61 protein-coding genes (1 of these 61 running past the window's edge) are annotated in these 57,671 nt (G+C 41.6%); 12 read left to right on the top strand and 49 right to left on the bottom strand.

Features of this window, described 5'->3' with window-relative positions:
- Positions 1 to 241: 241 nt before the first annotated feature.
- The 5 genes from CSV64_RS08560 to rpmG all read right to left on the bottom strand — a co-directional run bounded on the left by CSV64_RS08560 (position 242) and on the right by rpmG (position 4,321).
- Positions 242 to 1,261 (bottom strand): YqgU-like beta propeller domain-containing protein, encoded by a 1,020-nt coding sequence (locus CSV64_RS08560; RefSeq protein ID WP_099634128.1) that lies wholly within the window; start codon positions 1,259 to 1,261, stop codon positions 242 to 244.
- A 72-nt stretch (positions 1,262 to 1,333) separates the two neighbouring features.
- On the bottom strand, positions 1,334 to 3,229 hold the full coding sequence (locus tag CSV64_RS08565) for an LTA synthase family protein (RefSeq protein ID WP_099634129.1): 1,896 nt from the start codon (positions 3,227 to 3,229) through the stop codon (positions 1,334 to 1,336).
- 124 nt (positions 3,230 to 3,353) lie between these two features.
- Entirely contained in the window at positions 3,354 to 3,539 is a 186-nt protein-coding gene (locus CSV64_RS08570) for a YqgQ family protein (RefSeq protein WP_099634130.1), read from the bottom strand.
- Positions 3,532 to 4,116 (bottom strand): 5-formyltetrahydrofolate cyclo-ligase, encoded by a 585-nt coding sequence (locus tag CSV64_RS08575; RefSeq protein WP_099634131.1) that lies wholly within the window; start codon positions 4,114 to 4,116, stop codon positions 3,532 to 3,534. Before CSV64_RS08575 ends, CSV64_RS08570 begins: the two co-directional genes overlap by 8 nt.
- A gap of 55 nt (positions 4,117 to 4,171) precedes the next feature.
- A complete protein-coding gene (gene rpmG, locus CSV64_RS08580; RefSeq protein WP_029054517.1) occupies positions 4,172 to 4,321 on the bottom strand; it encodes a 50S ribosomal protein L33 in 150 nt (49 codons plus the stop codon).
- Between the two features lie 172 nt (positions 4,322 to 4,493).
- On the opposite strand from rpmG, the gene CSV64_RS08585 reads away from it, so the two are divergent.
- Both CSV64_RS08585 and CSV64_RS08590 read left to right on the top strand, forming a co-directional pair.
- Positions 4,494 to 4,853, top strand: coding sequence for a hypothetical protein (locus CSV64_RS08585; protein WP_099634132.1), 360 nt, complete (start codon positions 4,494 to 4,496; stop codon positions 4,851 to 4,853).
- Complete coding sequence (locus tag CSV64_RS08590; RefSeq protein WP_099634133.1) at positions 4,850 to 5,299, top strand: hypothetical protein; 450 nt, start codon at positions 4,850 to 4,852, stop codon at positions 5,297 to 5,299. The genes CSV64_RS08585 and CSV64_RS08590 overlap by 4 nt, the downstream gene beginning before the upstream one ends.
- Before the next feature lie 54 nt (positions 5,300 to 5,353).
- On the opposite strand, the gene CSV64_RS08595 is transcribed toward CSV64_RS08590, so the two are convergent.
- The 4 genes from CSV64_RS08595 to CSV64_RS08610 form a co-directional block, all read right to left on the bottom strand.
- Positions 5,354 to 7,504: a peptidoglycan D,D-transpeptidase FtsI family protein gene (locus CSV64_RS08595; RefSeq protein ID WP_233190425.1), complete on the bottom strand. Its 2,151-nt coding sequence runs from the start codon at positions 7,502 to 7,504 to the stop codon at positions 5,354 to 5,356.
- Between the two features lie 99 nt (positions 7,505 to 7,603).
- Positions 7,604 to 8,212 (bottom strand): superoxide dismutase, encoded by a 609-nt coding sequence (locus CSV64_RS08600; protein ID WP_099634134.1) that lies wholly within the window; start codon positions 8,210 to 8,212, stop codon positions 7,604 to 7,606.
- Positions 8,213 to 8,299: 87 nt separating this feature from the next.
- The gene (locus CSV64_RS08605) at positions 8,300 to 8,782 is read right to left on the bottom strand and encodes a DUF456 domain-containing protein (RefSeq protein WP_099634135.1); all 483 of its coding nucleotides are present in this window, start codon (positions 8,780 to 8,782) and stop codon (positions 8,300 to 8,302) included.
- Positions 8,783 to 8,802: 20 nt separating this feature from the next.
- Positions 8,803 to 10,434 (bottom strand): Na/Pi cotransporter family protein, encoded by a 1,632-nt coding sequence (locus CSV64_RS08610; RefSeq protein WP_099634136.1) that lies wholly within the window; start codon positions 10,432 to 10,434, stop codon positions 8,803 to 8,805.
- 242 nt (positions 10,435 to 10,676) lie between these two features.
- On the opposite strand from CSV64_RS08610, the gene CSV64_RS08615 reads away from it, so the two are divergent.
- The 5 genes from CSV64_RS08615 to CSV64_RS08635 all read left to right on the top strand — a co-directional run bounded on the left by CSV64_RS08615 (position 10,677) and on the right by CSV64_RS08635 (position 14,227).
- On the top strand, positions 10,677 to 11,180 hold the full coding sequence (locus CSV64_RS08615; protein ID WP_158232115.1) for a DUF1189 family protein: 504 nt from the start codon (positions 10,677 to 10,679) through the stop codon (positions 11,178 to 11,180).
- A 46-nt stretch (positions 11,181 to 11,226) separates the two neighbouring features.
- The gene (locus CSV64_RS08620; protein WP_099634138.1) at positions 11,227 to 11,571 is read left to right on the top strand and encodes a hypothetical protein; all 345 of its coding nucleotides are present in this window, start codon (positions 11,227 to 11,229) and stop codon (positions 11,569 to 11,571) included.
- A gap of 55 nt (positions 11,572 to 11,626) precedes the next feature.
- Positions 11,627 to 12,754, top strand: coding sequence for a flavodoxin-dependent (E)-4-hydroxy-3-methylbut-2-enyl-diphosphate synthase (gene ispG / locus CSV64_RS08625; RefSeq protein WP_099634139.1), 1,128 nt, complete (start codon positions 11,627 to 11,629; stop codon positions 12,752 to 12,754).
- Positions 12,751 to 13,341, top strand: a complete 591-nt coding sequence (locus CSV64_RS08630) for a 5' nucleotidase, NT5C type (protein WP_099634140.1) — start codon at positions 12,751 to 12,753, stop codon at positions 13,339 to 13,341. Before ispG ends, CSV64_RS08630 begins: the two co-directional genes overlap by 4 nt.
- Positions 13,342 to 13,477: 136 nt before the next feature.
- Positions 13,478 to 14,227 (top strand): sulfite exporter TauE/SafE family protein, encoded by a 750-nt coding sequence (locus tag CSV64_RS08635; protein ID WP_099634141.1) that lies wholly within the window; start codon positions 13,478 to 13,480, stop codon positions 14,225 to 14,227.
- 63 nt (positions 14,228 to 14,290) lie between these two features.
- On the opposite strand, the gene CSV64_RS08640 is transcribed toward CSV64_RS08635, so the two are convergent.
- The 3 genes from CSV64_RS08640 to CSV64_RS08650 are packed head-to-tail and all read right to left on the bottom strand — an operon-like array spanning position 14,291 to position 16,330.
- Complete coding sequence (locus CSV64_RS08640) at positions 14,291 to 14,707, bottom strand: Fur family transcriptional regulator (RefSeq protein ID WP_099634142.1); 417 nt, start codon at positions 14,705 to 14,707, stop codon at positions 14,291 to 14,293.
- 25 nt (positions 14,708 to 14,732) lie between these two features.
- Positions 14,733 to 15,563 (bottom strand): metal ABC transporter permease, encoded by an 831-nt coding sequence (locus tag CSV64_RS08645; RefSeq protein ID WP_099634143.1) that lies wholly within the window; start codon positions 15,561 to 15,563, stop codon positions 14,733 to 14,735.
- A complete protein-coding gene (locus CSV64_RS08650; protein WP_099634144.1) occupies positions 15,560 to 16,330 on the bottom strand; it encodes a metal ABC transporter ATP-binding protein in 771 nt (256 codons plus the stop codon). Before CSV64_RS08650 ends, CSV64_RS08645 begins: the two co-directional genes overlap by 4 nt.
- 99 nt (positions 16,331 to 16,429) lie before the next feature.
- Here CSV64_RS08650 and CSV64_RS08655 point away from each other — a divergent pair, with 99 nt between their 5' ends.
- The gene (locus tag CSV64_RS08655) at positions 16,430 to 16,672 is read left to right on the top strand and encodes a hypothetical protein (protein WP_099634145.1); all 243 of its coding nucleotides are present in this window, start codon (positions 16,430 to 16,432) and stop codon (positions 16,670 to 16,672) included.
- Positions 16,673 to 16,707: 35 nt separating this feature from the next.
- Here CSV64_RS08655 and CSV64_RS08660 read toward each other — a convergent pair whose 3' ends face one another.
- A complete protein-coding gene (locus tag CSV64_RS08660) occupies positions 16,708 to 17,610 on the bottom strand; it encodes a deoxyribonuclease IV (protein WP_099634146.1) in 903 nt (300 codons plus the stop codon).
- Complete coding sequence (locus CSV64_RS08665) at positions 17,607 to 18,902, bottom strand: DEAD/DEAH box helicase (protein WP_099634147.1); 1,296 nt, start codon at positions 18,900 to 18,902, stop codon at positions 17,607 to 17,609. Before CSV64_RS08665 ends, CSV64_RS08660 begins: the two co-directional genes overlap by 4 nt.
- Positions 18,903 to 19,011: 109 nt before the next feature.
- Here CSV64_RS08665 and vrrA point away from each other — a divergent pair, with 109 nt between their 5' ends.
- Both vrrA and CSV64_RS08675 read left to right on the top strand, forming a co-directional pair.
- Positions 19,012 to 19,461: a VrrA/YqfQ family protein gene (gene vrrA, locus CSV64_RS08670; protein WP_099634148.1), complete on the top strand. Its 450-nt coding sequence runs from the start codon at positions 19,012 to 19,014 to the stop codon at positions 19,459 to 19,461.
- Between the two features lie 69 nt (positions 19,462 to 19,530).
- Positions 19,531 to 20,496, top strand: a complete 966-nt coding sequence (locus tag CSV64_RS08675; RefSeq protein WP_099634149.1) for a 4-hydroxy-3-methylbut-2-enyl diphosphate reductase — start codon at positions 19,531 to 19,533, stop codon at positions 20,494 to 20,496.
- A gap of 38 nt (positions 20,497 to 20,534) precedes the next feature.
- On the opposite strand, the gene CSV64_RS08680 is transcribed toward CSV64_RS08675, so the two are convergent.
- The 9 genes from CSV64_RS08680 to ccpN all read right to left on the bottom strand — a co-directional run bounded on the left by CSV64_RS08680 (position 20,535) and on the right by ccpN (position 29,517).
- Positions 20,535 to 21,656, bottom strand: a complete 1,122-nt coding sequence (locus CSV64_RS08680) for a Nif3-like dinuclear metal center hexameric protein (protein ID WP_099634150.1) — start codon at positions 21,654 to 21,656, stop codon at positions 20,535 to 20,537.
- Entirely contained in the window at positions 21,643 to 22,350 is a 708-nt protein-coding gene (locus tag CSV64_RS08685; RefSeq protein WP_099634151.1) for a tRNA (adenine(22)-N(1))-methyltransferase, read from the bottom strand. Before CSV64_RS08685 ends, CSV64_RS08680 begins: the two co-directional genes overlap by 14 nt.
- 117 nt (positions 22,351 to 22,467) lie before the next feature.
- Positions 22,468 to 22,845, bottom strand: coding sequence for a cytochrome c550 (gene cccA, locus CSV64_RS08690; protein ID WP_198166190.1), 378 nt, complete (start codon positions 22,843 to 22,845; stop codon positions 22,468 to 22,470).
- A gap of 138 nt (positions 22,846 to 22,983) precedes the next feature.
- A complete protein-coding gene (locus tag CSV64_RS08695; protein ID WP_099634225.1) occupies positions 22,984 to 24,123 on the bottom strand; it encodes an acyl-CoA dehydrogenase family protein in 1,140 nt (379 codons plus the stop codon).
- Positions 24,124 to 24,240: 117 nt separating this feature from the next.
- On the bottom strand, positions 24,241 to 24,807 hold the full coding sequence (locus tag CSV64_RS08700; RefSeq protein ID WP_099634152.1) for a hypothetical protein: 567 nt from the start codon (positions 24,805 to 24,807) through the stop codon (positions 24,241 to 24,243).
- An 80-nt stretch (positions 24,808 to 24,887) separates the two neighbouring features.
- Complete coding sequence (rpoD, locus tag CSV64_RS08705; protein ID WP_099634153.1) at positions 24,888 to 26,057, bottom strand: RNA polymerase sigma factor RpoD; 1,170 nt, start codon at positions 26,055 to 26,057, stop codon at positions 24,888 to 24,890.
- 15 nt (positions 26,058 to 26,072) lie between these two features.
- Entirely contained in the window at positions 26,073 to 27,881 is a 1,809-nt protein-coding gene (dnaG, locus tag CSV64_RS08710) for a DNA primase (protein ID WP_099634154.1), read from the bottom strand.
- Positions 27,882 to 28,048: 167 nt separating this feature from the next.
- Positions 28,049 to 28,867 carry a pyruvate, water dikinase regulatory protein gene (locus tag CSV64_RS08715; RefSeq protein ID WP_099634155.1) on the bottom strand — a complete coding sequence of 273 codons (819 nt, stop codon included), beginning with the start codon at positions 28,865 to 28,867 and terminating at the stop codon, positions 28,049 to 28,051.
- A gap of 11 nt (positions 28,868 to 28,878) precedes the next feature.
- A complete protein-coding gene (ccpN, locus tag CSV64_RS08720) occupies positions 28,879 to 29,517 on the bottom strand; it encodes a transcriptional regulator CcpN (RefSeq protein ID WP_099634156.1) in 639 nt (212 codons plus the stop codon).
- Between the two features lie 316 nt (positions 29,518 to 29,833).
- On the opposite strand from ccpN, the gene CSV64_RS08725 reads away from it, so the two are divergent.
- Positions 29,834 to 31,213, top strand: coding sequence for a glycine--tRNA ligase (locus CSV64_RS08725; protein WP_099634157.1), 1,380 nt, complete (start codon positions 29,834 to 29,836; stop codon positions 31,211 to 31,213).
- A gap of 28 nt (positions 31,214 to 31,241) precedes the next feature.
- Here the strand turns inward: CSV64_RS08725 and recO are convergent, their stop codons facing one another.
- The 25 genes from recO to gpr all read right to left on the bottom strand — a co-directional run bounded on the left by recO (position 31,242) and on the right by gpr (position 56,408).
- Entirely contained in the window at positions 31,242 to 32,036 is a 795-nt protein-coding gene (recO, locus tag CSV64_RS08730) for a DNA repair protein RecO (RefSeq protein WP_099634158.1), read from the bottom strand.
- Positions 32,037 to 32,066: 30 nt separating this feature from the next.
- Positions 32,067 to 32,975 (bottom strand): GTPase Era, encoded by a 909-nt coding sequence (gene era / locus CSV64_RS08735; protein WP_099634159.1) that lies wholly within the window; start codon positions 32,973 to 32,975, stop codon positions 32,067 to 32,069.
- On the bottom strand, positions 32,956 to 33,369 hold the full coding sequence (locus CSV64_RS08740) for a cytidine deaminase (RefSeq protein ID WP_099634160.1): 414 nt from the start codon (positions 33,367 to 33,369) through the stop codon (positions 32,956 to 32,958). The genes era and CSV64_RS08740 overlap by 20 nt, the downstream gene beginning before the upstream one ends.
- A 28-nt stretch (positions 33,370 to 33,397) precedes the next feature.
- Entirely contained in the window at positions 33,398 to 33,748 is a 351-nt protein-coding gene (locus tag CSV64_RS08745; protein ID WP_099634161.1) for a diacylglycerol kinase family protein, read from the bottom strand.
- 4 nt (positions 33,749 to 33,752) lie between these two features.
- A complete protein-coding gene (gene ybeY / locus CSV64_RS08750; RefSeq protein WP_099634162.1) occupies positions 33,753 to 34,226 on the bottom strand; it encodes an rRNA maturation RNase YbeY in 474 nt (157 codons plus the stop codon).
- Positions 34,227 to 34,241: 15 nt separating this feature from the next.
- Positions 34,242 to 36,359, bottom strand: a complete 2,118-nt coding sequence (locus CSV64_RS08755) for an HD family phosphohydrolase (protein WP_099634163.1) — start codon at positions 36,357 to 36,359, stop codon at positions 34,242 to 34,244.
- An 80-nt stretch (positions 36,360 to 36,439) separates the two neighbouring features.
- Positions 36,440 to 37,402: a PhoH family protein gene (locus CSV64_RS08760; protein ID WP_199168474.1), complete on the bottom strand. Its 963-nt coding sequence runs from the start codon at positions 37,400 to 37,402 to the stop codon at positions 36,440 to 36,442.
- A 5-nt stretch (positions 37,403 to 37,407) separates the two neighbouring features.
- Positions 37,408 to 38,499: a sporulation protein YqfD gene (locus CSV64_RS08765; protein WP_158233021.1), complete on the bottom strand. Its 1,092-nt coding sequence runs from the start codon at positions 38,497 to 38,499 to the stop codon at positions 37,408 to 37,410.
- Complete coding sequence (locus CSV64_RS08770) at positions 38,489 to 38,746, bottom strand: YabP/YqfC family sporulation protein (RefSeq protein WP_099634165.1); 258 nt, start codon at positions 38,744 to 38,746, stop codon at positions 38,489 to 38,491. Before CSV64_RS08770 ends, CSV64_RS08765 begins: the two co-directional genes overlap by 11 nt.
- A gap of 47 nt (positions 38,747 to 38,793) precedes the next feature.
- Complete coding sequence (locus CSV64_RS08775) at positions 38,794 to 39,327, bottom strand: hypothetical protein (protein ID WP_099634166.1); 534 nt, start codon at positions 39,325 to 39,327, stop codon at positions 38,794 to 38,796.
- A gap of 36 nt (positions 39,328 to 39,363) precedes the next feature.
- A complete protein-coding gene (gene floA, locus CSV64_RS08780) occupies positions 39,364 to 40,350 on the bottom strand; it encodes a flotillin-like protein FloA (protein ID WP_099634227.1) in 987 nt (328 codons plus the stop codon).
- The gene (locus CSV64_RS08785) at positions 40,350 to 41,684 is read right to left on the bottom strand and encodes an NfeD family protein (RefSeq protein ID WP_099634167.1); all 1,335 of its coding nucleotides are present in this window, start codon (positions 41,682 to 41,684) and stop codon (positions 40,350 to 40,352) included. Before CSV64_RS08785 ends, floA begins: the two co-directional genes overlap by 1 nt.
- Before the next feature lie 706 nt (positions 41,685 to 42,390).
- Positions 42,391 to 42,564: a 30S ribosomal protein S21 gene (gene rpsU / locus CSV64_RS08790; RefSeq protein ID WP_029054680.1), complete on the bottom strand. Its 174-nt coding sequence runs from the start codon at positions 42,562 to 42,564 to the stop codon at positions 42,391 to 42,393.
- A gap of 145 nt (positions 42,565 to 42,709) precedes the next feature.
- Positions 42,710 to 43,381: a deoxyribose-phosphate aldolase gene (gene deoC / locus CSV64_RS08795; protein ID WP_099634168.1), complete on the bottom strand. Its 672-nt coding sequence runs from the start codon at positions 43,379 to 43,381 to the stop codon at positions 42,710 to 42,712.
- 93 nt (positions 43,382 to 43,474) lie between these two features.
- Complete coding sequence (mtaB, locus tag CSV64_RS08800; RefSeq protein ID WP_099634169.1) at positions 43,475 to 44,815, bottom strand: tRNA (N(6)-L-threonylcarbamoyladenosine(37)-C(2))-methylthiotransferase MtaB; 1,341 nt, start codon at positions 44,813 to 44,815, stop codon at positions 43,475 to 43,477.
- A 16-nt stretch (positions 44,816 to 44,831) separates the two neighbouring features.
- A complete protein-coding gene (locus CSV64_RS08805; protein ID WP_099634170.1) occupies positions 44,832 to 45,572 on the bottom strand; it encodes a 16S rRNA (uracil(1498)-N(3))-methyltransferase in 741 nt (246 codons plus the stop codon).
- 2 nt (positions 45,573 to 45,574) lie between these two features.
- A complete protein-coding gene (gene prmA / locus CSV64_RS08810; RefSeq protein ID WP_099634171.1) occupies positions 45,575 to 46,519 on the bottom strand; it encodes a 50S ribosomal protein L11 methyltransferase in 945 nt (314 codons plus the stop codon).
- A gap of 15 nt (positions 46,520 to 46,534) precedes the next feature.
- Positions 46,535 to 47,659, bottom strand: a complete 1,125-nt coding sequence (gene dnaJ / locus CSV64_RS08815; protein ID WP_099634172.1) for a molecular chaperone DnaJ — start codon at positions 47,657 to 47,659, stop codon at positions 46,535 to 46,537.
- 136 nt (positions 47,660 to 47,795) lie between these two features.
- Complete coding sequence (dnaK, locus tag CSV64_RS08820) at positions 47,796 to 49,640, bottom strand: molecular chaperone DnaK (RefSeq protein WP_099634173.1); 1,845 nt, start codon at positions 49,638 to 49,640, stop codon at positions 47,796 to 47,798.
- A 38-nt stretch (positions 49,641 to 49,678) separates the two neighbouring features.
- Complete coding sequence (grpE, locus tag CSV64_RS08825) at positions 49,679 to 50,257, bottom strand: nucleotide exchange factor GrpE (RefSeq protein WP_099634174.1); 579 nt, start codon at positions 50,255 to 50,257, stop codon at positions 49,679 to 49,681.
- Positions 50,254 to 51,309: a heat-inducible transcriptional repressor HrcA gene (gene hrcA / locus CSV64_RS08830; protein WP_099634175.1), complete on the bottom strand. Its 1,056-nt coding sequence runs from the start codon at positions 51,307 to 51,309 to the stop codon at positions 50,254 to 50,256. Before hrcA ends, grpE begins: the two co-directional genes overlap by 4 nt.
- A 90-nt stretch (positions 51,310 to 51,399) precedes the next feature.
- Entirely contained in the window at positions 51,400 to 52,539 is a 1,140-nt protein-coding gene (gene hemW, locus CSV64_RS08835; RefSeq protein ID WP_099634176.1) for a radical SAM family heme chaperone HemW, read from the bottom strand.
- Between the two features lie 70 nt (positions 52,540 to 52,609).
- Positions 52,610 to 54,433 (bottom strand): translation elongation factor 4, encoded by a 1,824-nt coding sequence (gene lepA / locus CSV64_RS08840; RefSeq protein ID WP_099634177.1) that lies wholly within the window; start codon positions 54,431 to 54,433, stop codon positions 52,610 to 52,612.
- 83 nt (positions 54,434 to 54,516) lie between these two features.
- Complete coding sequence (gene spoIIP, locus CSV64_RS08845) at positions 54,517 to 55,317, bottom strand: stage II sporulation protein P (protein WP_233190426.1); 801 nt, start codon at positions 55,315 to 55,317, stop codon at positions 54,517 to 54,519.
- A 53-nt stretch (positions 55,318 to 55,370) separates the two neighbouring features.
- Positions 55,371 to 56,408 carry a GPR endopeptidase gene (gene gpr, locus CSV64_RS08850; protein ID WP_099634178.1) on the bottom strand — a complete coding sequence of 346 codons (1,038 nt, stop codon included), beginning with the start codon at positions 56,406 to 56,408 and terminating at the stop codon, positions 55,371 to 55,373.
- Between the two features lie 194 nt (positions 56,409 to 56,602).
- On the opposite strand from gpr, the gene rpsT reads away from it, so the two are divergent.
- On the top strand, positions 56,603 to 56,854 hold the full coding sequence (rpsT, locus tag CSV64_RS08855) for a 30S ribosomal protein S20 (protein ID WP_099634179.1): 252 nt from the start codon (positions 56,603 to 56,605) through the stop codon (positions 56,852 to 56,854).
- A gap of 50 nt (positions 56,855 to 56,904) precedes the next feature.
- Here the strand turns inward: rpsT and holA are convergent, their stop codons facing one another.
- Positions 56,905 to 57,671: the 3' portion of a DNA polymerase III subunit delta gene (gene holA, locus CSV64_RS08860; protein WP_099634180.1), read on the bottom strand. 241 nt of this gene lie beyond the right edge of the window; the window shows 767 of its 1,008 coding nt (coding positions 242-1,008); the start codon falls outside the window, past its right edge; its stop codon occupies positions 56,905 to 56,907.

Here is a 57,671-nt window from a genome sequence, read left to right on the forward strand (position 1 = left end):
TGCCTATGGCTTTAGACGTTTCGATCACTTTAGGGCGAAGATTTTATTAAACATACAGTATAAAGAAATTGGCGTTCATTTAGGTTGAGGGATGGATTTGAATTCACTCCACCCCAACATTTGATTTAGAACCATTTTTTTATTCTACGAATCGATATCTGGGAAGTTCGACACGTTGAAGGATACGCTCCAACTAGCATCCCAGTCCCCCTAGATAGGATCTCAGCATTTATAATAGGGTTTATTCAATTGGCTCCATCTCTAACCACTTCACCATCCCGCCAGTTTCAATATCAATCCAAGTATCCAGACTATACCCTGTCAAACACTTATTACCTTTGCAAGCTAGCGATCCGCCTTCTGATAGCTCTTGACGCTTCACTTCCTTGCCTTCTTGTATCTTCACTAGAAAACTGGTTGGCATCATCTCGGTTTGATTGGTAATCGTCATCAACAATGTATGTTCATCTGGAAATACAGCACGATCCATCACGAATGAATCATCTTCAACCAACCAAGAGCTTTTCTCTTCCCCGGTAGTATTTAGAACTGCATATCGTATCTGCTCATCTTCGAATGATTCAATTAATACTTGATCTGTAGCTGAGTAGAATTGGTTGACGTTATTAGCGAGCGTAGTTTCTTCTCCTGTAGACAGTGATTGTTTCAATACATCTGTTTCTCCCATGTACACCAACTCTTCAGTACCTAGCCACCGAGGAAATGGATCAGCGAGATCCACCGCGACCAATGTATCGTCATTTGCGTCGTAGCGCATAATCTCGTAGCTCCAATCATCAGAGAATGCCGTAATTAGTATTTGGGAAGCGTCGATACCATTCCATTGAATTTCAAGTTCAGAGGATTCTACCGATATTTGATTTAGTGGCACACCCGCATGATCGACTATATGTATGATAGCTTCCGTTGAATCTTCTGCTGTTTTGACTAGCAGTTGCGAAGCGGTAGGATGTACTTGCACCTCAGAAATCGTTGCAGTAGCCGTAAATAACGTATGTATGTCTCCTGTCTTCAAATCAAAAGACAGCAGACGGTCTTCATCATCTTTGTGATCAACGAACAAAATCGCTGTTTCATTCAACCAACCTACAACAAAACGCACATCATCTTGCGAAACCGTAAGTTTTTCTAATGACTCAGTTTGATTTTCTACTGGTTGCTCTTCAGTTTCAAGATCCTTAGATTGCGTACATGCTACTAAAAAAAATGTGCATACTACTGGGATAAGTATTTTCTTCACTCTTTCACTTCCCTATCGTTAGTTTATAGTTAAAAAAAGCTGCACGGCATAGGCGCCGCGCAGCTCATCAAGTTATTTACTTTCTTTCATTTCAGGACTGCCATCTGGTCTTTCCTTGAATCGAAGCAAGTCACCATTGATGATAGTATCTGAATAATTCAATTCAGTGTTGGCACGCTCAATATACGGCTTACATTGCGCTTCATCTTGTGATGGTTCACCTGTTTCAATGTCATAGCAAACTTCCTGTGCGTAAATATTTTTGTCTGTGATAAGACGGCCGTCACGGAAAATGACGAATGGTTCATGATCAGGTGAGAATAAATCAGAACCGAATTGCATATCTGCTTTTGTATCAATGCCTAGCAGATGAAGAACGGTAGGACGGATATCTACCTGTCCGCCAAGCTCATGCATTTGCTTACCTTCACCGGATCCTGGCATATGAATGAACAATGGAACCTTTTGAAGTTCTGCATTATCGAATGGTGTAATTTCCTTATCCATATACATACCCATTGCTTTATTGTGGTTTTCGGAAATACCATAGTGGTCTCCGTACATGATGATAATCGAATCTTCATACAAACCACTTTCCTTCAAGTCATCAAAGAACTCCTTAACCGCTTCGTCCATATATCGAACTGTCTGGAAATACTTATTTAACGTGTTGGAATTTGATGTGTATTCAGGAATTAATTTATCCTGTTCATCCAAATCAAATGGGTGATGGTTTGTTAGTGTAATCATTCGTGTAGCAAATGGTTGCTTAATATCTTTCATCAAATCAACAGATTGATGGAAATAAGGAATATCTTTCATTCCCCAGTTAACAGCTTCATCTTCACCAATTGTGTAGCTATCTACGTCATAGAACTTCTGTACATCTAGTGCTTTGTACATAATATCACGGTTCCAGAAGCTCTTGCTGTTAGCATGCATAACACTTGTAGCATACCCATTCTCGCCAAGTCGTTCAGAAAGCGAGTTATATGTGTTACCGCTGTGTGTAAAGAATACTGCACTACCGTTACGTCCATATAATGAGTTCTCCACGATAAACTCGGAGTCGGACGTTTTCCCTAATCCAGTTTGTTGATAAAAATTGTCAAAGTAGAATGTATCTTTATCGTTTGTTAATTCATTTAAGAATGGAGTGATTTCATGTCCATCCATATCATTATTAATAACAAAGTTTTGTAACGATTCAAGTGAAACGAGAATGACATTTTTGCCTTTTGCAGAACCAAACATTTTTGGATCTGGTTGTGCGTGGTTGGCTTTGACGTAGTTTTCTATTTCCGTCAATTCCGTACCATCAGCAAATGTACGCTGTGCATGGGATTTCGATTGTACGAATAAATCATATAGATGATAATTATACGTACCGATATTTTTAACTAGCAATTCTCGGTCAAAACTTCTTGTCAATAACTGTGGGCGCTGAGCTTCTGCAAGCGCCAAGTTGAACATCATCAACGTAGCAGCTGCTGCGAAATATACTTTGCGTCCCATTTTACGGCTAGATTCTTGAACGGGTCCTTGCTTAAAGAATCGCATAGCCACTAAAATAATCAAGACATCTGAGAAAAAGAATAGGTCAAGAAGTCGTAAATTCTCAGTAATAGATGAACTTAAATCTGCAAAGTTACTTGTCTGGAACAATAGAGGCAGTGTAATAAAGTCCGTAAAGAAACGATAGAACACAGCATTGGCAAACATGACAAATGATGTGATAAAACTAACCGCTAAAATATATCGGTTACGTGTTTTCGTCTTTTTAATAAATAAAGCAACCCCATAAATAAACATTAGAAATGCTAAGGGATTAATTAGTAAGATAAATTGTTGCATAGCATTATCGATCTTCATATTGAAACTGGTGAAATACCCGATATAGGTAGTCAACCAAGTTGCGATTACTGCGATAATGAGTACGGAATGCTTAGGCCATGAAAATTTTCTCATTCCATCTCTTCCTTTCGTTTCGTTTAGATACTGTTTTATAGTCATCATATATATAGACGTTTGACTGAGTGAAAAGTTTCACATAAGACGAGGAATGAGTAGTTCGTATAATATCAACTAGCTACTAGCTAGTTTGCTCTCTTCTCAAAACAAGCAATGCTTGAATATATGTTTGTTGATCAATGAATTGATGGTCATACAGTTCTTTGACCTCGGACTCCATGATCATGCTATCCTGTCTTTTATTGCCTGTATAGATGATTACACCAAAACGTTTAAGCAATTTCATCACGTCATAAAATTCATTCATTTGCTTCACGAGCTTTCTGACAATCTATAATATGTTCATCTGTGTAAATATAGGACACCGGAACATCGTGCGGCTCCCTAACTATATTATGGCTGATTTGACAGTCAAATGCCAGTGAAAATGTTTCAAATGGAAAATTTATCAAATAGCGATCGTAGTAACCGCCACCGAATCCAATACGGTAACCTGTTTCTGAATATACGACACCTGGCACAATTTGCAAATCAATTTCTTCCGGTCTTACAGGCTCTGTCAAATCTATTTTCGGTTCTTTTAAGTCCATGTACACTACTTCTGTTTGATCAAATGAATCAATCAAACGAAAATCCATTTCTCTCGTAGAAGAAATACATCGTGGAATAGCAATTCGCTTCCCGACTTGCCAGGCGGTTTCTATCAAACGATGCGTGTTCACTTCCGGAAACCTTGATAATGTGATTCCGATTGTCTCTGCATACTTAAATTCATCCGAAGCAAGAACTTTATCTATAATAATGGATGATTTCCGTTCGTGATCAGATGGAGTTAATTGATGTAATTGCTGTATAACCTGTTTTCGAAGATGCTGCTTTTCCACTGTACTACCTCCCGTAAGAAAAAACCAAAACCGAAGCAGGTTTTGGTTTTAATGATTATTTCGTTTCACGGTGCAAAGTTTGCTTTTTTTCACGTGAGCAATATTTCATCATTTCAATACGTTCTGGATTGTTACGCTTGTTTTTCTTAGTAATATAATTACGCTCTGCACATTCTGTACAAGCGAGTGTTACGTTTACGCGCATTACTGTCCCTCCCACTCAATAGCTATAGATATAAGTAAAACATGAGCATGATCTATACGACTAATATATTATACCATAGAATCAATCGTTGTACAGCAAAAAGTTTCAAATATCATTCAGCATGTGCTTATGGTATTATGAAGGAAATTCTAGTTATTTGGGAGGGAACAGTATGGATATCCCCTTACTATTACTCAGCATCGGTGTATTGGCTGTCATTCTCTCGTTTTTCGTGGGCAATAAGGCTCGCGAAATAGATGATGAGTTGGAAAATGTATCGATCAGCTTGCATCAAGAAACGAGTAATCTAAAAAAGAGAGTACGTTTGCTGGAAGAAGAATTAATGGTCGCATCCCCAGCTTCAGAGCCCATTGCACCAGCACCTCAAAAAACAATACACGCAATTATCGTCAATCAAATCACATCACTTCACAAACAAGGCTACACAGTCCCTGAGATTGCCAAACGCGCTTCACTTAGTGAAAAGGAAGTAACGGGAGTGCTACATTCTAAAGGAGTGCGGTTGTCATGATCAAGGAAATATTGCGCGCCATAGGGATTGGTTGTTTGATAGCTGGTGGTATTCTGTATTTCGTACAGCAACAAACATCAGAAGGTTCGTTGCAAAAACAATTGGCCGATTCCAAAGAAGATGTAGCTATTCTAAAAAAAGAACTTGCTATATCACAAACCCTTTCTGGAAAAGAATCTATTCGTAAACCAGAAGCTGAGCAAGAAACGATTCCAGATGAAAATGAAGCGGATGAAATCATCACAAAGAGTTTTACCGTAAAAGCAGGTATTACACCCGCCGAGCTATCGCGCGAATTAGAAAACGAGAAGTTAATAAAGAATGCTGAAGAATTTGAACTGTATATAATTGAAAATGAATATACACGAAAAATTAAAACCGGTACATATGAATTACGCTCTGATATGCGCTTCCCTGAAATCGCCAGAATCTTTTTGCGCTTATAATATAAAAGACGAAAACCAAGAGGTTTTCGTCTTTTTTGTATTGATTGATATTGTTTATTTCTGTATTCTCATATCCGGAGATGCGTCGTCAGCCTTCGAGTTTCTCTGTCTTTTTTGTTCAAAATATACATCAAGTGCTTCTTTGGCGATTTCACTAGCTGTGGCGGATGGATAGCGTTTCGTATTCGTGGAAATATACGGAATGATAACGGAATACGCAACTTCAGGTTTGTCTGCAGGGGCATACCCTACATGAGACAGGTTAATCGTCGGAATAACTGGGTTGGATTTATTACCTGTGTAATAAAAGGATTCCGCGGTACCCGTCTTTCCTGCTCCTGTATAGGGTGCACCCGCTAGTAAGCCAGAAGCTGTACCGTTCGCGCCATAGTATACATAATTCATACCTTTCTTCACTTGATCGATTTCCTCTTGAGAGTTTTTCAAGTGATTCAACACTTTCACAGGAGTTTCCTCAACCAACTCGCCAAGCACTTCCCCATCCGGAGATGGTTCACGAATTTCTTTCAAAATCTTCGGTGCTATTCGATTGCCGTCAGAAGCAATAGTTGCAACATATTGCGCCATTTGCAGAGGAGTATACGTATCAAACTGTCCGATTGAGAAGTCAAGCAGTTTCCCAGGGACTGTTTCAGTACCGGTTACCCCTGTATATTCTCCAGGTAAATCGATTCCTGTTTTGACGCCTAAGCCAAATGCCGCAAAGTTCTCGCGGAATGTATCAAAGGCTTTCTTGTCGATTGGTAATCCTTGTCCTGGTCGGTATGTCGCTTTTCCTAAGCCCATCGCTATACGGAACATATATACGTTGGAAGAACGACCAATAGCGGAAATGTCGTTTAATGCCACTCGACCATTCGGATTAAACAAAGATCGTTTGTATCTGCCGCCAATATTGATTGGTTGGTCGATTTTAACTTCACCAATTTTTGCAGCACCTTCATTATAACCTGTAAGCATCGTCGCCAATTTCACCGTTGATCCGACTTCATACGCTGAAGTAAACGTACCATATGTGTAATCCTGTATCGCCCATCGTCCTGTCGATTCATCCTTTAGTACTTTCTTACCGACAAGCGACAAGATTTCTCCGTTATTCGGATCTAGCATGACAAGGAATGCCGAGTCCAACGCACCTGTATTCGGACCTTGTTTTAAACGCAATAATTTATTGGATACGACATCTTCCAGCGCCTTCTGTAAATCAGTATCTGTAGTCAGGATTAAATCTTTACCTGGCTTTCCTTCTTTCACCGTTTTTGTTTCAACGACTTTTCCTGTGCGGTCTTTGACATTTTTCACAATCGTCTTTTGACCTTTCAGTAAGTCTTCGTAATACGCTTCCAAATAACTTCTTCCTACGCGATCATTACGGGAATAGTCTCTCGCTAGGAAATAGTCTAAGTGAGAACGCGGAATCCCTTCTACCGGACTTGTTGTGGAACCAAGAATCGCACTGTCGGATTTCTTCACCCGATCCCAGTCCGTAGTCGTATTGACGCCCGGCAGTTGATCCAATCTTTCAGAAACAACAGCTAGTTCTTTATCGGTCACACCATCGCTTTTAATAATTTGTGGTGAATAGGCATAACCTGCCATCATTTCTCGATAAATAGCGAGTACTTCTAAATCTTCCGCAGACAAAGTAGCTAGTTCTTCATCTGTGATTCGGTCGCGTGTCAGCTGATTTATTTCCCGTTGGACATCTTTCTGAGATTTATTGTCATCTTTACTGAGCTCAGTTTGCTCTTTCTTAGGTACTTTATCAGCTGCTTTTACAGGATTTAATAATATCCAGAAATCTCGTTTATCGCCTATTGTGACACGGTGAGTATCTTGGTCGATCAACTTCGCGATTTTTCTTGCCAGCGCAAGCATTTCTTTCGTCGTCGTGGAGGATGTTTTCGTATACGTGATAGCATTTTTCGCTTCATTGTCTATGAGTACTTTTCCCGAGCGATCGAAAATTCTTCCACGCGGCGTGCTCGTGTTGACCGCAATCTCCTCGGTTCGTTCAAGACTGCGTGCATAATCTTCCCCCTTGACGATTTGCATATAACCTAAACGGAATATGAGTAAGGAAAAAAGGACAAAAATCGCTACAAATAAAAAATTCATTCGAAATGCAATATGTTGACGTTGACCCGTTTTGGGCGGCTCCGTCTTTTTCTGGTTTCTCTTCAACAGGAATCTCCTTTCTCAGGAAGTTTATGTATAAGAATTATAGCATGAAAACAATAAAGAACACACATCTAGACGAACTAGATGTGTGTCAGGTTTCAATTACTTATTGTCTTGGTAACGCTTTTCTACTTCATCCCAGTTTACTACGTTCCAGAATGCTGAAATATAGTCAGGACGACGGTTTTGATAGTTTAAGTAGTATGCATGCTCCCAAACGTCCAAACCTAGTAATGGTGTTTTACCATCCATGTAAGGTGAGTCTTGGTTAGGAGTTGATGTTACTTCAATTTCACCGTTGTTTACAACAAGCCAAGCCCAACCTGAACCGAAGCGAGTTGTTGCAGCTTTAGCAAACTCTTCTTTGAAAGCGTCAAAGCTACCGAACTTCTTGTCGATTGCTTTTGCAACTTCTCCAGTTGGGTTGCCGCCACCGTTTGGTGAAAGGATTGTCCAGAACAATGAGTGGTTAGAGTGCCCACCACCGTTATTGCGGACTGCTGTACGCTTGTCCTCTGGAACTTTGTCCAAGTTTGCAACTAATTCGTCAACAGGCATGTTAAGAAGTTCTTCGTGACCTTCTAGTGCATTGTTCACGTTCGTTACATACGTGTTGTGGTGTTTCGTGTGATGGATGTTCATCGTTTCTTTGTCGATGTGTGGCTCCAACGCATCGTATGCGTATGGTAGTTCTGGTAATGTATAAGCCATTTTCCATTCCTCCTCTAAATTATCTCTGTTTTGCCCTACCTCTTCACATTATCAAAATATGAGTCAGCATTCAAAGAAAATGGACTGTTAACGGAGAAAAAATAGAAAAATGACAATCATGACCACCATAATGGTGCCTTTTACAGCAACTGATGTCAGAAAACCAATGACAGAGCCGACTCCTGAACGAAAAGCTTGTTTAATCCCTACACGAGAGAAAATGAGTTCTGCAATGATTGCACCAATAAAAGGTCCAGCTAGAATACCCACCACTGGAATGACGAATGGGCCAATAAGCAGACCAATCGTACTTCCCCACATTCCCGCTTTGCTGCCACCGAAGCGTTTAACACCGACGAGATTGGCGATCATATCCGCTCCGAACAATAACAAAACGAACAATACTTGGATTACCCAAAATAACCAAGTTAACTCCTCAAATGAAACAAACGCGCCATAAAGTAGGAAGCCTGCCAGTAAAAACACAACAGATGGAATGACAGGGTAGATCAATCCGACAAACGCGATCGCGAACATGATAATTGCTAATGTCCAACCGATCCATAACATAGCTGTCACTCCTTATTTTATTATGCGTGCTTACCTAAAATCGCTTCCGCAATGTTTACTGCGTGGTCACCAATTCGCTCAAGATTCGAAACGATATCGACGAACACCATGCCAGCTTGTGCACTACAATGTCCTTCATTTAAACGGACGATATGATTTTTACGGAATCGACGTTCCATATTATCGATTAAATCTTCTTTCTCTGAAACGATACGTGCTAGATCTGTATCGTCTGAATCTAATGATTCAATCGCTTTTTGAACGGTTTCGATTGTCAATGTGAACATTTCAGTTAGATCTTCCATTGCGTCATCTGTCAGCTTCAATTTATTAGTTTCACGTAAATCGATTAGCTCAATGATGTTTTCGAAATGATCACCTATTCGCTCGATATCACGGACAGTATCCATTAATAAGACGTGACGACCAGATTCAGCTGGCGACACGATAACTACGGATACTTCTACTAAGTAGTCTGTGATTTTGCGATCGAGATTGTTGATGGCATCTTCAATTTGATACGCTGTTTCTGCATATTTTTTCTGACCTGTCTTCAAATATTCAAATGATTCCTGAAGACCCCGGACACTAAAATCACCCATCCGGACAATTTCTTCTTTGGCTTGTCCAATTGCGACGGCCGGTGATTGTGTGATGAAGCGACGGTCAAGATGTTTCGGTTTATACTCAATCGTGACATCCTCGCCCGGTATCATCTTAGTGACCAGATAAGCCCAAGCACCAATGAATGGAAATTGTAGAACCGTGTTGGCGATGTTAAACGAACCGTGTGCAAATGCGATTTGCATTTTACTTTCAAGATTCAAGGCACTCGCCATCCATTCAACGTAAGCCGTAAACGGTATGAGCAGGATCATAAATACGATGGTACCGACGATATTGAATAGTACGTGTACAGCTGCTGCTCGTCTTGCTGCAACAGATGCACCGAGTGCCGCAAGTACTGCAGTAATTGTCGTCCCGATGTTATCGCCAAAGAGAATCGGCAGTGCGGCTTTCATTGTAACCAAGTCTTCAGCGAAGAGACCTTGCAAGATTCCGACAGTCGCACTGGAGCTTTGTACGACCAGTGTGAAAATCGTTCCCGCTACTACGCCGAGCAGTGAATGTTCACTCATTGCTAGTGTGAAATCAGCAAATGCTTCTAATGAACGTAAAGGCTTCATTCCGTCACTCATTAATTCGAGTCCTAAGAATAATCCCCCGAAGCCGAAGATGACTTCTCCTAGGTTCTTGATTTTAGCTTTACGGACGAAGAAAATCAGGAAGGCACCAAATGCCATGATCGGTAGTGCATATGCGCCGACATCTAAACCAATAATAAACGCAGTCACTGTCGTACCGATATTGGCGCCCATGATGACGCCGATTGCCTGACGGAGTGTCATAAATCCGGCACTTACCAGACCTACTGTAATAACAGTTGTTCCAGAACTAGATTGAATTAACACTGTTACGATAATACCGACAAGAACTCCCATAAATGGATTGGTAGTAAAACGGTCTAAGATTGCGCGAAGTCTGTCCCCTGCAGCCTTTTGCAATCCATCCCCCATGTACTTAATTGCGAATAGGAAAATTCCTAAGCCCCCAAGAAATTGGAACACCACTTCTTGCCAGTTCACTTCCATTTAATTGTCAACCTCCATCAAACGTTTTATGTATGATTTCTAACTGCCCTTCACTCGTTACAATCGTCGTGAAGTTTCAACCTATTATGAGAGTTATATACGTCAATTGTAAAGCATCCTACTGCAATCTTTACATCACCTTAACAATGCAGCAATGAATTGTCATAAGAATGTCGAAATTTCTGCAAAGCAGTATGTTTTAAATAAATGGTAGACTATATGTAGAAAGGGAGGCCGGCTCAGTGAAATTCCATCAAATTTTTAAAGCTTCTTTACATGAACCCAAAAAACTTGCAGCATTCCGCTTGTTATCGATCGGTAAAGTCATTCAATACATATTTGTGTTTATCTTTCTTTACACCGGCGTATCATTTTTGCAATTTGTAGTAGGCGATCATACACTGTTCCAGTCATCTCCTGAATTAGCGGAAATCGGCGAAACGATCGGCTTTTTGATCTATCCAATCGCATTTGTGCTGCAATTGGTCATTATTACGTCGTATTTATTTATTCGCATCAGTATTTTTGCTATCATAGGGGTAGTGCTATTGAAACTATTGCATCGCCGTGGCGAATTTCGTTTTATGTGGCGAACAGCAGCGATTGCTGCAACATTACCAATCTTGCTGACGATGGCATTTGAATTTGTTCCGCCTATGCAACCTTATAGCTTGTGGATCGCGTCGGTAGTCCATCTACTCTACGTTTGGAGAGCAGCAGTCTATTATCCAAAACAACCAAGATGAATAGACTTCCCCTATTCTGCATAGTGTAGTGCAGGAGGGATGCATGATGAGAATTCTACTAATCGCACTTGCTGTATTTTGCACAGTTCATTTTGTTCGAATGGATTTAACAGAAGGGACAATCCCTCTTGCAGCCTTTTTTGAAGATGAATCGTCCTGTATAGAGGAAACGCCGAATCATTCAATTGCCATTCGAGTGGTTGAAGGTGATACAATAGAATCGTTATTCGCATTATACCCAGATTCAACACAAAACTTTCTTGAGAGGTTGGAGCAATTTTATTCCATGAACCCTCATCTTGAACGCCAACAGTTTGTAGCAGGCGAAAAAATCAAGCTGCCGATCGGTGAACAAGTAGAATCTGTTTGCGAAGAAGGCGACAAAGGATAATTTTATATTCCATCTTTTTATGATGGTATTTACTCATTTGAAGGAGAGAGACATAATGACTGAAATGATTCATCGTTCCAATACTCGTCCCGTAAAAGTTGGTAATTTGACTATCGGGGGAAGCAATGAGCTGTTTATGCAAAGCATGACAACGACAAAAACACATGATGTCGAAGCAACAGTTGCAGAAATTAAACGTTTGGAAGATGCAGGCTGCCAAATCGTACGTGTAGCATGTCCCGATGAGCGCGCTGCGTATTCGATTGGAGAAATCAAAAAGCAAATCAATATTCCGCTAGTAGTGGATATTCATTTTGACTATAAATTAGCATTGATTGCAATTGAACAAGGTGCAGATAAAATTCGTATCAATCCAGGTAATATTGGCCGTAAAGAGAAAGTTGAAGCTGTTGTTAATGCAGCAAAAGCGAAGGGTATTCCAATTCGTATCGGTGTCAACGCAGGTTCACTTGAGAGAAAAATTCTTGAGAAGTACGGCTACCCTACTGCAGAAGGTATGGTTGAAAGTGCATTGCATCATATCAAAATCCTTGAAGACTTGGATTTCCATGATATTATCGTGTCACTTAAAGCATCTGACGTTAACTTGGCGATCGAAGCATACAAGCTTGCGGCTGCGGCATTCGATTATCCATTGCACTTAGGTATTACAGAATCCGGTACACTATTCGCAGGTTCAATCAAGAGTGCGGCAGGTCTTGGTTCCCTTCTATCATCAGGTATCGGTAACACGATGCGCGTATCGTTAAGTGCGGATCCGGTTCAAGAAATCAAAGTAGCGAAAGAGTTACTGAAAGTATTCGGTTTATCTTCCAACTCGGCAACATTAATTTCTTGCCCAACATGCGGCCGTATCGAAATCGACTTAATTTCCATTGCTAATGAAGTAGAAGAATATATCTCGAATATTAAAGCACCGTTGAAGGTAGCAGTTCTTGGCTGTGCGGTAAACGGTCCAGGTGAAGCCCGTGAAGCTGATATCGGTATTGCTGGTGCTCGTGGTGAAGGATTGCTCTTCATGCATGGGAAAACGGTCCGAAAAGTTCCAGAAGAGACAATGGTCGAAGAATTGAAAAAGGAAATCGACATTTTAGCCGAGGAATATTTCGAGAAGAAAAGACAAGAAGAAGCACTTGCAGCACAAGGTAGCGTTTCTGAATGAGGGATATACGTTTCGGGATCGACATTGACGGGACGGTAACTACACCCACTGCCCTGCTTCCCCATATCAACAAGCGTTTCGGTTCTAATCTGACACTCGCGGATATTAAAGAGTATGATTTGACGAAAGCGTTTGATGTGGACCCTGAACAGTTTGGGCAATGGTACAAAGAAACGGAAGAACTGATCTATCAGACTTCCCCTGCTCAAGAATTCGCAAAAGAAGTATTGACCAATTGGCAGAAGCAGTTCGAGTTGTATTATATTTCAGCCCGTGGACCGAATGTACTCGAGTCTACAACGAACTGGTTTCACGAGCAGCAAATACCTTATGACCACGTAGAGTTGATTGGCACGCATCATAAAATTGAGACGGCCAAGCAATTCAACGTAGATGTATTCTTCGAAGACAAGCATGACAATGCAGTAGGTATCCACGAGGAGTTGGATATTCCGGTGTTCTTATTTGATACTCCTTATAACCAGGATCCGATTCCTGAAGGTGTCATACGAGTAGCCAATTGGAAACAAGCTGATCAGTACGTTAGACAGTTATTTCATACAACCGAAATGATAAAGAGTAAATGATGGCTGGAGCACCGCATATTGCGGTGCTCTTTTTTATAGTCTTCTTGTATATTCGCATCTTACTTTTAACTTCACATGTATAATAAAACCTAGTACATTATTAGTACGAAATATAGTAGATTGAGGTTTTTAATGCATGTCTTTCCATCTAATTGTATTAGTAATCATTGCCGTATTTATTGGTGCTTTATCGCGTGCTACATTCGGTTTTGGTGAAGCAGTTGTCAGTATGCCCTTGCTCGCATTACTATCAGTAGATTTACATACTTCTATCGCTTTAATAGGTTTGGTGGGACTCACGGTGGCATTATTTACCGTAGTTTCGGAATGGCGTCATGCGGACCGTCCAGCTTTACTTCGCCTAGTCATAGGTGCTTTAGCAGGAATTCCCGTTGGTATCGTATTGGTCGTCAAACTTCCCGATACGCTAATAACTATTGCACTTGGGATCTTTTTAATTCTTTATGGTTCGTATTCATTTGGCAAGAGTCTATTACAACATACTTTTGCTACAGAAAGACTGAAGGCGAAGTTTTGGTCATGGCCAGTTGGATTTGTATCCGGTGTGCTTGGAAGCGCTTATAATACTCACGGTGTGCCCGTAGTCGTGTATGGTACGTTAAGACGTTGGGAACCAAAGCGCTTTCGCGGAACCTTGCAAGCCCATTTTCTTATTACAGGGACATTTATAGTTGCTGGACAGGCTTTAGGGGGACTATGGTCAAAAGATGTATTTATATTATACGGTTACTCTTTCCCCACTGTCATACTCGCAACATGGCTCGGTATTTCTATACAACGTCGTATGCCAAATGAAAAATTTATACGCTATGTATTTCTTCTACTAGCATTCCTAGGAGCGATTTTATTACTTACTTCCATTTGAATACTATTCAATAAAAAAGGCAGCACATCATAAAAAATGATGCGCTGCCTTTTTCTATTCAAACTATCCCACTTTACACTTCGGACATCTGCCATAAATCTCAAACTTATGCCCTTCTATTACATACTCTGACAAATTTACCGTTACACTATCCATCGGGCAAATTGGAATGGATTTCGTGCCACCACACGCTGTACAAATGAAATGGTGGTGATGATGATCCGTCGCACACTGCATACGAAAAAGTCGCTCGCCATTCAGTTCTGTTTCATCTAAAATACCAAGCTTCGAGAACATGGCAAGATTCCGGTAGATTGTATCAAAACTAATACCCGGATTATCCCGTTCTACCGCTACGCGAACTTCCATAGCCGTGACATAGCGATCCGCATCATCAAAAAATCGCAATAGTATTTCTCGGTTCTTTGTTCGTTTATAATCATATTTCAATAGAATATCCCATGCTTCATCTATCGACATATCGTAACGCCACCTTTCCTGCTGCCTATGACCGTACTTTTTTCCATAAAAGTACTAACAGTAAAATGAACACTGACGTAACTACAATGGTCCCGCCAGGCGCGATATCTAAGTAAAACGCAGATATCAGCCCAATGATCACAGCGATTTCCCCGAATACTACCGAGTATACTAGTGCACCCCTATAGCTTTTAGCCACTTGAATAGCAGCTGCCACAGGCAATGTCATCAACGAAGAAACTAGCAAAATTCCAACGATTCGCATTGATGCACCAATGACTAGCGCTGTGATAATCATAAACGCCGCTTGAATAACGCGTTCATTAATCCCAGACACTCTCGCATACTCTGGATCAAATGCCAATGAAAATAACTCTTTATATAAGAAATAGATAAAGGCAATCACAATAATAGCAATAAAAATAACAATGTATAAATCTTGCCGACTCACAGCGGACACTGAACCAAATAAATAACCGACTAAATCTGTACCAAAACCTTTGGCAAGGGATATAAATATTGCCCCAAAACCAATACCTGCAGATAAAATGATCGGAATCGCCAGTTCTTCAAAGCTTTTATACACTCTACGCAATCGCTCAATCAACAAAGAGCCGATTACAGCTGCCCCCATCCCTAAATACACTGGGTTAAGCGCCGCGAAGAACAATACTTGCTGACTCAAATAGAGACTGCCTGCAATCCCTGCGAGTGCTACGTGACTAAGTGCATCTGAAATCATCGCCATACGACGCACTACGATAAACAATCCTAGCATCGGGGCGATCAAGCCAATAATTAGCCCAGATAATACAGCATTTTGTAAAAACTCATATGTGAAAATAGCTTCAATCATCTAACCGGCTCCGTTTCTTTTTGATGGAGCCGACGAATAGGATGACCGTACCAGCCGGACAATTCCGCCTCACTCATTTTTTCATAGTCTGCATGGACACCATGGAAATGGATAGATCGATTCAAGCACGCAATATGTGTTGCAAGCTTTGTCACGACATCGATTTCATGTGTCACGAGTAAAATCGCTATTCCGTACTCACGATTCAATTCGCTAAGCATAGAATAGAAGGATTCTACATTTTGTCTGTCAATTCCGACTGTCGGCTCATCCATGATCAGTAAATCCGGATGACTTACGAGGGCTCTCGCAATGAAGACACGCTGCTGCTGACCTCCTGAGAGATCACCTATACTTTCATCTTTACGATCAGCCATTTTCACTACATGTAGCGCATCAAGAGCTTGCTGTTCATCTTCTTTATCGAACCGCTTGAAAAGTCCCTTTTTACTCGTTAAACCGCTCTTCACGACTTCCAATACCGTTGCTGGGAACTGCGTCGTAAATGCATTGGATTTTTGAGAGACGTAACCAATTCTTTGTTGTTGGTTAAACGAATCAATCGGCCCACCAAACAGTTCAATCGTGCCTTGTGACGGTTTCAACAACCCTAGTATGATCTTTAATAATGTAGATTTACCCGAACCGTTTGGACCAATTAACGCCCAAAACTCCCCTTGTTTCACTTCTAGACTGACATCAGAAAGCGCAACAGAGTGATTAAATTTATGCGATATATGCTCTAAGTTAATAATGGAATTTGTCATATACATATCCCTTCCTTTAATTCGGAATCATTCCGATTACTTTATGAATTATATAGTAAGACGCGGAGGGATACAACCAATTGAAAGGAAATGATGAAGATGGATTTACTTCAGTTAATTCAGGAAATTAAACAGTTGCCCGATCAGGAAGCAGTACATTACGCGGCAAGTTATGGTGTGGAGTTGTCTACGAAGGAGGTACAGCAGCTACGACCTTTGCTGGATGAAGTTTCATTCACTTGGTTGTTTACAGGTATTCCGTCCGTATTCATCGAAAAAATCACTTCGATCATTGGCTATGAGAAGACCATGCTGTATTTGGAACAATATAAACTACAATAGAAAAAAGCGTTGCGGGTACGCAACGCTTAAAGTCTTCAGTTATGCAATTCTTCTAATCGAGCAGGAGTGAATTGATGATTTTTCAACATGTCAATCTCCACTGCATAAGGGGCTTTTTTATTTGCTTTATCTGTTCCGATAAATGGCGTTTCCAAGATTTTTGGGACGTCTTTAAATGCTGGATGATGAACGATATACACCAACGGTTCGAAGCCGATATGTCCCATGCCAATATTTTCGTGACGGTCTTTTCCAGCACCACAAATATTCTTGCTGTCGTTAACATGAATGACGGAAATCCGGTCCAGTCCAACAATATTGTTAAATTGATCTAAGACACCTGAGAAATCATTGACAATATCATAGCCTGCATCATGAACGTGACATGTATCAAAACAAACGGATAGACGTTCGTTATGCTTCACACCGTCGATGATCTTGGCGATCTCATCAAAACTTCTACCACATTCTGTTCCTTTACCAGCCATCGTTTCAAGTGCGATGCGAACATTCGCGTCTTCAGATAACACTTCATTCAAGCCTTCAATTATTTTCTCGATACCTACTTCCGCCCCTGCGCCCACGTGGGCACCTGGATGGAGGACAATTTGGTTAGCACCAAGCGCTTCAGTGCGCTGGATTTCCTGTTGCAAAAAGTCTACGCCTAAGCGGAACGTTTCAGGCTTCGTAGTGTTCGCGAGATTAATAATGTACGGCGCATGGATGACGAGATTTGATTGGCCATTTTCTTCCATACTCTGTGTACCGCTTTCGATATTCAATTCTTCAATTGGTTTACGTCTCGTGTTCTGAGGCGCTCCCGTATAGATCATGAATGTATTAGCTCCATAGCTTAGAGCTTCTTCACTTGAGCCAAGTAGCATCTTTTTACCACTCATGGATACGTGAGAACCTAGAAGGATATCGTGTTGTGTCATGATTTCTTCTTTATTCTCCTTTGTCTCTTTTTAAAGTTCTCTTTTTGTTCTGCCATCTTCTTCTTGTAGCCTGGCTTCACTTTATCTGGCTTACGAATATAGGAATCTGCTTTTTTATCAAGTTCATCTACCTCACGTACGCGTTTCTTACGTGCTTGACGCTCTTTCACTTCAATCCATTCACCATTTTTGACATCTTCGTGAACAAAAGGAATGCCAAGCTTCTCAATTTGATTAATTGCATCTTCATCGGACGGCTCATACAACGTAATCGCATGACCTTGCATTCCTGCACGTGCAGTACGTCCTACACGGTGAACAAAGAATTCCAGATCATCTGGTAATTCAAAGTTAATGACGTGACTGACACCTGGAATATCGATTCCTCTCGCTGCCAGATCAGTCGCCACGATGTATTGATACTCTAGATCCCGAACTTGCTTCATAACACGTGTACGTTCGCGTGGCGTCAAATCACCGTGGATTTTTCCAGGCTTATGCCCGTGCTCCGCTAAATAGGTAGCCAGACGATCAGCGTTTTGCTTTGTGTTCATGAAAATAATCGCTAGATACGGCTGAAGGGCATCCATCACGTGTAGTAGTTTCTTGTTTTTATCCATACTTCTTACAGGAACTAATGAATAATGCATATTCTCAGTCAACGGTTTCTTATCATCCATCCGCACATGAACGGGTGAGTTCATATACTTCGACAAGAATGGCTTCAGTTTTTCAGGAATCGTTGCAGAGAATACATACATGCTAATCTTCTCCGGCATTCTTGAAGCAAACTTATCAATATCTTCAATGAAGCCCATATCAAATGCAAGATCTGCTTCATCAATGACTAGCTGAGTGGCTGTGTGGATCGATAATGCGCCGGTTTCCGACATATCTTGGATACGTCCTGGTGTACCGACGATGATGTGCGGTGTGCTCTTTAATCGTTCAGCAGAGCGTTTTTTATCTGTACCGCCAATCAAGATTGCACTTTTGATATCCGTTCCTTCGATTAGCTTTTTCAGTTCATTATGAAGTTGAACCGCTAACTCACGTGTCGGTGCTGTAATGACCGTTTGCAGTTCGTCCTGCTCCGGCTTAAGTTTTTCAACAAGTGGAATTAGGAAACTATGGGATTTCCCTGTTCCTGTATGGGCTTGTCCAATTGCACTTGTGTTTTTCATGATCAATGGAATGATTTCTTTTTGGATCGGTGTTGGTTCTTCAAACCCTAATTTTTGAATGGCTTCCCTCAAAAACGGTTTGAATTGGTAATCAGTAAATTTAGACATATCGTTCCTCCTCTAGATAATTCTTATTGTACCATGATTCGGTGCCATCAGTGGTTTTTTTCGCATAGGATATAGGGGAAACAACTAAAAAATTAGAAAGGAGTTCGTGATGAGATATCAATCATTTTATCCGTTCAGCAATCAGCCGCCTCAGCCTAGGATGACACCCGCCACTCCGCCTATTCAACAAAGAGCGCCCATGCCTTTCCCTCAACAAGGCATGGGAAATTCCAGGAACCCGAGGGAAATGCGTGGCGGTGCTCCACAACAGCAGGCAGGTATGCAAGAAACCGGTCCTTCACGGGCTGATCAATACATGCAAACAGCAAATCGTTTTTTCAATACCGCTCAACAATTCGCACCATTAGTCCAGCAGTTTGCGCCACTTGTCCAAAATTTACCTGCTATGTGGAGGTTATATAAAGGGGTACAATCTATGCCGGACGCACCGACAGCCTCTTCTGCACCACGTCCAAGCAGTCCGCAAACGCCCAATTCTAGACCTTCCCAAGCCACTAATCAGCCATCTATTCCGAGGATTTTTCAACCGCCCTTCTGAACTCTTTGAATCGTTCACGAATCTCCGCTATAATGAAAGAGAAGTTAGTAGAGGAGTGGAGTGGATTAAATGAAAGTACTCAAGATATCACCAAGAGGTTATTGTTATGGTGTAGTTGATGCGATGGTCATTGCGAGGAATGCTGCGCTAGATCCTACCCTGCCGAGACCCATTTATATATTAGGCATGATCGTCCACAACAAACACGTCACAGATGCTTTTGAAGAAGACGGGATCATTACGTTGGACGGGGAAAATCGCCTAGAGATTTTACGTAAAGTGGATAAGGGAACTGTAATCTACACGGCACACGGTGTTTCTCCTGAAGTTCGCCAATTAGCGAAAGAAAAAGGATTAGTTGCCATTGATGCAACATGTCCTGACGTTTCTGTAACACACTATTTAATTGAAGAGAAAGTAGCAGAAGGCTATGACATCCTTTATATCGGCAAGAAGCATCACCCAGAACCTGAAGGCGCAATTGGTGTTGCCCCGGATTCTGTCCATTTGATTGAGCGTCTTGAAGACATTGAAAATCTAGACATTAGCAATGACAAATTATTGGTTACAAATCAAACTACGATGAGTCAATGGGACGTTGCACATCTCATGGAAGAGTTGGAACGTAAATTCCCTCACATCGAAGTACACCAAGAAATTTGTCTGGCTACACAAGTTCGCCAAGAAGCTGTAGCAGAACAAGCCGGTGAAGCAGAGTTGCTGATTGTCGTTGGAGATCCGAAAAGTAATAACTCCAACCGTTTAACGCAAGTATCTGTAGAAATCGCAAACACACCTTCATACCGCGTCTCAGACGTTTCAGAAATCGACCCTGCATGGCTTATGGGCATTGAGACAGTAGCGGTCACGGCAGGTGCTTCGACACCTACCATAATTGTTAGAGAAGTTATTGCGTTCTTGAATGAATTTAATCAAGATGATCCTACAACACATCATCCGGAAAGAAAGTTCAAGCTTGAGAAAATCTTGCCAAAAGTCAAGAATCCAACGCCTGTAATCCGGATCGAACCATAAGTATAAGAAAAACCGTCGAGTACGCTCGACGGTTTTGTTTATGATAGGAATTGAAAAGGCTCAGTAATGACGTTAGATTCAATAAATTCAACAGCTAATTTATTTTTTTGACAAAGGTCTGTCATTTTATTCGCAACGCCAGCAATCATAATTTTTTCGATATTATGACCAGGGTCTACAATGGCAAGATCAAGCGCTTGCGCATCTTGCGCCACATGATAATACATATCTCCTGTCACGAGTACATCGGCCCCTTTTCTCTTGGCAGCTGCAATATATTTATTTCCATCCCCGCCAAGAACCGCCACTTTATGAATTTTCGTCTGTGGATCACCTACGAAACGTAATGCCGGAACTCCAAATACATCTTTCACATGTTGTGCAAATTCCTTCAACGTCAACTCTTCTGCAAGTTGTCCGATACGCCCAATTCCTTGCTCATTCGTTTTCTGCTGCATCTTGACTAAATCAAATGCCGGTTCTTCATAGGGATGCGCAGCAAACATTGCTTTGATGACTGTAGCCTGCTGACTCTCCGCGAACACGACTTCAATTCGCTCTTCGTCCACTTGTGTCGGTTCCCCAACTTCTCCAATCGTCGGATTTGCTCCAACAACCGGTGTGAATCGACCAGTGCCTTGCGAGCTAAAACTGCATGCCTGGTAATCACCAATCGCACCCGCTCCTGCACTTGCCAATTTCTGACGCAATACATCCGCATTTTCCAACGGACAGAATACTGCCAGTTTCATTAAGTACTCAGAGTCTGTAATATCAATCGGTTCCGTCTGCTGTATACCAAGACGTTCCGCTAACATATCATTGACACCACCTGCGGCAATATCAAGATTGGTATGCGCAGCGTAGACCGCAATATTATGTTTAATACATTTCTCAATCATTTTCCCTTGAGGTGTATCTGTCAGAATGGATTTTACAGGACGGAACAATGGGGGGTGGTGTGCAATCACAAGAGTGGCCCCATTTTCAATTGCTTCATCAATCACTTGTTCGTTGACATCAAGCGTAACAAGAACTTTATCTACAGGACGATTCAATTGGCCGATGTGCAGTCCAACCGGATCCCCTTCAAATGCAAGCCGCTTCGGTGACCACTTTTCAAATAGTTCAATGATCTGATGTCCATTACTTTTCTTCATGTGCTAACACCTTCCTGACTAATTCTATATTTTCTTGTAATTTTGCTTTTTTGCTCTTAATTTCTTCCGTTTGTTCTGCGTGATCAAGAGCTTTTATGACCCGCTGCCATTCAAGCATCTCCCGCTCCCACTTCGCTCGGAATACGTTAGATTGTTTACGGCGTAAAACCGGCCCGACAAGTAAATCGGTTGTTGAGTAATCAGCCGCTCCTCTTTCAAGCACAAGGACTTCATAAATTTTACTGTCTTCTAGCAAAATCTCTTCATCTACAATGCAAAATCCATTCGCTACAGCCCATTCCCGAATCGCGATCGCGTGCAGATTGGGTTGTACGATAATTCGTTGTACATGCGTTAAACGGTCCTTACCCGCTTCGAGGATCGATGTAATCAATGTCCCACCCATTCCTGCGATTGTCACTGTCTCGACGTTGTCAGTGTCTTCTATCGCCTGCAAACCATTTGCTAAGCGCACGTCAATATGGTCCGCAAAACCATTCAGATCTACATTGCGCGTCGCCGCTTCAAAGGGACCTGTCACTACTTCTCCTGCAACGGCTTTACGTATCTTTCCTTTATTCATTAAATAGCACGGTAGATAGGCATGATCACTACCAATATCCGCAAGCACAGTATCTTTCGGAACAAAACTGGCTACCATTGCCAGACGTTCCGATAATTGATTGGTATTCATGGTTCCCCGCCTTTCATTCTCCTCTATTGTATAATCGCTACTCATTTCATGCAATGCAAAAGAGCCAGTAAACCAAGAGTTACCCTGGTTTACTGGCTCTTTAAATTAAGTAGACAATCAGTCTAATGATAAAATGTAATCAACCATTTCATCTATGTTCTCATCTGGAACTAGTCCAGCTGGCATTGCAGTTCCAGCAACACCGTTTTTGATTGCATCATGTACTTCATCTGCATCAAGTGAGCTATTTAGAGCTGGCCCCATTCCGCCAGTTAAGCCATCACCATGACAACTAATACACTTTTGTTGAGCAACAGCTTCTGCGTCAAATTCGCCAGTGTTTGCACTTTCTTCTTCAGTTCCTTGCTCTGTGCCTTCTTCATTAGCTCCAGCAATTTCTTTTTTCTGATCTAGACCATAAAGCGACATGAAGAATACAAGTCCAATTCCTAGTGCGAAAATCAAAAGAAATGGTACAACAGGATTTTTATTCATTGGATTACCCTCCTTCATCAGAATCTATTCTGTAAAAGATACAGTATACACTTAACATTGTACTGTATCTATAAGAAAACTGAAAGTGTTATCGAGTGACTTTTCGTTTTTTGTGACAGAATCGCCATAATTCGCGAATCAACAACCCAGTTGTCTAGCAATGACCATTCGCTGGACTTCTGAAGTGCCTTCTCCAATTTCAAGTAGCTTGGCATCACGTAAATAACGCTCGACCTCATATTCACGCATATAGCCATAGCCACCGTGTATTTGAATCGCTTCATTGGCAACTTCCATCGCTATTTCTGAAGCATATAATTTACACATCGATGCTTCTTTTGTAAACTTTCTGCCTTGATCTTTTAGCCATGCCGCTTTATACACCATAGTCCGTGCGAGTTCGATCTTCATCGCCATATCAGCCAGTTTGAATTGAGTAATTTGGAAAGAAGATAAGGTTTTTCCGAATTGCTTGCGTTCCTTTGAATACTTTAAAGCTCGCTCGTAAGCCGCCTGTGCAATACCTACTGCCATAGCACCGATACCTATACGACCGCCATCAAGTGTTACCAGGAACTGCTGAAACCCTTTACCCGTCACGCCAAGTAGATTCTCTTCTGGAACTACTACATCTTCAAGCAATAATTCTGTAGTATTGGAAGCATGCAAGCCCATTTTTTCATAGTTATCGATTATTTTAAAACCTTTTGAAGTGGTCGGTACGATAATTGCGCTAATTTCTTTCTTGCCGTCTTCACGACCCGTCACAGCAGTCATTGCTAGGTGTTTAGCATAGCTTGCATTGGTGATATAGACCTTTGAGCCATTGATTGTATACTGACCTTCAGAAAGGATGGCAGACGTCTCTGTTCCACCAGCGTCAGATCCAGCATTAGGCTCCGTCAAACCGAAAGCACCAAATGATTCGCCAGTACAGATCGGTGTAAGATACTTCTGTTTTTGCTCTTCTGTTCCAAATAAGTTTAGAGGCGCTCCACCTAGTGATATATGAGCGGAATAGGTAATTCCCGTTGACGCACATGCACGACTCAATTCTTCTGTCACTATGGCAAAACTAATCGTATCTGCTCCACCCCCACCGTATTTCTCGGGAAATGGTAAGCCCATCATACCCATTTCTGAAAGCTTTTTAAAAATCTCCACTGGGAACTCCCCCGAGCGATCACGATCTACTGCACCTGGTGCTACTTCTTCATTTGCAAAGTCTCTCATCAGTTTTTTCACCATTTGCTGTTCTTGAGTTAAATCAAAGTTCATCATGATCATCCTCTCTCCACTTATACGATTCTATTTCAGATAAAATTGTAAGCCCTTACATTATAGTATATAGAAAACGGACGGAATATAGCAATACATCCATTGCATTCCGTCCGATTATATAGATAATAGTAAAAATGCGACTACTGTCAATAGACCTAGTGAGCCTGAAATAGTGAAGTATAATAACTTTAATATTCTTCCAGTAAATAACCATAAACCGCAGTTTAATACGAGGAGTCCGATCAATAATGTCATGTCCCCATCAAAAAATGCAGTCCAAATCTTCAATGACATCATTAATAAAAGAAATGCCATCGATATGTATAGAAATGGTGCAAAACCTTTCTTGATGAACGTTTTTCCAAATACGAGCGTTAGGAAAATTATGGCCAATACAGCAGCAACAGTCAATGTGGCAATAGGATATTCTGTCAGCACGAACATAGCAATTGATGCTACACCTGCAAGCAACAAGCTGATGAGCAAAATCATAAATTGTTTGATTCGTAACTTTTTGCGTTCAATTTGAAGTGTGGAAGATTCTTTCTCGGCCACTTCATCCGGATCTTCTCCTTGCGCATACAACGTAATCAGGAAATCGCAATAATGTTCAGGAAGTAGTTTATTGGCTTTCCAATACCGGATTTCAGAAATGATGATCTGTTTCTTATCTATAGCCATCCTTTCTCCTCCAATAGTATCAATCTTCTATTTTTTACTAAAGAATAAAAAGCATCGGCTATATCAAGCCGATGCACTTATTATTCTAAGAAATCCTTAAGTCGTTTGCTGCGTGATGGGTGGCGTAACTTTCTAAGAGCTTTTGCTTCGATCTGACGAATACGCTCACGCGTAACACCGAATACTTTGCCTACTTCTTCAAGCGTACGCGTACGACCATCATCAAGACCAAAACGTAAACGCAATACATTTTCTTCACGATCTGTTAACGTATCTAAAACATCTTCAAGCTGTTCCTTCAACAATTCATATGCTGCATGGTCTGAAGGAGACTGCGCTTCCGAGTCTTCGATGAAATCGCCTAAATGGGAGTCATCTTCTTCACCAATTGGCGTTTCCAACGATACAGGCTCTTGGGCGATCTTCAAGATTTCACGAACTTTTTCCGGAGTTAAATCCATTTCTTCTCCGATTTCTTCAGGAGAAGGCTCACGTCCTAAATCCTGTAGCAATTGACGCTGGACACGAATTAATTTATTGATCGTCTCCACCATATGCACAGGAATACGAATTGTACGTGCCTGGTCCGCAATTGCACGTGTGATTGCCTGACGGATCCACCAAGTTGCGTACGTACTGAATTTAAAGCCTTTCGTATGGTCAAATTTCTCAACCGCTTTAATTAAGCCCATATTTCCTTCTTGAATCAAATCTAAGAATAACATACCGCGACCGACATAGCGTTTTGCGATACTGACAACTAAACGCAAGTTCGCTTCAGCCAATTTCTTTTTGGCATTCTCCCCACGAATAATAGTTGCATCTATTTTAGGAGTCATTTTTCCTGTTTCCTCAAGCTCGGCTTCAGCAGCCAAACCATCAATAATCCGAATCGCCAAGTCTACCTCTTCTTTACCTGTCAATAAATCTACTCGTCCTATTTCTTTCAAATACATACGGACCGGATCGTTGATTCTGACGCCAGGTGGTACACTTAAATCATTTAAATCAAATTGCTCTTCTTTTTCAGCTTTGGGATCAGCTTCTTCTTTTCTATCCATTTCGATCTCTTGCGCTTCGATCTGATCAAGAAATTCTTCAAATTGTTCAGGTTCCATTTCGAAGGATGCTAGTTTTTCTGTTACATCCTCTAGTGTTAGTTCACCTGTTTTTTTACCTGCTTCAATAATAGCCGCTTTTGCTTCTTCAAGAGTCATTTCTACTTCTCCCGTTTGTTCTTCTTTTGTCATAGTGACTATACCTCCTTACAGAACCTTTAACGATCTCACAAGCTGGATTACTTCCGAGGCCAACTCCATTGCTTTAAGTAGGTCGTTCCTTTTTTCTGCTTCATTAGATTCGTGCCTTTTTTGATCAATTAGACGTTTAATTTGATTTCTTTTTAAATGACGGATACAGTCATTTACTTCTTGTGTGGTATGCTCCTGTGAACGTTCAGTTAAGATGGCTTCCATGACGACTTTCTTCAGTTGCCGGTCTTCTAACGTTTCTGCAAACCGCTGATAGTTTGGCAAATCATATTGCTCATAAAACGCTGCTAACTTAAAGAAAATTTTAATGACGTCATCTCTTACAAATAAATCTTGGAGTTCCAGTCGTTTTTCCTCGAATAGATCTGCGTCCATCAGTAGGTGCGCAAGAAGTAATTGTTCCGCACGATCTGTTTCTGCACGATTCGCCGGAGCTTTCGTAACATGTACGGTTCTGCTTTCATCAGGACTTGTATCTCGCGATTGTTTCGCCTTTTTTGCAATCGACTTGGTGAATTCTTGACCAAGTGATTCTTTTGAAGCATGTGTTTCATTGTGGAGTTGCTGGATCAATAAATCTTTCTCGATAGGAGAACAACGGTGAGCCAGTTCGTCAAATACTTCGTGTACGTATTGCTTGATGTCATGATCAACGGATAAATTCTTATCTCTTCTATAGTAGGCCGCTACGAAAGAAATATAGGATAACGCTGGATCAAGCACCTTTTCTGAAAATACTTCTGAACCATGTTGACCGATATAGTCATCAGGATCCATTTTATCAGGCAATGTGGCAACCAGTACATCCATTCCGCTATCCATTAGTTGGTCGGCAAATCGTTTGGCAGCCCCCCAGCCAGCTGAGTCACCATCACAGCAAATGACTATCTTTTTTGCCATTCGCTTCAATTTCACGATATGATGCGCGGATAATGCAGTACCCATAACAGCCACCGTATTTCCTATTCCGCCACGATCTGCTGCAATCGTGTCCATGAAACCTTCGAATAGTACTACTTTACCCGTTTTTCGAACATTAAGACGCGCACGGTGAAAATTAAACAAAACCTTACTCTTTTCAAAGACGGGTGTTTCCGGACTATTGATATATTTAGCGTCAGAAGAAGAATCCTCCAACCTTCTGCCGGAGAATGCGATGGTTGCACCATTATCATCCTGAATCGGAAACATGATCCTTCCCCTGAAACGGTCAAAATAACCTGAGCCATCTTCTTTATGGAAACAAAGTCCTGCCGTTTCCATTTCCTTCATATCAAAACCTTGTCTCTTTAGTAGTGCCGATAAGGCATCTGACTGAACGGGAGACCATCCTATTTCATACTGTTCTATCTCGTCACGCGTAAATCCTCTTTTTTCTAGATATTCTAATGCTTTTTCGCCTTCTATGGTGTTTAAGAGCAGATGGCTATAAAAGTTAGCTGCCAGTGTATAGGCTTTCAGCATCTTTTGATTAGATGAGGATTTTGACGATTGGTTGTCTGTCTGGGAACTTTCCAACTCCAATCCCATTCGACTGCCCAATTTGACGATTGAGTCGATGAATGACCGGTTTTCCATATCCATCATAAACGTGATGGCATTACCGCTTGCGCCGCAACCAAAACAATGGAACAGCTGCTTGTCTTCGGAAACAGAGAAAGACGGACTACCTTCTTCATGGAATGGGCAAAGTCCAAACCAGTTTTTACCTCTTTTTGCTAATTGGACATATTCGCTGATCAAATCAACAATGTCGGTTCCTGAACGAATTTCCTCAATTGTATCGTCAGATATTCTTGTCATTCTATCACCATTTCCACTCTATATACATAAATTCTAGACGTTTTACAAAAACCCTTCTTTATCGACAATTTTCGCTATAATTATTTTCAGTATCTGCATTTTTGTCACATTTATGACATCTTAGCCGAGTGGAGACACACAGAAAAAAGAAGACCCAACTAGTTCGTTCAGTTGGCCTTCCTTGCTAAAAATGCTTTAAGAATCGTATTGGCTGTCTCTTCTACTGCACGATTCGTCACATCAATGACGTCACAACCGACACGCGTTGTAATTTCATTGAAATAGTCTATCTCTTGTTGAATACGTGCTATTTTCGCATAGTTTGCATCATCTTTCAAGCCTAATGTCTCCAAGCGGGATTTCCGGATCGAATTCAATTGCTCAACGGATATACATAGGCCGAAGCACTTTGCAGGATCAATGGAAAAAAGTTCTGACGGTGGGTCTACTTCTGGCATGAGCGGTACGTTGGCCACTTTATAACCTTTATTCGCAAGGAATTGTGATAACGGTGTTTTAGAAGTTCGAGAAACACCTATTAACACCATGTCCGCTTCCAATATGCCACGTGTATCTCTTCCATCATCATAGCGAACTGCAAACTCGATTGCTTCAATTTTCTTAAAATAGTCGTCATCTAATTTCCTGACAAGACCAGGTTCTTCAAATGGTTGTTGTTTTAATTGGTCTCCCATCTTCTCAATCACTGGCCCGAGTAAGTCTACGGAAGGTACACTCAATTCTTCACAAAGTAGAAGTAATTGCTCTCTCATTTGGCTTTTGACCAATGTAAAAACAATCAGTGCTTGCTGTTGCTTTGCCAAGAACACAATTTCCTCTAATTGCGAATTCTCTTCTATATAGGAAAACCTTTTTATCGAAACGGTCTCTAAATCATGACGAAACTGACTTGCGGCTGCTTTCGTCACAAGACCTGCAGTTTCTCCGACAGAATCCGAGACAATGAATAATGTGAATTTTGTCATGCAGTCACTCCTTATACATCTTGATCTTCCACTAATGAAAGAAAAGCGGCAGTAATATTTGTTTTCGTCACCCGCCCCATTACTTCAAGTCCATTTTCACGCTCTTGAACGATAGGTAATGAATCGATTTGGCTATCCATCATTTTTTTGGCAACAGAAATGAGTGTATCTTCTTTTTTGCAATATGTGACATTCGGCATTCTTGTCATAATGACATGCACGGGTATCTTTTCTAATTCTGTTCTTCCGATGCTCGTTCTCAGCAAATCCTTACGTGACACAACACCTGTCAATAATGACTGCTGGTCCACTACGAATAGTGTACCTACATCTTCTAAAAACAGCTGGCAAATCGCGTCATATACAGATAGATTTTCAGTGATGACGACTGGTCTTGATTGATAATTGCCTACAATCATGTCCACCATGCCATCCGCGACGGATTTGATAGGTTTCTTGCCAGAATAGAAATAACCTACACGCGGTCGTGCATCTAAAAACCCAGCCATCGTCAAGATTGCTAGATCCGGCCTTATCGTAGCGCGCGCCAAATGCAAACGTTCAGCAATTTGCTCTCCTGTAATCGGACCGTTTCCTTTGACGATGTCGAGGATTTCATTCTGACGTGTATTTAATTCCAAACATGTCACCGCCTTCAGACTTCAAAGTTGTATTTACTTACTAATTATATATCAACACGCTCGCTATTGCGAAGAAAGGAGAAGCATGCTAAACTAATTTTGAATGAAGTAAACGTAGAACGGTCAATAAGTAGTGTATATTATGAGCGAACAGGGATAGTGAAAGCCTGTACTTACACGAAAACGGCAGCCGGGAGTTGAAACGTTCATTATGAAAGTGGGTTGAAAAACCAATCGGGGTGGAACCGCGGGTTATCATGCACTCGTCCCCGGACATGATTTTATGTCCGGAGACGTGTGCTTATTTTAATTGGAGGCGTTTAGAATGTTATCTATGGAACAAGTAGTCAATCTTTCAAAACAACGGGGATTTGTATTCCCAGGATCTGATATTTATGGTGGTTTGGCGAACACTTGGGATTACGGTCCATTAGGTGTCGAACTAAAAAACAACATCAAGCGCGCTTGGTGGCAGAAATTCATTCAGGAATCACCTTATAACGTAGGTCTTGATTCCGCTATTCTGATGAACCCGAAAGTTTGGGAAGCATCCGGTCATATTGGAAACTTCAATGATCCGATGATCGACTGTAAAAAATGTAATACCCGTCACCGTGCTGATAAATTAATTGAAGAAGCATTGGATGCAAAAGGAATCGAAATGGTCGTTGATGGCCTACCGTTTGATAAAATGTTCGATTTGATTCAAGAACATGAAATCAAATGTCCAACATGTGGCGCATTGGATTATACAGAAATCCGTCAATTCAACTTGATGTTCAAAACAAGTCAAGGTGTAACAGATTCATCAGCAAACGAAATCTTCCTTCGTCCGGAAACGGCACAAGGGATCTTCGTGAACTTCAAAAATGTTCAACGCTCTATGAGAAAGAAAGTACCTTTTGGTATTGCACAAGTAGGGAAAAGTTTCCGTAATGAAATCACACCGGGTAACTTCACATTCCGTACGCGTGAATTCGAACAAATGGAACTTGAATTCTTCTGTAAGCCTGGCGAAGATGAGCAATGGTATAAGTACTGGATTGACCAGTCTGAAGGATTGCTATTGAACCTTGGTTTGAAGAAAGATAATATCCGTCTTCGCGAGCACAATGAAGATGAACTATCCCACTATTCTAAAGGAACTGTGGATATCGAATACAAATTCCCATTTGGTTGGGGAGAGCTATGGGGGATCGCGAACCGTACGGACTTCGATTTGAAGCGTCATATGGAGTATTCAGGCGAAGACTTCCACTACCAAGATCCAATCACGAATGAGAAATACGTACCGTACTGTATCGAACCTTCCGTTGGTGCGGACCGCGTAACGTTGGCATTCTTGTGTGATGCATTCGATACGGAAGAACTTGAAGACGGCGATACACGTACTGTTCTTCGTTTCCACCCAGCACTTGCGCCTATCAAAGCAGCTGTACTTCCATTATCTAAAAAACTAGCGGATGATGCACAGAAAGTATATGCAGAGCTTTCAAAGCACTTCCCAGTACAATATGATGATTCCCAATCCATCGGTCGTCGTTACCGTCGTCAAGATGAAATCGGAACACCATTCTGTATTACATTTGACTTCGATTCACTGGAAGACCAACAAGTAACTGTTCGTCACCGTGATTCCATGGAGCAAGAACGTATGCCAATTGCAGACGTTACAGCATATATCCAAAAGCACTTACAATTTTAATTATAGAAAAGCCCAGAAGAAGTTGGCATCAGCCATCTTCTTCTGGGCTTTCTTTAGTTTGCTCTTTTGGTTTTTGCAATTCAGGTGTACGTTCCAGTTGTTCAATGAACTTCCTGGATTTCAGAAAAATCCCAGTTTGCTCCTGATAAATCGTTGACACAAGCTTTGCCATAAATGTCTTCGTTGGTTTCTTCAACGTCAGCTTACCAATCTGATCGAGCGGAACATTGTAAAACATTCGGATCAATTTAATTTGTGTAGGCGACAGACGAATGATGTACGGATCCACGTGAAAGCAGCGATGACAGAGAAAACCTATCTGTTGGAAAGAAAAAGCAAATTCGCCTTCCGTAGCGCCGCAACTTGCACACTCATGGAGTATAGGATGAATGCCCGCAACCGGTAGCATCTTCCACTGAACGAACAGCGAAATGGCTTCTGCATCATAACCTTCTTCCATAGCGTTAAATGACTCATCAAGCAATCGAAATATGCTTGCATTCGGCTGTTCCGAATCTGTTAGGCGATCAAGCAATTCTACAATCAAACCAGCGTACGCCGTTGTCTCTAGATCAGAGCGAATGTGACGTACACTGCTGATGAGTTCACCTTGCTCCAGCGACCCCATGCCTCTACTTGCACGAACAAGAAAATAGCCGTGAGTGAAGGTTTGTGTAATAGCAGCTAAGCGACTCGCAGGTTTTTTCGCACCTCTCGCCATCGTCGTGATCTTCCCCGCTTCTTTCGTATAGATCGTCACGATTTTATTGGATTCTCCGTAAGGGATACTTTTGATAATAAAGCCTTCCAACTTATTCAGCAACGCGCTCTCCCCTTCAGCAGGACAGACAGCTTAGTAGTCTTCCTCGTTAAATCCAAATTCTTTCAAACGGCTTGGACGGTTACGCCAATCTTTTTGGACTTTCACCCATAGCTCTAAATAGACTTTCTCACCAAGTAGCATTTCGATGTCTTTTCTCGCTTTCACGCCGACTTCCTTCAGCAACTTGCCGCCTTTGCCGATGACGATGCCTTTTTGCGAATCGCGTTCTACGATGATAGTCGCGCGGATATGCATTTTATGTGTTTCAGGATCTTGCTCCATACTTTCAATCGCTACCGCAATGGAGTGAGGTATTTCTTCACGTGTCGTATGCAATACTTTTTCACGGATCATTTCAGAAACGATGAAACGCTCTGGGTGATCCGTCACTTGTTCCGCATCATAAAACTGCGGTCCTTCATTCAAATAACTTTCAATCACTTCCACTAGACGTTCGATATTATTACCGTTCAGTGCAGAAATAGGAATCACTTCGGTGAACTTCATTTCGTTTGTATACGACGTAATAATCTCAAATAACGTGTCGGGATGCACAAGGTCTATTTTATTGATGACTAAAAATACAGGTGTCTCGGATTTAGCGAGCCATTCCATAATGAAACGATCTCCTGTACCGATTTTCTCATCCGCATTGACCATGAACATGATGACGTCGACTTCGCTTAACGTGCTGCGTGTCACTTTCAACATGAAGTCGCCCAGACGGTGTTTCGGTTTGTGGACTCCCGGTGTATCAATGAAAATCATCTGAGATGAATCAGTTGTGACGATTCCCTGCACTTTGTTTCGTGTTGTTTGCGGCTTATCGCTCATAATCGCGATTTTTTGACCGACCATACGGTTGATGAATGTAGATTTCCCCACATTCGGACGTCCGATGATGGAAATAAAGCCTGACTTAAAGTTGTTCTTCTGCATAATCTAAATCCTCCTTGGAAAAAGCACCCGGCAATAGCTGGTCTACTGTTGTTTCTTGTATTTGACCTTTTAAGTTCGTCAAGTACACAGGCATGTCCGGTGCACAAAATTCCGCGATGACTTGGCGGCAAGAACCGCATGGCGCGATTGGGCCGTCTGTATCACCAATTACTGTGATCGACTTGAACGACGTGACACCTTCAGATACAGCTTTGAAAATAGCTGTTCTCTCTGCGCAATTGGTTAATCCATACGCGGAGTTTTCAATATTGCATCCACGATAAATAGTACCGTCTACGGCTTCTAATGCAGCACCTACCGGAAATTTCGAATAGGGTACATAAGCCTTCTTCATTGCTTGCTTTGCTTCATTCATTAATTGGTCTACTTGCATTTAATTACCACCTCTTCATTTGATCTTATTATCCAAACCATTTTGGAAAGAAAATTACACAGCCGATGATCGCACTTGCTATGGCGAATACGAAAACTGATCCGGCTGCAATATCTTTTGCTTTTTTAGCAAGCGGGTGAAATTCCGATGTGACAAGATCCACAACGTATTCCACTGCTGTATTCATTAATTCGAGCGCGATCACACCTGCAATGACGATAAAAATAATCATCCATTCTATTTGGGAAAGACCGGTGAGCCAGCCTGCAATCAACACGATGATCGCTGATAAACCGTGAGACTTCATATTCCGACCTTGCCTAAAGCCGTCCTTAATACCTTCCCAAGCATTGATGAATGACTTCAAGAACTTCTTCATAGACTCACTGCCGATCCAGACCGAATGCAGTTAAAATCTCTGTCTGTCTGCCGAACATCTCGCGTTCTTCTTCTTCATCGAGATGATCATATCCGAGTAAATGTAAGAAGCCGTGCAATGCAAGAAACCCGAGCTCCCGCTCAAATGAGTGATTGTATTCAATAGCCTGACGTTTTGCAGTGTCAATGGAAATAACGATATCCCCTAGAACAATTGGCATATCGCTTTCATGAACAATCGCCACTTCTCCTTCAGATAATTCTTCTAGCGCAAATGAAATAACATCAGTTGGACGGTCTTTGCCTCTGTACTCAGCATTCACTGCTTGGATGGATTCATCATCCATAAACGTAATAGACAACTCATACAAACCTTCCATTTTCTCCATTATAGACGCATGAGTCAGCAAATCCTTGATCAATGTCTCCGAACTCGGTTCCACGATTTCAGTTTCATCTTCGAAATAAAAGTCTATCATATTAGCTCTACTCCTTTACTTATCGGGATATTCGATACGATTATGGAAGATCCCATTTAACGTTTCATTAATTGCTTGTTTCACTAGTTTTATTTCTTTTAAGGACAAATCACATTCATCAAATTGATTGTCCTCTACTTTCCCACGTACAATCGCATTGACGAGTGTAGCAATTTTTCCAGGTGTCGGTTCTTTCATCGCACGCACAGCCGCTTCCACACTGTCTGCAATCATGATCACTGCATTTTCTTTCGTTTGCGGTTTCGGGCCAGGATAGCGGAAATCGTCTTCATTCACATCAGGATTCGTTTCTTTCGCTTTCAGATAAAAGAATCTGACGCTACTCGTTCCATGGTGTTGTCTAGCAATGGCTATTAGTTCTTTGGGCATACGGTGTTTCTCCAGAATTTTCGCTCCGTCTTCCGCGTGGGCTATAATCATATCACGACTTTTCTCGGGTGTCAGTGCATCATGCAGATTACGGCCATTATGTTGATTTTCAATAAAGAAACCTGGATGTATAGTCTTCCCGATATCATGATAATAACTACCGACACGCGCTAGTAATCCGTTGGCTCCGATTGTTTCACACGCCGCATCTGCTAGATTCGCAACCATAATGCTGTGATGATAAGTACCTGGTGTCTCCACTAATATTTTCTTTAGTAACGGATGATTAGGGTTCGAAAGTTCCACTAAACGCATATTGGAAAGTAAGTGAAAACTCGACTCGAAGAACGGCAATAATCCCATCGTCAAAGCTCCAGACAACAAGCCTGATGAGATGGCCGCCACGGCATAGAAAATCAACTCTGGCGTTGTATAACTAGTCTGTGTCATTAATAAATAAAATATGATGAACATAATGTTCGATCCTGCAACGCCAAGACTCGTCTGCAGAATGGTTGAGCGTCTTCCATGTTCACTCAGTAAATAAACACTAACAATCCCACCGAATAAAATATACAGCGCTACTTCCATTTGCATGATGGCAGCTAAGCCTTCTTGCAACATGATGCCAGCTGTTGCAGAAGTAATAATCGTCGCCAGTACTGCTGATCGCTCATTGATCAATAACTTTATCAGCATCGGTACAAGAGCCGTCGGAAATAAAAATGCAATGAGGACATCAAACTCATGATCAATGTAGCTGACGATTTTCATTAATATGACAGCTAACAATAAAATGATATAGAAAATAACAAGTGCTTTCTTTTTGAACGTCTCATCTCTCTTGGACTTGCCGAAGTGTATAGCAATCAGACCGGATACGAACAAAATAAACAGAATAATGCCGAGCGTCGGTTTAAATGAAGATTGATTATTGAGGACCCCAGAAAGCTTCAGTTGATGATACACATCACGATCGATTAACTGTCCTTCACGCACGATGACTTGTCCTTGTAAAATACGGATTGCTTCAACTGAAGCTCGCGCATCCGTCTGATTTTTGACAGTCAATTCTTCATCGATTACTTCCGTTTCCACTACTGCCATTCGCCCGAGTGATAGTCCCACTTCAAGCAAATCTCTTGGCAATGTATTTGTTTCCCGAATTCTGCGCTCCACCTCATAGCGATGCATCGGCACCTGCTCAGCTTTAAACGGCTTCGACAATTCTCTTCCCACTACAAGCGTCAGTAATTCATGCAAATTATTCAGATCACCTTGTTCAGCCGAAAGTAACTGTTGAAGTTGATCATCTGTAACAGGTAAAAACGTCTGCTCTTTTTCAAGACCTTCCAACTTCTTTTGAAGTAACTTCATTTTATCACCCGAAGTCATGTCAGGATCTTCTTTCGCTTCGACTTTGACATCACTTACAGCAGTAAAGATTGAACTGAGGATAGCTTGGCGGTTTTTCATAATATCCTCTGAGAAACGATAAGAATTAGGTACCGCCTGTTCCGCCCGTACACGTTCAAGTTCAGTTTTCTCTATATCTTCTATTGTTTTAGGAGATCGTATGGTTTTCGGCGAAATTTCAAAAGCCGAAATTTCGTACGTTTCGTTTTGCGTACTACCATGCATCAGAAAAAACAATAGGATACTAGAAAGAGAGACGACAAGAAGCAAAAGAAATGTAAATTTCACTTTTCTTAGCTGTGAAAATAGTTCCTTTAAAGCTATCATGCAGTTGCCTCCTTTTCAGCAAATGTTCTTCACATGATGGATTAACTATGTATATTCCTCATTCAAAAAAAAGCAGTCAATTAATTAGTTGACTGCTCTTTCTCATATGCATCAATGATCTTCGCTACTATCGGATGTCGGACTACATCACCTTGTTCCAAATACATGAATTGGATATCCTGTACGTTCTTCAAAATGTGTTCCGCAACATTTAGACCGGAATCCACACCGCGAGGTAAATCAATTTGCGTTTTATCACCTGTGATGACCATTTTCGATCCAAAACCGAGACGAGTCAGAAACATTTTCATCTGAGCTTTCGTTGTATTTTGAGCTTCATCCAAAATAACGAATGCATCATCAAGCGTTCTACCGCGCATATACGCAAGTGGTGCAATTTCGATGACGCCACGCTCCATAAGACGCTCTGTATGTTCGGCTCCTAGCACGTCGTGTAGCGCGTCGTAAAGAGGTCGAAGGTAAGGGTCAACTTTTTCTTTCAAGTCGCCTGGAAGGAACCCTAAGCTCTCTCCAGCTTCAACAGCAGGTCGAGTTAACACAATTCGCTTTACTGAACCTGTTTTCATTGCCTGCACCGCCATCACGACAGCGAGATACGTCTTTCCTGTACCGGCAGGTCCGATACAAAATACTAAATCTCTTGAACGAATTGCCTGGACGTATTCTCTTTGTCCGATTGTCTTTGCACGAATAACTTTCCCTTTTGTATTGCGTGCGATTTCCTCTTCGTATAAAGAAGAAAAATATTCAATCGTGCCGTTTTTCGCCATTTCAATCGCCGTTGCTACATCGCGTAAATTGATATTAATGCCTTTACGTATAACTTTCAGTAACTGCTCGAGCAAAGTTTTCGCTACCTCTGCTTGTTCTTCTGCTCCACTGATTGAGATATTTTCTCCTCTAGTGTGGATTGAAACTTTCAATTCTTCTTCGATCAAATTCATGTTCTGATCGGAAATGCCAAGAAGCATTATCGCTTCGTTCGGTTCTTCAATATGAAGTTGAAGTAAATGTTCGCTCAATGTTTTCAGTCTCCTTGAGTTATAGGTCGTTTTTCAGCAATATTTTCATTAAGTAAAAATAGTATAGTCCCACTCACTTTATCATTAGTGAAGGATACATGTAAAATGTTTTCTTCTTTAATTATGCGCTCATTTGTTTTCTTTGACAATAAATCATACTTAATCAGTGGCAAGATGATGGTCTCTTCCATTCCTTTTTTCAAAAACACTTCCTGAATGTGATTTTCTTTCGTTCTATCCATAATAATAGGATTTCTAAAACCCATATTTTTTTTCTGGTTACCTATCCACGGCTTTTGCCAACTGATATGGAGATTTTCTTCTCCCTGAATCGAATAACTAATTGTCCGCGGTAATTCAAAATGACATTCTAACCAATAATCAGCAAATACTTCTCCATCCGCTCCTACCACTGTCGTTTTTTCACCTTGTTCAAGAATACCCGTTGCTAGCATATCACCTTTCTTTACCGTTTGATGAATAATACTCGCTCTTTCCCCTCTGGTTAATGCAAAGCGTGTGATCACTCCCCCAGTTTTCGCTACTAGATGAGATGGCTTCTCTTTCGCTTCTTCCTCCACTTCGGTCGACAATGGCGCAAGCATCGGTGAAACTTTTAACGAAGTACCTGTCTTTGAGAACCGGATCCAGGAAAGAGAAGGTTCATCTTGCATAAGTAGCCGACGAATTTCATCCTCTTCCGGTAATTTGGATAATAAAGAGGGCGCAGTAATTTGTGCTTTCTGCATCTTTGTTTCCATTCGTTGCGTAATTTCTGGAATATCACTTTCCACTGTGATGTTCCACAGAAACAGCGAAGCCACTAGTGGAATGAAACAGACGATTAAAAATAACAAAGATGCGAATAGTCGATGCTGAACAGTGTCCATGCCTCTACGCCTGATTTGTACTTTCACACGGTATTTTCTTCTGTAACGGCGGATAACTTTAATTCCCTTTGTGTCTGTTTCAAAAAACATAGCACTTCCAGAGACATACAAGCTGCTGATCTTGACATGCTCTCTCTGTAATCTGCTTAGAAAAACAGAACCGTTACGAACATCTTTCACCTGTACTTCAAATCGTTTAGGACTCATAACTATTTCCATCTTCAGGCGTAAAACGCACCGTCACTTCCTGTAGTTCATCAATCGATATATGGGCGTGTTGTTCAGTCAGCATTAGAACCGTTACATCTTCTCCTTTAACAGTCATGACATAGTCATTCGTTTGAAAAGATACGGATTGTTCGCTTAATGCGAGCAAGCGATAGTTGCCAGTAATCCGCAATGAGTTGAATTCATCTAGAATAATGGATGGATGAAGTGCGAATAATTTTTTCATGAAAAAACCCCCTGTCTCATCCTATGAAAAGACAGGGGGCGGCATGATTACCGTTTTGATTTTGGTGGACCTAAAATTTCTGCATAGACAATCCCTTGCATGATTTGCTGAGGAGTTCTTGGAATCAAGTCTTCCTGCAAGATTTTTTCATCTTCTTGCAAAATGGACTGTTCCTCCCCACGAAGCCTGCCTCTGCCCATTTGGCGCTCCGGACGTGGCGTAGAAACGGGCTTAACCGGTTTCTTCGGCTCTGCATAGAAGACTTCAGACTGAGGCGCCTGTGCCTTGACAGGTTGTTCAGGTTCTTTCCCCTCTTGCTGGAGATCCTGGAATTCTTTTTGAATATCCTCAAAAAGATTTCTCGATAATTCCTTCAACGAACGCGGCTTCTCTACAGGCGCTGCATTCGTGCGCTGAGGTTCTCTTTGTTTCATTTCACTTTGAGTGGGTTGGGCAGGCCATTGCTGGCTGGGCGGACGTTTCGGTTGTTGTTTTTGCTGATTCTGTTGATCTTTATCTTTCTTCTTACCGAATAACGATCCCAGCGCCAACATGATACCCAAAATAATCAGTTGTTCCATTATGCATCCCCTTCCCGGGAATTCATCTTGTTATAGTTAGTCTTTTGTTTGTTGATCTGTTCCTGTTTTACTAATTGAATCACGCATGCTTGTATCGGCTTGGATATTTTTGTAGTTCATGTAATCCATGATGCCAATATTCCCAGAACGCAAAGCTTCTGCCATAGCCAAAGGTACTTCAGCTTCTGCTTCCACAACTTTCGAGCGCATTTCCTGAGTTTTGGCCTTCATCTCTTGCTCGCTTGCAACAGCCATAGCGCGACGTTCTTCCGCTTTAGCTTGTGCAATGTTTTTATCTGCCATCGCTTGTTCTGTCTGAAGTTCTGCACCGATGTTTTTACCGATATCAACATCAGCAATATCAATGGATAGAATTTCAAACGCCGTACCTGAGTCCAAACCTTTTTTCAAAACAGTTTGAGAAATCAAATCTGGGTTTTCCAATACTTTCGCGTGGCTGATTGAAGAACCGATTGTTGATACGATACCTTCACCAACACGAGCAACAACTGTCTCTTCACCCGCACCACCGACTAGACGGTCGATGTTTGCACGAACTGTAATACGAGCTTTTGCTTTTACTTCGATACCGTTCATCGCAACACCCGCGATAAATGGTGTTTCGATAACTTTCGGGTTAACGGACATTTGAACTGCTTCCAGTACGTCACGTCCTGCCAAGTCGATCGCTTGCGCTCTTTCAAACGGTAAATCAATGTTCGCACGTTGCGCGGCGATTAATGCGTTCACTACGCGGTCTACGTTACCACCAGCTAAGTAATGACTTTCCAACTGGTTGATTGATACTGTCAAACCTGCTTTATGTGCTTTGATCAATGGGTTAACTACTCTACTCGGAATAACCCGACGTAAACGCATACCGATTAATGTGAAGATACTTACTCGAACGCCTGCCGCAATGGCGGAAATCCATAGCGTTACTGGAACGAATGTAAAGAATATCGCCAGTACGATGATGATAATAAAGACTGCTGCTACCAGCCCGATTGTTCCTAGTCCCATCATAAGCCTTGTTCCTCCTCTTTCTTCTCTCTTACTACGATTCTAAAACCTTCTACTGCTACAATCACTACTTTTTTACCACTTTCGATGTAACGACCTTCTGATACTACATCGATGCGTTCGCCATCTACTTCAGCGACGCCAGATGGATAAAGTGGAGTAATCGTTGTTGCCACCTTCTGCAATAACTCATTACGATTTTTGTTGGAAACGTAACCGCTTTCCGTATCCATCGTATCCATTAAAATGATTTTATTCAATAGATGAAGTTTTTTACCGAAGAATTTCATAATAACCACTGCTCCTATCAACGCTACGGCTATCGCAATTAGCACCGAAACTGCCATGAATGCCAAGTTTGTGCCTGCCAATAAAATACTTCCTATGATAGCCAAGACCCCGAAGATACCAGCTATCCCTCCTGCAACAAAGAATTCGGCAATAATAAGTGCTACACCGAGCAGGAATAATAACAATGTCTCATAACCTGCTAGACCTGCTACTGTGTGTCCGTAGAAGAATAAGAATAGAGCTGTAAGCCCCATGCTCCCCGGCACACCAAAGCCTGGTGAATATAATTCTACAATCAGTCCGAGACTCGCAACGGAAAGTAAAATCGGTACAACGACTGGGTTGGTGATGAATCGAGCCATTTTCTCTGTAAACGTTTCCGCTGTAGAGATGACTTGCGCATCTTCCAAGTCCAGCTTCTTCAGTAACTCGTCAAATGAAGCTACTGTCCCTTCACTGTACCCTACCTTTTCAGCTTCGTCAGCAGTGAGTGTCAGAAGTTCTCCTTTTTGTGCACGTAAGTCCGGAAGATCGATTTCTGGATTAGCCATCGCCAATGCATATTGCGGATCACGGCCATTGTGCTTTGCGGCATTTTTCATTTGTGCCAACCAGTAACTATTGGCTTTCGTCTCTGCTGCATTTCCAGATCCATCGATGACTTGTGCAGCTCCAATAGAACCGTTTGGTGTCATGTAGATTTCATCTGCATAAAGTGCAAGGAAAGCCCCAGCAGATAGCGCACGATCATTGATGAATGCGACGATTTTGACATCGTCAGTTGTTTTCATCAGCTTTGCGATTTGATCAGCAGCGTCCACAAAGCCTCCAGGAGTGTCTATATCCAACACAATCGTCTCTGCGCCTTCAGCTTTAGCTTCTTTAAATGAACGCTGTAGGAAGGCATGCAGCCCCTTTTCTACTTCTTGATGAAGGGGTACTTGATATACTTTTGTTTCAGCTGCGTCTGAGTGTATAAAAGGCAATGCGATTGTACCGATGAATAAAATGAGCAGAAAAACGGACCTAATCATTTTAGACATTATGTTCTCACCTCTCTCTACTGCCTATTATACTTACTATTTACGTTTGAAGAAGCATTTGGTTTCATTTAATTGCAATTAAATAAAAGTTTTTCTTTCGTTGCGTCATGGCTTGTTAGTATATGGATTATATATGGACATTCATGAGCATAATTATTGAAGTTGTGTTGAAAGTTATGAAAGCCCGGAGGTGAATTAGTGTTTGTGAGGGGATGGAAGCTCCAGTTGGGGGACGCTTTCCCATGGGCCCGCGGGAAGAGCCGTAACGAAGAACGGCTTTAGCGAGTAAAAGCGAAACGTTAGGAGCACAGCTTAGCACTTCGCCGCCAGCTTACATCCTGCTTATTGAGTAAAGATACTTAGAATATTCATTGGAGCCAGTGTGTGAATTATTTTTGTTCCTAAACTTATTCAAGTTCAAAACAGATGATAAACACAACTTTAATACACAACAAAAAGTATCATCCATTTACATTGCAAGGGATTGGCACGTAGGAGGGGCCACTCCAGAGGATCAGTTCGACAGGCGAGACCTCAGGATAAGCGTTCCACCCGAAATGCCAATCCCTCTTGGCCTTCGCCAACTACTTTTATAAATAGCTTAGTATATTCCAGACAATAAAATAAACCGAAAATCCAGTGAAGGATTTTCGGTTTATAAGAAATTACATTAGTAGGTAATATCAAAATTCAATGTAGGCAGAAATTAGAACTTGCGCTTACGTGCAGCTTCTGATTTCTTTTTACGTTTAACACTTGGCTTATCATAGAATTCACGCTTTCTACTCTCTTGTATTGTACCACTCTTGGATACAGTACGTTTGAAGCGGCGAAGAGCGTCTTCAAGTGATTCATTTTTGCGAACGACTGTCTTAGTCATATCTCTTGTCCCTCCCTCCAAACACACACTTCGAAACATAGCACTTTGCTATGTACTATAAAATTATAACGTATATATTCGGTTTGGTCAATAAAAACTATTAGAATATCATGATAAATTTTATGAATTACTTTTTAAAAAGTGATCAATAATCAGATGACGATGAGAGACCTTGCATAATTGCAGCACCTGAACTCGCACCGATACGTGTTGCACCCGATTCAATCATGCGATCTACGTCTTCAGCACTGCGAACACCACCACTTGCCTTCACTCCAATTGCTGGACCTACTACCGCACGCATAAGCTTTACATCTTCCGCAGTAGCACCGCCAGTGGAGAATCCAGTCGATGTTTTGACGAAGTCCGCTCCTGCAAGTACCGCCAGTTCACATGCTGTACGTTTTTGAATATTATCGAGCAATGATGTTTCGATGATCACTTTTACTAAAGCTTGATCTTTTGCTGCTTCTACTACGGCTTCGATATCATTTTGCACTTGTTCAAGCAACCCACTTTGTAATGCGCCAATATTGATAACCATATCTAGTTCAGTTGCACCGTTCGCAATCGCATCTTTGGCCTCGAAAGCTTTAACTTCGGATGTACTTGCACCTAGAGGGAAGCCAATTACAGTGCATACTTTTACTTCCGTGCCTTGTAAAGCTTCTGCCGCTGTTTTAACCCAGATTGGATTAATACAGACTGAGGCGAAAGAATATTTTTTTGCCTCTTTACATAATTCGAGTACCTGCTGTTTAGTTGCTTCTGCCTTTAACAACGTATGATCAATATAAGCGGCATAGTTTGTAGTCAATGAAAGCGCTCCTTTTTACATATCGTTTTTTTCAGTATACCAAAGCCTGCATTTTGTTGCACGAAAAAGACCACCCATTATAGGTGGTCCATGTTATATCATGACTTTTTCTTCTGTCAGTACACGGACAGGTTGGCCTTCATTGTAAGGATAGCCCGCTTTAGTAATTTTCACTTTCACAATTTGACCGATCATCGTTTCATCTGCAGGTAAGACTACTTTTAAATAATTATCTGTATAGCCTACATAGAGATTTTGATCCGTATCTTGCTTAAAGCTTTCTTCAGGAATAACTTCGAGTACTTCGCCTTCAAATCGAGCAGCATAATTTTTTGCTAATTGATCGTTCAGCGTTAATAAACGGTGCACGCGTTCGTTTTTTACACTTTCGTCGACTTGGTCTTCCATTCGAGCAGCAGGTGTACCCGTTCTCTTCGAATAAGGGAATACATGGAGCTCGGAAAACTTATGGTCACGAATGAAGTTATACGTTTCCATGAATTCTTCTTCCGTTTCACCAGGGAAACCTACGATGACATCGGATGTGATAGCAAGATCAGGTAACGCTTCGTTCAGACGAGTTAATCGATCAGAGAAGAATTCCATTGTGTATTTGCGACGCATCCGTTTGAGTACGGTATCTGAACCCGATTGAATGGGGATATGCAAATGGCGTACGACAATATTAGAGTCACGCAATACATCGATCACTTCATCTGTTAATTGGCTTGCTTCGATTGAACTAATACGGAGACGTTTCAATCCTTTTACTTGTTGTTCCAAGTCACGTAATAGACGAGCTAGGTTATAGCCTTTTAAATCTTCACCATAACCACCTGTATGAATACCTGTTAAGACGATTTCAAGATAACCCGCGTCGACAAGTTGTTGTGCTTGATGAATAACTTCTTCGGGATCACGTGAGCGCATCAATCCTCTAGCCCACGGAATGATACAGAACGTACAGAAGTTATTACACCCTTCTTGTATTTTTAACGAAGCACGTGTGCGATCTGTAAATGACGGCACGTCAAGTTCTTCATAAACACGGTTTTTCATAATGTTGCGCACCGCATTAATCGGCTCGCGCTCTTCACGGAATTGTTCGATCAGCCCAAGCAATTTTGAACGATCTTGTGTGCCGACGACAATATCCACACCAGGAATCGCCATAATTTCTGCCGGTGATGTTTGTGCATAACAACCCGTTACACAGATTACTGCATCTGGATTTTTACGAATAGCACGACGGATTACTTGTCGGCTCTTTTTATCACCGGTGTTCGTTACGGTACATGTATTAATAACATAGACATCAGAATTCTTATCAAACTCTACTCTTTCATAGTCTGCTTCTTGAAACAATTGCCAAATAGCTTCTGTTTCATAATGATTCACTTTGCAGCCCAGTGTATGAAAAGCAACTGAAGACATAAGTTGTTCACTTCTTTCATTCAAATTCATAAGACATAGCGGACAATACATATAAAGGTGCTGTTTCCGTGCGCAGGATTCTAGGTCCTAACGACACTGGAAGGAAACCGGCCTCTTGAAGTAAAGCGGCTTCTTCGCGCGCTAATCCGCCTTCCGGTCCAAAAACAACTACTATTGATTGTCCATGATACACGTTTTTCAGACGGTCCGCAATCTTATGCGGAACATCACTTTTCGCATCTTCTTCATCCGCAAACAATTTGACATCAAAGGAATCTGTATACATGATCAGTTGCTTGACGCTTTGAACGGATAAAATCTCAGGCACTTGGTTACGATGACATTGTTCAGCAGCTTCCTTGGCAATCTTTTGCAAACGTTCTATGCGTTTATCACCTTTTTTAGCATCCCATTTTACGATCGATCGACTCGCAGCAAAAGGAATCAATCGAGTCATACCGAGTTCTGTACTTTTTTGGGTAATCAAATCGAGTTTATCACCTTTAGGCAATCCGCAGGCAATCGTAACAGAAATCGGTAGTTCATTAGATTGGTCCAGTTGTTTCTGCTGTGAAACGGTAACGGAGTCTTCAGAAATGCTGTCGATCACCGCTACCGAAGCGACGCCATCATACACCGTCAGGATTTCCTGACCCGGCGTCATACGCATCACTTTGACAATATGCTTATAATCATCCCCGCTGATTGCTACTTCGTGCTGCTCATTAAATGGTTGATTTAGAAAATAACGTTGCATGATTATTCACTGCCCTTACGCGCAATGATCGCTACCCAATCTTCCATAAGAACCGTTTCCACAATTTCAAAACCTTGTGCCGTTAGGTCATTACGCACTTCGTCCCGTTTCGCTCCAATGATACCCGATGTAATGAAAAGGCCGCCTGGTTTAACGAGTTGATAAGCATCTTTTGAAAACGACATAATAACTTCCGCCAAGATATTCGCAATGATCATGTCAGGTGGTTCTTCAATCGAATCAAGAAGATTACCTTTCAAGACGGTGATGCGATCATCTGCGTGGTTATACGTGACATTTTCCTGTGCAGCGCGTACAGCTACTTCATCTAGATCAAGCGCGGTAATATGTTTGGCACCAAGTAAAGCAGCACCTATTGCTAGCACACCTGAACCTGTGCCTACATCAACGATCGTTTGACCAGGTTCTAGGTACTTCTCCAGCGCTTGTAAACAGAGGACCGTCGTAGGGTGTGTACCTGTACCGAAAGCCATTCCGGGATCTAATTCAATGATCAATTCATCAGATTCCACTGGCGTATACTCTTCCCATGTTGGAACAATGGTAAAACGCTTCGAGATTTTCACCGGATGGAAGTATTGTTTCCATGAGTTAGCCCAATCTTCCTCATCCACCTCTGTGATGCCTATAGTAAAGCGTCCTGGATTTAATGAAAATTGACGGAGGCCTTCAATTTCTAATTCGAGATTTTCAACTGTTTCGTTGATGAAACTATTGACAGGCAAGTAAGCTTTAATAATGACACCTTCACTTGGGAAGTCATCCTTATCTAATGCATATATTTCGCCATATTGGTCTACTCGTTCTTTACCAGGTTCTTCGGAGTCTTCAATAACGACTCCGCTAGCGCCTGCTTCATGCAAGATGTTCGCTACCGCCTCAGTTGCTTCATGTGTCGTGTGCACGGAAACTTCAGACCATTTCACAGTTCGTCAATCCTTTCATTCGCCTTTAAAAGTGCGTTTGATTTTATCGAAGAATGAGCTAGAATACTCATCTGGTGATTCTCCTTCAATTGATGCAAACTCACGCAGTAATTCCTTTTGTCGCTCCGTCATCTTTTTCGGTGTAGTCACTTTAACGATGACATGCTGATCGCCTGTTCCGTGACCATGTACGTTTGGAACCCCTTTGCCGCGAAGTCGGAAAGTTGTGCCGTTTTGTGTACCAGCTGGAATCTTCAACTTCACTTTTCCGTGCACCGTTTGGACTTCGAGTTCATCACCTAATGATGCTTGTGGGAACGTCAAGTTCAATTCCAAAATGATATCGTCTTCCTCACGAATGAAACGTTTATGTGGACGCACATTAAAGACGATGTACAAGTCTCCAGGAGGTCCTCCATTAATTCCCGCTTCACCTTGACCGCCTACTCGTAGACGTTGCCCTTGGTCTACTCCAGCCGGAATCGTAATTTTAATGACCTTGTTTTTCGTTACGCGACCTTTACCTCGACATGTATCACATTTTTCAGGAATAATTTTACCTGTCCCCTGACATGTAGGACAAGTTCTACGGTTCACTACTTGACCAAATGGCGTGTTTTGAGCGAAAGAAATCTCACCCGAACCATTACATTCCGTACATGTTTTGACGCTCGTGCCCTTTTTAGCACCTGAGCCGTCACATGTATCACATTCTTCTTCACGAGGAATATCGATTTCCGTTTCTTTTCCGAAAATAGCATCCATGAAGTCGACTGTCATTGTATATTGTAAGTCGTTCCCTTTTTGTGGGGCATTTGGATCTCTTCTTCTGCCACTACCACCGAAGAATGTGCTGAAAATGTCCTCGAAACCGAAGCCATCAGCACCTCCTCCGCCACCAAAACCTCCGAAGCCTGCACCTGGTCCGTTATGACCGTATTGATCATATTCAGCTCTTTTGTTCTCATCGCTCAACACTTCAAATGCTTCTGTCACTTCTTTAAATTTCAATTCTGCATCGGCTTCTTTGTTCAAGTCCGGATGGAACTTCTTAGAAAGTGTACGGTATGCTTTGCGGATTTCTTCCTTCGTAGCGGATTTAGATACGCCTAGCACCTCATAGTAATCTCGTTTACTCATCATTGCACCCCTTATCGCATTTTACCTGTTGTCCATTGTAACACGTTGATATCGAATTTTGTTAAGTTAACAAACGAAAAAGTCAAAGCCGGAATTTCGGACTTTGACTTTTCCGTCAATAGCTATTTCGACTTACTTATTTAGTGTCTTTGTTATCTTGATCGTCTTCTACTTCTTCGAAATCTGCGTCCACTACACTGTCGTCTTCTTGACCAGGTTGTGCATCACCTTGAGCGGCTTGTGCTTCTGCAGCAGCTTGCTCATATAGTTTTACAGATAGAGCTTGTACTAATTCGTCAAGTTTTTCTTTCTTCGTACGAATTTCTTCAAGGTCTCCAGATTCATTAGCAGCTTTCAATTCTTCTAATGCTGCTTCCGCTTCTTTAACTTCCGCTTCATCCACTTTACCTTCAATATCTTTAAGTGTCTTTTCAGCCATAAATACTAACTGATCTGCTTCGTTGCGAAGTTCTGCTTCTTCTTTACGTTTTTTATCTTCTTCAGCATGCGCTTCTGCATCTTTAACCATTTGATCGATCTCTTCATCAGAAAGGCCTGAACTAGATTGGATTGTGATGTTCTGTTCTTTCTGTGTACCCATATCTTTCGCTTTAACATTGACGATACCGTTTTTGTCGATATCGAATGTTACTTCGATTTGTGGAACGCCACGTGGTGCTGGTGGAATATCCGTCAATTGGAAACGGCCTAATGTTTTATTGTCAGTCGCCATCGGACGCTCACCTTGCAATACATGGATATCTACTGCCGGCTGATTGTCAGCTGCTGTAGAGAATACCTGTGATTTGCTTGTAGGGATTGTCGTGTTGCGGTCGATTAGCTTTGTGAAAACAGATCCCATTGTTTCAATACCTAGTGATAGAGGTGTTACGTCAAGAAGTACAACGTCTTTTACGTCTCCAGTTAGGATTGAACCTTGAACTGCCGCACCCATTGCTACTACTTCGTCTGGGTTTACGCCTTTGAATGGCTCTTTACCTGTTACATTTTTGATTGCTTCTTGTACTGCTGGAATACGTGTAGAACCACCAACCAAGATGACACGGTCGATTTCAGATGCTGTAAGATCTGCGTCTTTAAGTGCTTGACGCGTTGGAATCATAGAACGTTCTACTAGGTCCGCTGTCAACTCATCGAATTTACCGCGAGTTAATGTGATTTCCATGTGTAGTGGTCCTGCTTCTCCAGCTGTGATGAACGGAAGAGAAATTGAAGTGGATGTTACACCAGACAAATCTTTCTTCGCTTTTTCAGCTGCATCTTTCAGACGTTGCATAGCCATTTTATCTTTAGAAAGATCAATGGAGTTTTCTTTACGGAATTCTTGTACCAAGTAATCCATGATAATATCATCAAAGTCGTCTCCACCCAGTTTGTTATCTCCTGCAGTTGAACGTACTTGGAATACTCCATCACCTAGCTCAAGAATGGATACGTCAAACGTACCGCCACCTAAGTCATATACGAGGATAGTTTGATCTTCATCTGTTTTATCTAAACCGTAAGCAAGTGCTGCTGCTGTTGGCTCGTTGATGATACGCTCTACTTCAAGACCAGCAATTTTACCAGCATCTTTTGTTGCTTGACGCTGTGCATCGTTAAAGTATGCAGGAACTGTAACAACAGCCTTCGTTACTTTTTCGCCTAAGTATTCTTCTGCATAGCCCTTCATGTATTGAAGAATCATTGCAGAAACTTCTTGTGGAGAATATTCTTGGCCATCCACTTCTACTTTAAAGTCCGTACCCATATGTCTTTTAACAGACATGATCGTGTTAGGGTTTGTGATAGATTGACGTTTTGCTACTTCCCCTACTTGTCGTTCGCCATTTTTGAATGCGACAACGGATGGTGAAGTTCTGTTACCTTCAGGGTTCGGAATTACTTTCGCTTCTCCGCCTTCATATACTGCTACTACTGAGTTTGTTGTTCCTAAGTCAATACCGATAATTTTACTCATTTGTGATTTTCCTCCTATAATGTGAATGCTTTAGTTTTTTATTCGTTTACTTTAACCATGGACGGTCGTAGTACACGCTCTTTAAGTTTATATCCTTTTTGCAGTTCTTCCAAAACAATTCCAGAATCTTTCTCTTCTTCATTGCCTGTCATCACTGCCTGATGGAAGTTCGGATCGAATTCTTGATCAAGTGCTTCAATTTCTTCGAGTCCGTCAGATTTTAAAGCTTCTACTAATGAACGGTAGACCATTTCCATCCCTGTTAAGAGGGCTTTCGTCTCTTCCTCTTTTGCTTCAACAGCAAGTGCACGTTCGAAGTTATCCAGTACAGGCAAAATATTCACCATAACGTTTTGTGCACGGTATGTTTGTAACGTTTGATAGTCGAGTGAAGCTCGTCTTTTGACGTTTTCCATATCTGCTAATACGCGTAATCTTTTACCCTCTTCTTCTTCAAGAGCTTTCGTTAATTCATCTATTTTTTTCTCAAGTTCTTGTTCTGTAGTGAGCTCTTCGACGACTTCAACATCTAGCTGATCTGTCGCTTCGGTTTGCTCTTGCTCATTTTCGGAAAGATTTTCATCTAGTTGCTCTTCGAACTCTTGGTTTTCTTTCACGTGTCTTGCCTCCCGTTCCCGTCTTTTCCGATCGTTAATCGATGAAGTGCAGAAGATAAATCATTGCTTAATATATCAAGCAATGTAATGACCCTTCCGTAATCCATTCGCTTCGGACCGATAATTGCGATGGAACCTTCCATATTCTCTCCTGCCGAGTACGTGGAAGTAATCACGCTGTAGTCTTCCATTTCAATCACATTGTTTTCAGAACCTATACGAACTTGAATACCTTGTTCGTTTTTTTGGAAAAGCCCCATGGCAGGATTGCCTTTCTCTATCAGTTCAAAAAATGATTGCATCTTTTGGAAGTCGTGAAATTCCGGTTGTTTCCACATATTCAATTTCCCGCCAAAATACAATCGCTCTTCCGGCTCCACTGCCATTGCTTGCTGCAAGGAGCTGAATAGTTGTTCAGCTTGGTGAATATGCTGTTCAAATACATGTTTCGCTTCGAGTTGCAATTTTTGCTGCAACTGCACAAGCGATGTGCCGATTAGGCGTTCATTTAAAATATTTACCGTCTTCTCAATTTCCGAAGCAGTGAGACCAGGTGGTACATCGAAAATCCGATTTTCCACATGTCCGTTATCGGTTACGATAATCGCCACTGCCCGTTGTTGATCGAGTGGAACAATAGAGAATTTCTTGACGGCATGCGTTGATGTGTCAGGTCCAAGTAGGATCGACGTATAATTCGTCAAGTCAGAAAGAATGGTTGCGGATTTCCGAATTAATTCTTCCGACTCTCCCACTCTCTCCTGAAACACCGTACGCAACTGCAAGCTGTCCTCCAGGCCTAGAGCTTGTGGTTGCAATAAATGGTCCACAAAGAACCGATAGCCTTTTTCGGAAGGCACCCTTCCAGATGATGTGTGAGTTTTTTCTAAATAACCCATATCTTCCAGATCCGCCATGTCATTCCGAATGGTTGCCGAACTAAATGGCGCTTCCGGCTTTTTCGACAGTTGTCTGGAACCAACCGGTTGAGCAGACTCGATGAAATCTTTCACTGTCAATTGTAGTATGAGCAATTGTCTGTTTGTCAACATGATCATCACTCCTGTTAGCACTCATTAACCCCGAGTGCTAATACTACTCATAATTTATCAAATTCTATTTTATATGTCAACGAATCAAACTCAATCTCCTAATAAAAATTCCTGAAATACTGTATTCCCTTGAAATACACCTTTTCTAGTCAAACGAAGATGGTCCCCATCGATTTGTAGAAGCCCTTGCTGCTGCAATTTTTCTATCGGGGTGCCAAAAACTGTATGAATCGGCCGCTCGAATTTCTGCTCGAATTCTTTCATCGAAACCCCTTCGATGATTCGTAAGCCGAGAAACATTTCTTCTTCCATCGATTCAGCCAGAGTTACGTCATGTACTTCTTTACGAGGTAACTTCCCTTCCTCCAATAGATTAATGTAATGTGTCAACGGCCCGACATTCGCATAACGCTCTTTGCCGATATAACCGTGGGCACCTGCACCTATGCCTGCATAATGAGAGTTTTCCCAATAAATCAGGTTATGAAACGAAGGATAACCAGGTTTAGCAAAATTACTAATTTCATATTGATCGCGACCTGCCGCATTCATGCGATCGATTACCATCGAGAACATTTCTGCTTCAATGTCTTCTCCAGGCAATGGCAACTTTCCTTTGACCATTCGATTATAAAAGACGGTTTTCGGTTCCACAATCAATGAATAAGCCGAGTAATGGGGGAGATCAAGCGCTAATGCCCGATTGATGGTCTCTTCCCATTCTCTTACTGTCTGAGTAGGTAAGCTGTACATTAAATCGATGCTAATGTTTTCGAAGCCGACTTTACGCGCAGCCTTAATGACGTTCTCCACGTCTTCATTGGAATGCGTACGCCCAATTTGTTTCAGTAGACGTTCGTTGAAAGTCTGCACGCCAATTGACAAGCGATTAACGCCTTTTTCCTTCAATATAGAAAGTTGTCCTTCCGATAAATCATCAGGGTTCGCTTCTGTCGTGAATTCCTTTAATGCTGTGACATCGATATACTCTGAAACAATTGTCAACAACCGGTCAAGCTGAGGAACATTGAGTGCTGTAGGTGTACCACCACCTAAAAACACAGTTTCCACTTCATCAAATGAATAACCGGCTTCTTTCATATAATAAAACTCTTTGCCGATCGATTCGATGTATTGATCGACAGGTTGATTTTTAAGAAATACTTTATTGAAATCACAATAATGACAAATTTGCTGGCAAAACGGTATATGGATATACACTCCCCGCATGCTGTCACATCCTTTTTAAGTATGTAAACGGCAAAAAGAGGGCGGTTTGCCCCCTTTTCACTGAATTTAATTAATCTTCATCCATCTTCAAAACAGCCATGAATGCTTCTTGTGGAACTTCCACCGAACCAACTTGCTTCATCTTTTTCTTACCTTCTTTTTGTTTCTCAAGCAATTTACGTTTACGGGAAATATCTCCGCCGTAACATTTTGCTAAAACGTTTTTACCCATTGATTTAATAGTAGACCGTGCAACGATTTTTTGACCGATTGCCGCTTGGACAGGAACCTCAAACTGTTGTCTTGGAATTAACGATTTCAGTTTTTCAACGATTGCCTTGCCGCGTTCATAGCTAAAGTCATTGTGCACGATAAAGCTCAGCGCATCCACATTTTCGCCGTTTAGCAAAATGTCCATTTTTACGAGTTTCGAGCGCTTATAGCCAATCAATTCATAATCCAGTGACGCGTATCCTTTTGTACTGGACTTCAATTGGTCAAAGAAGTCATAGACGATTTCAGCTAACGGCAGTTCATAGATGATATTGACACGTGATGCGTCCATATAATCCATTGTCATAAAATCTCCACGTTTACGCTGACAAAGCTCCATGACAGATCCAACGTAATCATTCGGTACCATGATGGAAGCTTTAACATATGGCTCTTCCACAAAGTCTACTTTTTGCGCACTAGGCATCATCGATGGATTATCTACACTCATCGTTGAACCATCCGTTAAGTTTACTTTATAAATAACACTCGGTGCTGTCGTGATCAAGTCAATATTGAACTCACGTTCGATCCGCTCCTGAATGATTTCCATATGCAACAGGCCAAGGAAGCCACAACGGTAACCAAAGCCAAGCGCTTGGGATGTCTCTGGCTCATATTCAAGTGCAGAGTCATTCAATTCCAGCTTTTCAAGTGCTTCCCGCAAATCGTTGTATTTAGATGTATCGATTGGATACAATCCGCAGAACACCATCGGATTCATACGACGGTAACCTGGTAATGCTTCCTCTGCAGGATCATTGACAAGTGTTATCGTATCCCCTACTTGTGTATCGCCTACCGTTTTAATGGAAGCAGATAAGAATCCTACATCGCCTACAGTCAATTCGTCACGTGGAGAAATACCTGGAGTGAAGACACCTATTTCTAGTACTTCAAATTCTTTACCCGTTGCCATCATGCGAATCATATCGCCAGGCTTTACTCTTCCTTCTACGATACGGATATTGACAATGACCCCTTTATATTGATCATAATGGGAGTCAAAGATCAGCGCTTTTAGTGGCGCTTCCGGATCTCCTTGAGGTGCCGGAACTTTTTCTACGATCTGTTCCAAGATTTCATCAATCCCAATTCCAGATTTCGCAGAAGCTAAAACTGCTTCAGATGCATCTAAACCGATGACATCTTCAATTTCTTTTTTCACACGATCTGGATCTGCTGCTGGAAGATCGATTTTATTAATAACAGGTAATATTTCCAAATCATTGTCTAGCGCCAGATAGACGTTTGCTAATGTTTGCGCTTCGATGCCTTGCGCCGAATCCACGACAAGAATAGCACCTTCACAAGCCGCTAAACTTCTCGATACTTCATATGTGAAGTCGACGTGTCCTGGTGTATCAATCAAGTGTAACGTGTAGTCTTCACCATTTTTTGCCGTATATACTAATTGAACGGCATTCAGTTTAATGGTGATTCCGCGTTCACGTTCTAGGTCCATCGAATCCAATGATTGTGATTTCATATTACGTGTTTTCACTATTTCCGTCTTTTCTAAAATTCGATCAGCCAGCGTTGATTTACCGTGGTCGATATGGGCAATGATAGAAAAATTTCGGATGTTTTTTTGACGTGCTGCTCTCTGCTCTTGATTCATCACTGTTCACTCCTACATGTACGTACCTATTTAAGCTACTTGAATTATAGCAGTGAACGGTTCAGACTTCAATATTTGAAAGATTATTGCACGATCATCATTGCGGAAATAGATTCACCAACGACAGATATCGTTTGATTGATCTCCATTTCCGTATTACCCACCCCACCCATTTCGATTAATATGATGCTCGTATTTAAATCTTGATTGTATTTACCATCTACTCCACGGCCACCTTTGATAATGATTTCCCGTGTAATCCCAGGCACTAATTTTTCCATCTCATTTTTCAATTGCTTTGCTTTGGCCAGATTCCGTTCGTAATACGGATGGTCTCTTCCAATGACGAATGCCACTTTTGCATAGCGTTGACCCGCGTGTGTAATCGTCGTTTTGGAAGGACCTAGCGAATCTCTGTGCATGTCGATGACTAAATCATAAGACTGCTCATTAACCTTTTTTTCTACATACGGCCTGATCGCAGCATACGAGCGATGATACGGTATCTTCTGTTGTTGCATGATTTTCACAATATCGATATCGAGCTGTTCTGCCGCAAGGCCATGTGAAATTAAATTCTCTTTTAGCCGCTCGCCCACTTTTAAAATATTCTCTGAATGGTGAGATACCGCTACTTTTCCGTTCGCTGCTTTCGTAATAGGTTCATACGCTTCATGTGAGTGAGTCGAATAAATCAACACACTCCCTTCTGTTTTCGGACGAATATCTTCTTCCAATACATTGGATGCGTAGACTATTGTGCTTGGTTCCTTTAACGAGAGGGCAGTGGGGATGGTCGGCTGTTTGGGAATATACTGCAGAACGACAGGAAAGATGAACAATACAAAGATTACGCTCATCCAGATTTGCATAGTTTTTTTCATAGTAATCCCTCCATCTTCCACACTATGCGGAAGAAAAAAGGTCAATGACTAGTTCATGTATTTACTTTATGAATCCAGCTAATTAATGAAGTCGACAATGCAGTTGCGTAGTTCGCTACCCATGAATCAATTTCTTTTGGAGATATAAATGTCGACAATTCTTGATTGGTCAGTACTTCTTCAAATAATTGGATTCTTTCTTCATGCGTCCAGGATGACCAATCGCCGAATATAGGGCCCAGCGCTGTGCGATCCGCATCTTTAGTTATGCGTTGTGGAAAACGTCCCGTTGAAAGTTTAGACGAAGGCATACCCTCTTCTTCTATTTTCGCTGCGATATAGCCGAACATCGTGTCAATAGCATCCGCCACCAGTACAGGACCGTCCACAACCGTTGGCACACCTATTGCAATGACCGGGATACCGAGACTTTTCTCCGATAACTCTTTGCGGCTGTTCCCTACACCTGAGCCTGGATGAATGCCTGTATCTGTCAGCTGAACCGTGCGGCAAAGCCTTGCACTACTCCTCGCGGCAAGCGCATCAACGACGAGCAATAGATCGGGCTTACTTTGATCGACGATTGCTTTGACGAAGGAAGCCGTTTCCAAACCGGTCTGAATAGTTACACCCGGTGCATAAACCATCACACCACTCTCATCCGCTTCGTAATAATCCGGTATTACCTCTTTCACGTAATCCATCACGGCGGGTCCAACAGCGTCTGGCGTAATCTCTCGGTTGCCGAGACCAACGCATAATACTTTTTTTACGCCGCCCGGTAAATTCTCTTTTATTAATGTGTCCATTTTTTCGACGACAAGTTCACATAACGCTTGAAGCTCTTCGATTTCGTGAACAGCAAGTGTCGGAATCGTTAGCGTAATATATGTACCTTTCGCTTTTCCGATTTCTTCTTCACCTTCTGCCGTTACTTTTACAGTTGTCGCCTTAATTCGACCAATTGTTTGTTCTTCGACACGTATTCCGGACATTTTTTTCAATTTCTTTTCTTCTGACTCTGTCTGATGCCTGACAAATTCGTCACTTTCATCGATTAAATCCGTACGAAAGTAGTTGATTTCGCTCATTTTCTTCACCTCTACTAGCAAGTTTGTGCATTTTACCGGCGTTTATTCTGGAATTGTTTGCTGTAAAGTTGAATCGCTTTACTTTTTTTCTTGCAATCTGTCTGTAGCTTTGTTAAAATTATGCTTGTTGTAAAGAGATGTCCGGATGATTGTGGAAACACTCTTGCCTTACCTGAAAGCTGGAGGTGAATGAAATGCCAAACATTAAAGGTGCTATCAAACGCGTGAAACAAAGTGCTGCTGCGAACGAGCAAAACTCTAACGTAAAAGCTTCTATGCGTACTGCTATCCGTAAAGCGGATGCGGCTCTTATGAATAACGAAGAGAACGCTGAAGAACTTTTGAGAAATGCTGTGAAACAATTGGATACTGCTGCCCGTAAAGGTCTTATCCCAAGAAACACTGCTGCTCGCCAAAAATCACGTCTAACTAAAAAAGCTCAATAATGATATGTTAAAAGACTGCCTCCTCGTGACGGCAGTCTTTTTTTGCGTTCTTATAGACCATTCATTAAAAATAATTCCAATTTACGCTGGCGATTACCACTCGTAGTTTTAAGTTGCAGATCAATCGTTGCCAAATCATCCAATGCTTTTAGCAACACTTGCAAAGGCGGAAGCTGTCGCTGCATCATCAATTTAACACGATATGGATGGATTCGTAGCGTTGTGGCAATTTGTTGTTGTTGATAGCCTTTTTTCCGTAAATTTGTCACGTGTATCATTAAACGGACTTGACTCGCTATGAGTGACGCTAGCATGATCGGCTCTTCTCCATTGCGTAATAAATCATGGTAGACAGTGATTGATTCCGCCCGTTTATTATTGACGAATGAATCCGTTAGGCGGAATACATCCATCTCAGGTGTCCTGGTCACCAGTTGCTCAATAACAGCAGTATCCACAATGCCATTAAACGCTAAGTAGCCAGCGAGCTTGTCCACTTCCGTAGCCAATGTGAGTAAGTCGGTTCCAGATATCTCCATAAGAAATTCGGCGGTCTTTTTATCAAACTCAATTCCTTTATCCTTACCTTGCTGCATTATCCACGTAGATACATCTTGCCCTTGCAAAGCAACGGCTTCTACAACGACTGCATGCTTTTTTATTTTCTTCGTTATTTTCTTCCGCGCATCTAATTTTTCATATGGGGCCACAAATACTACGGTAGCAGTAGGCGATGGGTTTTCCAGCCATTGTTCCAACATTTCTAGTTGATGGTTCTGCTTTTCCTTTGAATGATCCGTCGCTTTCAAGAATGAAC

The organism is Sporosarcina sp. P32b, assembly GCF_002743335.1.
Classification (GTDB): Bacteria; Bacillota; Bacilli; order Bacillales_A; family Planococcaceae; genus Sporosarcina.

What these genes read in the sequence shown, in the direction of transcription:
- CSV64_RS08620 (WP_099634138.1), top strand. Translation starts at nt 11,227, where the DNA reads ATGAGAATTCTACTAATCGCACTTGCTGTATTTTGCACAGTTCATTTT.
- dnaJ (WP_099634172.1), bottom strand. Translation starts at nt 47,659, where the DNA reads ATGAGTAAACGAGATTACTATGAGGTGCTAGGCGTATCTAAATCCGCT.
- rpmG (WP_029054517.1), bottom strand. Translation starts at nt 4,321, where the DNA reads ATGCGCGTAAACGTAACACTCGCTTGTACAGAATGTGCAGAGCGTAAT.
- rpoD (WP_099634153.1), bottom strand. Translation starts at nt 26,057, where the DNA reads ATGACAAAAGAAGAACAAACGGGAGAAGTAGAAATGACTCTTGAAGAA.
- CSV64_RS08680 (WP_099634150.1), bottom strand. Translation starts at nt 21,656, where the DNA reads ATGAAGAAAAGTAATGGACATCAGATCATTGAACTATTTGAAAAGTGG.
- gpr (WP_099634178.1), bottom strand. Translation starts at nt 56,408, where the DNA reads ATGAGCGAAATCAACTACTTTCGTACGGATTTAATCGATGAAAGTGAC.
- CSV64_RS08665 (WP_099634147.1), bottom strand. Translation starts at nt 18,902, where the DNA reads ATGTCTAAATTTACTGATTACCAATTCAAACCGTTTTTGAGGGAAGCC.
- CSV64_RS08565 (WP_099634129.1), bottom strand. Translation starts at nt 3,229, where the DNA reads ATGAGAAAATTTTCATGGCCTAAGCATTCCGTACTCATTATCGCAGTA.
- mtaB (WP_099634169.1), bottom strand. Translation starts at nt 44,815, where the DNA reads ATGTCTTCAGTTGCTTTTCATACACTGGGCTGCAAAGTGAATCATTAT.
- hrcA (WP_099634175.1), bottom strand. Translation starts at nt 51,309, where the DNA reads ATGTTGACAAACAGACAATTGCTCATACTACAATTGACAGTGAAAGAT.
- lepA (WP_099634177.1), bottom strand. Translation starts at nt 54,433, where the DNA reads ATGAATCAAGAGCAGAGAGCAGCACGTCAAAAAAACATCCGAAATTTT.
- era (WP_099634159.1), bottom strand. Translation starts at nt 32,975, where the DNA reads ATGCAGAAGAACAACTTTAAGTCAGGCTTTATTTCCATCATCGGACGT.
- rpsU (WP_029054680.1), bottom strand. Translation starts at nt 42,564, where the DNA reads ATGACTAAGACAGTCGTTCGCAAAAATGAATCACTTGAAGACGCTCTT.
- CSV64_RS08765 (WP_158233021.1), bottom strand. Translation starts at nt 38,499, where the DNA reads ATGAGTCCTAAACGATTTGAAGTACAGGTGAAAGATGTTCGTAACGGT.
- CSV64_RS08645 (WP_099634143.1), bottom strand. Translation starts at nt 15,563, where the DNA reads ATGATTGAAGCTATTTTCACATATGAGTTTTTACAAAATGCTGTATTA.
- cccA (WP_198166190.1), bottom strand. Translation starts at nt 22,845, where the DNA reads ATGAATAAAAATCCTGTTGTACCATTTCTTTTGATTTTCGCACTAGGA.
- CSV64_RS08610 (WP_099634136.1), bottom strand. Translation starts at nt 10,434, where the DNA reads ATGGAAGTGAACTGGCAAGAAGTGGTGTTCCAATTTCTTGGGGGCTTA.
- CSV64_RS08590 (WP_099634133.1), top strand. Translation starts at nt 4,850, where the DNA reads ATGATCAAGGAAATATTGCGCGCCATAGGGATTGGTTGTTTGATAGCT.
- dnaG (WP_099634154.1), bottom strand. Translation starts at nt 27,881, where the DNA reads ATGACAAGAATATCTGACGATACAATTGAGGAAATTCGTTCAGGAACC.
- floA (WP_099634227.1), bottom strand. Translation starts at nt 40,350, where the DNA reads ATGGGACTAGGAACAATCGGGCTGGTAGCAGCAGTCTTTATTATCATC.
- CSV64_RS08630 (WP_099634140.1), top strand. Translation starts at nt 12,751, where the DNA reads ATGAGGGATATACGTTTCGGGATCGACATTGACGGGACGGTAACTACA.
- CSV64_RS08585 (WP_099634132.1), top strand. Translation starts at nt 4,494, where the DNA reads ATGGATATCCCCTTACTATTACTCAGCATCGGTGTATTGGCTGTCATT.
- rpsT (WP_099634179.1), top strand. Translation starts at nt 56,603, where the DNA reads ATGCCAAACATTAAAGGTGCTATCAAACGCGTGAAACAAAGTGCTGCT.
- CSV64_RS08600 (WP_099634134.1), bottom strand. Translation starts at nt 8,212, where the DNA reads ATGGCTTATACATTACCAGAACTACCATACGCATACGATGCGTTGGAG.
- dnaK (WP_099634173.1), bottom strand. Translation starts at nt 49,640, where the DNA reads ATGAGTAAAATTATCGGTATTGACTTAGGAACAACAAACTCAGTAGTA.
- spoIIP (WP_233190426.1), bottom strand. Translation starts at nt 55,317, where the DNA reads ATGAAAAAAACTATGCAAATCTGGATGAGCGTAATCTTTGTATTGTTC.
- CSV64_RS08695 (WP_099634225.1), bottom strand. Translation starts at nt 24,123, where the DNA reads ATGAACTTTGATTTAACTCAAGAACAGCAAATGGTGAAAAAACTGATG.
- ybeY (WP_099634162.1), bottom strand. Translation starts at nt 34,226, where the DNA reads ATGATAGACTTTTATTTCGAAGATGAAACTGAAATCGTGGAACCGAGT.
- CSV64_RS08700 (WP_099634152.1), bottom strand. Translation starts at nt 24,807, where the DNA reads ATGGCTATAGATAAGAAACAGATCATCATTTCTGAAATCCGGTATTGG.
- CSV64_RS08660 (WP_099634146.1), bottom strand. Translation starts at nt 17,610, where the DNA reads ATGACACAACACGATATCCTTCTAGGTTCTCACGTATCCATGAGTGGT.
- CSV64_RS08775 (WP_099634166.1), bottom strand. Translation starts at nt 39,327, where the DNA reads ATGGAACAACTGATTATTTTGGGTATCATGTTGGCGCTGGGATCGTTA.
- CSV64_RS08635 (WP_099634141.1), top strand. Translation starts at nt 13,478, where the DNA reads ATGTCTTTCCATCTAATTGTATTAGTAATCATTGCCGTATTTATTGGT.
- CSV64_RS08605 (WP_099634135.1), bottom strand. Translation starts at nt 8,782, where the DNA reads ATGTTATGGATCGGTTGGACATTAGCAATTATCATGTTCGCGATCGCG.
- hemW (WP_099634176.1), bottom strand. Translation starts at nt 52,539, where the DNA reads ATGCGGGGAGTGTATATCCATATACCGTTTTGCCAGCAAATTTGTCAT.
- CSV64_RS08805 (WP_099634170.1), bottom strand. Translation starts at nt 45,572, where the DNA reads ATGCAACGTTATTTTCTAAATCAACCATTTAATGAGCAGCACGAAGTA.
- vrrA (WP_099634148.1), top strand. Translation starts at nt 19,012, where the DNA reads ATGAGATATCAATCATTTTATCCGTTCAGCAATCAGCCGCCTCAGCCT.
- CSV64_RS08650 (WP_099634144.1), bottom strand. Translation starts at nt 16,330, where the DNA reads ATGACAAATTCCATTATTAACTTAGAGCATATATCGCATAAATTTAAT.
- CSV64_RS08770 (WP_099634165.1), bottom strand. Translation starts at nt 38,746, where the DNA reads ATGAAAAAATTATTCGCACTTCATCCATCCATTATTCTAGATGAATTC.
- CSV64_RS08755 (WP_099634163.1), bottom strand. Translation starts at nt 36,359, where the DNA reads ATGATAGCTTTAAAGGAACTATTTTCACAGCTAAGAAAAGTGAAATTT.
- ispG (WP_099634139.1), top strand. Translation starts at nt 11,627, where the DNA reads ATGACTGAAATGATTCATCGTTCCAATACTCGTCCCGTAAAAGTTGGT.
- CSV64_RS08655 (WP_099634145.1), top strand. Translation starts at nt 16,430, where the DNA reads ATGGATTTACTTCAGTTAATTCAGGAAATTAAACAGTTGCCCGATCAG.
- CSV64_RS08740 (WP_099634160.1), bottom strand. Translation starts at nt 33,369, where the DNA reads ATGCAAGTAGACCAATTAATGAATGAAGCAAAGCAAGCAATGAAGAAG.
- CSV64_RS08745 (WP_099634161.1), bottom strand. Translation starts at nt 33,748, where the DNA reads ATGAAGAAGTTCTTGAAGTCATTCATCAATGCTTGGGAAGGTATTAAG.
- CSV64_RS08640 (WP_099634142.1), bottom strand. Translation starts at nt 14,707, where the DNA reads ATGTCGATAGATGAAGCATGGGATATTCTATTGAAATATGATTATAAA.
- CSV64_RS08715 (WP_099634155.1), bottom strand. Translation starts at nt 28,867, where the DNA reads ATGACAAAATTCACATTATTCATTGTCTCGGATTCTGTCGGAGAAACT.
- CSV64_RS08675 (WP_099634149.1), top strand. Translation starts at nt 19,531, where the DNA reads ATGAAAGTACTCAAGATATCACCAAGAGGTTATTGTTATGGTGTAGTT.
- CSV64_RS08725 (WP_099634157.1), top strand. Translation starts at nt 29,834, where the DNA reads ATGTTATCTATGGAACAAGTAGTCAATCTTTCAAAACAACGGGGATTT.
- CSV64_RS08685 (WP_099634151.1), bottom strand. Translation starts at nt 22,350, where the DNA reads ATGAATACCAATCAATTATCGGAACGTCTGGCAATGGTAGCCAGTTTT.
- CSV64_RS08785 (WP_099634167.1), bottom strand. Translation starts at nt 41,684, where the DNA reads ATGTCTAAAATGATTAGGTCCGTTTTTCTGCTCATTTTATTCATCGGT.
- CSV64_RS08570 (WP_099634130.1), bottom strand. Translation starts at nt 3,539, where the DNA reads ATGAATGAATTTTATGACGTGATGAAATTGCTTAAACGTTTTGGTGTA.